Below are 57,671 nucleotides of genomic sequence, written 5' to 3'. Positions count from 1 at the left end.
AAAAAGAAGTACTTGCTAAAAAATACGTAGATCAACATAAAGAACATACAGCAAGCCGTCTTAAAGAAGTAACGACGGTTACACGTGCAATAAGTGCAGAAGCAGCTTATGTCCAACAAAGCTACCGATTACCCGAAAAAGAGGCAGAAATTCCACAAAGTTGTTTGAAGGAATTGGAAGAATTAGCGAAAAAGTTCGACCTACTTTCATCACGAGTCGAAGAAGAAAAATCTGCTTACTCTAGCTTACAGGAAGAACTTAACGAAATTGCAGAAGAGCTGGATCGATTATATGAAGAACAAGATCGCTTTGCAGATCGTTTAAAAAATCTCCGAATTGATGAAAATAAAGCTCGTGAAAAACTAGATGAATTAAAACATATTTTACACGACACCGATCGTATGTTACAAAAAGCCAATATCCCGGGGATTCCTGAAGATATGGATGTTCGATTAGAAGAGGCGGAGGAACATATTTATGTAGCAATGCAAAGCCTTCAAGAAGTGCCACTAAATATGACGTTAGTAGACAATTATTTAGAAAAAGCAGAGGCTTGCATGGAAGAAGTTCATGAACGGGCAAAAGAAATGTTAGAAAATGTATTGCTAACGGAAAAAATTATTCAATATGGCAATCGTTATCGTACAAGCCATCCCGATATACATGCGCGTTTATTAGAAGCAGAAGAAGCCTTTAGACAACTTAGATATTCAAAAGCGCTAGAAGATGCAGCTACAGCTGTAGAGGAAGTAGAACCAGGTGCACTAAAGAAAATCGAAGTATTAGTTAAGGAAGAGGCCTGGCGTACATAACTAGAAATACTAACGCATTCAACCTTAGAAACGAAAATGGCTTTTTATACAAACGTGAACCACCTCACTATAAAAGTGATGGTGGTTTTTTTCCGAAAAGGAGAGGGAGTTTAAGTGATTTATTTTGATAATAGTGCTACAACAAAAGTGCATCCCGAAGTGATGACAACTTTTGTGGCAGTGAACGAAAAGTTTTGGGCAAATCCAGCCTCTATACATGAATTTGGTCATCAAACAAACGAATTATTACAAACAGCTAGAAAACAAGTAGCGGAAATTTTACATACATCTAGTGATAAAATTTATTTTACATCTGGTGGAACGGAATCCAATAATTTAGCGATTTTTGGCTTAGCAAGTAAATATAAAAACCGAGGAAGACATGTACTTGTTTCGGAAATTGAACATCCGTCTATACTTGAGGCTGCAAAGCAACTAAACAAAAATGGATTTGAAGTAGAATGGATTCCGGTAAATTCGGATGGTGTAATTATAGTAGACGCTGTAAAAAGTCTTTTACGTGACGATACAGTTTTAGTAAGTGTCATGCATGTGAACAATGAAACAGGAGCGATTCAACCAATTCAGGAACTTTCCGCTTACATAAGAAACAATAGTCGCGCGGTAATACACGTGGATGCGGTGCAAAGTTTTGGAAAGTTGCCGGTTAATTTCGGGGAATTGGATGTGGATGCTATCACCATTTCTTCTCATAAAATTCACGGTTTAAAAGGTTCAGGTCTTCTAGCATTAAAGAAATTTATCGAAGTCGAACCGTTGTTGTTTGGAGGCGGGCAAGAATTTGGTATTCGTAGTGGTACAACACCTGTACCATTAGCAGTTTGCACCGCAAAAGCTGTGAGGCTTGCACATGATCACTTGCAAGAAAACGCCAATAAGATGAAAGAGATGACGGATGAACTTATTCCTTATTTAAAGTCATTTCACGCAATTAAAGTAATCTCACCTTCCAATAGAGCACCACATATTGTTTCTTTTTCGGTGCGAAAAATAAAAGGAGAAGTTCTGATTAATGCTTTACAGCAAAAAAATGTTATAGTTTCTACAAGTAGTGCATGCTCATCTAGACAGATAAAAACAAGCCATGTTTTAAAAGCGATGCATATACAGGATGAATATATAAAAGGAGTTATTCGCCTAAGCTTTAGCTCACTCAATACACAAGACGAAATAAATCAGTTTAAAAAAATATTCACAAATGTAATGAATGTAATTAAAGGAGATTAATTTTCATGAAATGGGAAAAAATATTAGTAAGATATGGTGAATTATCAACAAAAGGAAAAAACAGAAAACAGTTTATCACGCATCTTCGAAACAACATTAAATTTTCTTTTGTAGATTTACCGAATATTAAAGTGCACGCAGAAAGAGATCGAATGTTCTTAACTTCAACAGATGACACAGAAATCGAAGCACTAATAACACGATTACCCAAAATATTTGGTATTCAATCATTTAGCCCGGTCGCATCTTGTTCACAAGAATTAGATGATATTCAGGCAACTGCCCTTCAAATAATGGAAAGCTTAGATACTGAAAATAAAACATTTCGTGTAACTGTGAAACGTTCTGATAAAAGGTTTCCACTTGATACATATGAATTGCAAAGAACAGTAGCAAGTCATGTATTAAGACAATTTCCATCATTACAAGTGCAATTAAAAAAGCCAGAAATAGATTTACGTATTGAAGTGCTAGCGGACGCTGTATATATGATGGCACAAGTAATCCCTGGAGCAGGCGGTATGCCACTTGGTTCAAATGGTCGTACTCTTTTAATGCTTTCCGGTGGAATTGATAGTCCAGTTGCTGGATATATGCTTTTGAAACGTGGAGTTAGATTAGATGCTATCCATTTTCATAGTCCACCGTTTACGAGTGAGCGCTCAAAAGAAAAAGTGATGGATCTTGCTAACCAACTAAGTCATTTTGGAGCAACTGTAAGACTTCATGTTATTCCGTTTACAGCAATCCAACAAAGTATAGCTGCTCAAATTCCAGAAAATGTATCTATGACTACAACAAGAAGAATGATGTTAAAGATTGCAGATTTAGTTCGCGAAGAAATTGGGGCATTAGGAATTGTAACTGGTGAAAGTTTAGGTCAAGTTGCTAGCCAAACGCTCGAAAGTTTGACTGCCATTAATGCAGTAACGTCCACTCCAGTTTTTAGACCACTTATTTCAATGGACAAATTAGATATTATAGATATTGCCCGGGAAATAGGAACTTATGAGACGTCTATATTACCATATGAAGACTGCTGTACTATATTTACTCCTTCTTGCCCTAAAACAAAACCTAAGTTGGAGAAAGTGGAATACTACGAGAGCTTTAAGGACTATGATGAATTAATAAAAGAAGCAGTAGAAAATAGAGAAGTTCTCTCATTTCCAACATTAAAGAAAAATGATTTTGAAAACCTGCTTTAAAAATTAACAAAATATACCTCTCATCCTCAGTGCATGAAATTCGAAAAAAAGACCATTCTAATTTCACAAGGAGGTGAGAGACATGCCAAACAACAATAAACTTGTCGTACCAGGCGTTCAACAAGCACTTGATCAAATGAAATATGAAATTGCTCAAGAGTTTGGAGTACAATTGGGACCTGATGCATCATCGCGTGCCAACGGATCCGTAGGCGGAGAAATTACAAAGCGATTAGTGCAACAAGCCCAATCACAAATGAATGGTTATAGTAAATAATAAAACAGATAAACCGGTAGCTTAGGCTACCGGTTTATTCGTAAGTTTCCGTTAGGAAATCCAAGTAGTCACATAATTGAGCTATTATCCCTAAATAGTCGCATCTTTATATTCAGAAAATTATTTTTATATTTAACAATCTACTAAATTCCCTTATAATCAATATATAACGTAAAGGAGGAATAGTATTGAACAAACAAGACTTAATCGCACCAACGCAATATAACTTAGTGAGTGAGTTCGAAAAATATAGTATAAATGAAGAAAAATTAGCGCTTATTTGGGAGTCCGAAAAAGGTGAAACGAAAAAGAGTACATATAAACAATTAATCCAACAAGCTAATAAAATTGCAAATGTATTTACCCGAAGCGGTCTAAAAAAAGGGGATATCGTACTTGTAATGGTACCTCGTTTAATAGAAGCATACGAAGTGTACGTAGCAGCATTAAAAGCTGGATTAGTTGTTATACCAAGTTCAGAAATGCTGCGAGCAAAGGATATTGAATATCGGCTAGTTCATAGCGGAGCAAAAGCGATTATTGCATATGAACCATTTTTGGACCAATTTAATGAAGTTTCGAACTTAGACGAACAACTATTATTCGTAATCGGAAAAGGTGAAAATGGTTGGAAGTCCTTAACAGATGAAATGTCTATTGAAGATGATATATTCCAAACAGTAGAAACATCAAAAGATGATATGGCATTCATATCGTATACAAGTGGGACAACTGGAAATCCAAAAGGTGTCGTACATACGCATGCTTGGGCATTTGCACATTTACGTACATCAGGGCCAAACTGGCTAAGTATCCAAGAAGGAGATGTCGTATGGGCAACAGCAAGTCCAGGATGGCAAAAATGGATTTGGAGCCCGTTTCTTGCCGTTCTTGGAAGTGGTGCAATTGGCTATGTATACAATGGTAAGTTTGAGCCGAATACGTATTTAAAAAATATTCAAGAGAAGAAAGTAAATGTACTTTGTTGCACTCCGACCGAATATAGAATTATGGCAAAAGTAGAAGGCTTAACGAATTATGACCTTTCTTCGCTTCATAGTGCAGTTTCAGCAGGGGAACCATTAAACAGAGAAGTGATTGACATTTTTGAGCGAAATTTCAATCTAGAAGTTCGTGATGGGTATGGTCAAACAGAAAATACTTTGCTCGTTGGAACAATGAAAGGAATGGAAGCTAGACCTGGTTCTATGGGTAAACCAACTCCTGGGAATACAGTAGAAATTGTTAATGAACTTGGAGAAATTTGTGCTCCTGGTGAAGTAGGCGATATTGCGGTGCATATTGAAACTCCCGCACTTTTCAAAGAATACTTAAAAGATCCAGAACGTACTGCGATGCAATTCAGGGGCGATTATTATATTACGGGTGACCAAGCAAAAAAAGACGAGGATGGCTACTTTTGGTTTGAAGGTAGAAGTGACGACATCATAATAAGTTCCGGCTACACAATTGGACCTTTTGAGGTAGAAGACGCTTTAACAAAACATCCCGCAGTGCAGGAATGTGCCGTAATTGGTAGTCCAAATGAAATACGGGGAACGATTGTGAAAGCATTTGTTGTCTTACTTGATTCGTCTAAAGAAGGTTCACCTGAATTAGTGAAAGAACTTCAAGATCATGTTAAAACAATTACTGCCCCATATAAGTATCCAAGAGAGATTGAGTTTGTAAAAGAATTACCAAAAACAACCTCTGGAAAAATTAGAAGAATCGAGTTAAGACAAAAAGAACAACAATAGACTCAAATGTTAAAAAAGAAGCACGGAGGACGAATGTTCTTCGTGTTTTTCCACGTCTAGACTTCAGTGCCTTGCTCCTGCGCACAGCTCGTCGCAAAAAAGATTTGCTCCTGCGCACAGCTCGTCGCAGAAAAGATTTGCGCTAGAAGCACCAGGGCGTAGTATTTAGACTGTTTTCATTTGGCAAAAGGCACCTACGCTTTTGTTGTTTACTTTAACTGGTTAAAGCAATATAATGAATCTATTGTTTTTTGTGTGGAAAAAATAAGGAGATGGGGAAGTGCAAAAAGAAGAAAAACAAGGAATCATAATAGTCGCAACCGCTTATATATTATGGGGATTCATGCCGATTTTTTGGAAAATGCTTGACCATGTGTCTAGTGATGAAATTTTAGCAGGTCGAGTTATTTGGTCATTCGTATTCACTTTGTTACTTGTAGTCATTGGTCGCAATTATAAGCAGCTTGTGATCGATATACAAGTATTATGGAAGGACAGGAAAGCTTTCTGGAGCCTAGTGCTGGCTTCTTATTTAGTTACTGGAAATTGGTTTATATTCATCTATGCAGTGAATGCAGGATACATAGTTCAAACTAGCTTAGGCTATTATATAAATCCTTTACTTTCTGTTGTGCTTGGAATTGTCTTTTTAAAAGAAAAGTTATCAAGAGCACAAGTATTAGCGGTAGTAATTGCAGCAATTGGTGTACTAATTTTATCTATTTCCTATGGACAAGTACCATGGATTGCTTTTTCATTGGCGATAACATTTGCTTTTTATGGTTTGATTAAGAAGACGTTAAAAGTGGATGCTCTTAGAGGATTGACGATTGAAACTTTCTTTGTCCTACCTGTAGCACTTATCTATTTTGCTTACTTAGTTGCGACTGAGAAGGCTGTCTTTTTTTCGACTGATTTCATGACAGTAATTTTGCTTATATTAACAGGTGTTGCAACTGCTGTTCCACTCGTTTTATTTGCAAAAGGAACAAAGAGTATCCCTTTATATTTGTCTGGTTTTATACAGTATATTGCACCAACGCTTATGCTTTTAGTAGGTGTCTTCATTTATAAAGAGCAGTTTAGTAAAATTGAGTTTCTATCCTTTTCGTTTATTTGGTGTGCACTTATATTGTTTACGGTATCGAAAATTATGGAAGTACGAAAAAATAGATTGCAATGAAAGAAGATAAAAGCATTTTTCTATAGTGTAATAATTAATTTCACGTTTTATGAAACATTTAGACGTTTTTTACGTAAGTAAAGAGGATAACTAAAGGAGGAAAATATAATATGAATATGAAACGCTGGCTTGCTATTTTAGGAGCATTCTTATTGTTAGCCATATCTATAGGGGTCAACACACTCTCTAGTGCTTTTTCAAAGGACTGGACTGCCATGTTAGATGAATTTGCGGCTGTTTCGAGTTCCCAGTTTTTTGAGACAGTATTAGAAGATGGTAGTACGAATGAACGTATCGCATTATTAACAGTAGATGGAATAATTCAAGATACAGGGAGCGCGACTTCTCTATTTGCAGCAGAAGGATATAACCATTCTGTCTTTTTACAGCAATTAGAACAAGTAAAGACGGACGACTCGGTAAAAGCAATTGTGCTCGAAGTAAATTCTCCAGGTGGAGGAGTTGTAGAATCGGCGCAAATCTATAAAGAAATTAGAGAAATACAAGAAGAAACGGAAAAACCAATTTATGTATCGATGGGTAGTATGGCAGCATCGGGTGGTTATTATATTTCAGCATCAGCTGACAAGATTTTTGTGAACAAAGAAACAATGACAGGTTCTATTGGTGTTATTATGCAAAGTATCAATTACGGAAAATTAGCGGAAGAATACGGTGTTGAGTTTGTTACGATCAAGTCAGGACCTTATAAAGACATTATGAGTCCAACGAGAGAAATGACAGAAGTAGAAAGAAATATGCTACAAGAAATGCTGAATGATTCATATGAAGACTTTGTGGATATTATTGAACAAGGTCGAAATATGACAGAAGCAGAAGTGAAAAAAGTAGCGGATGGTCGAATTGTAAATGGTCGTCAAGCAATTGAAGCTGGCCTTGCAGACGATTTTGGATTTTTAGAAGACGTTGTTGCGGCTATTAAAACAGATCACAACTTAGAAAATGCGGAAGTATTTAAGTATGGATACTCACAGAGCTTCGGTTCCTTATTTGCTATGAAAGCACAATCGTTATTAGGGGTCGATATCGAAACGAAACTGATTGGAAAGTTAATCGCTGATAATAGTGCACCTAAAATGATGTATTTATACGGAAATAATTAAGGAGGGGTCTAGATGAGTGAGATTGTACAGCCAGATGAACAAAATGCGCAAGAAAAAGCACCGGTTACTGAGCAAGTAGTCGTTCATCGAACAGCGCAATACGAACAGAAAGCTGCCGGTTTTTGGATTCGATTTTGGGCTTATACGGCGGATATCCTTATATTATCTTCTATCGGTATGTTGATTATCAAACCTGTGTTCCGACTCTTTTCATTAGAACTAAATGATCCGGTTTGGTATGCGCCATTTACTCTTATTACAGCGTTTATTTTCTATGCGTATTTTGTTCTAATGACTAAATTTTGTAGCCAAACAGTAGGGAAAATAATATTTGGTATTCGAGTTGTTTCAAAAAATGGTGCTAAATTAACTTGGGGGACGGTTATATTTAGAGAATGGATCGGAAGACTTATTTCTATCATTCCATTAAATATTCCGTATCTAGTAATAGCTTTTACACCGAAAAAACAAGCTATTCATGATTTCATCGCAGACACGTTAGTTGTGCATGAAGCAGTTTATGATAAAAAAGATAAACAGGAATATGAACATCATATCGTTGCAAAAGAGTTGCAAGAACAGAACGTATTCTAGTAAGATGAAGTTAATGAAAAAGGAGGCTACATAATTATGGCTCAAGTAACATTTATAAACAATCCAGTAACTTTAGTTGGTCAAGAAGTAGTAGTTGGAGAAAAAGCACCAAACTTTACGGTGTTAGCAAATGATTTATCACCAGTAACGCTACAAGATTCTGCAGGTAAAGTACGTTTAATCAGTGTAGTTCCATCTCTAGATACAGGTGTTTGTTCCACACAAACAAACAAATTCAATCAAGCTGCTGCTAGTTTAGGTGATGACGTAGTCATTTTAACAATCTCTGCTGACTTACCGTTTGCTCAAAAACGTTGGTGTGGAGCAAATGCAGCGGATGCTATTCAAACACTTTCTGACCATCGTGATTTTTCATTCGCAGAAGCGTTCGGAGTTGGTATGAAGGAATTACGTTTACTAGCACGTTCTGTATTCGTAGTGGACAAAAATGATGTTGTTACTTATGCAGAATATGTAAGCGAAGGAACAAATCATCCAGACTATGACAAAGCATTAGAAGCAGTAAAAGAAGCAACAAAATAATAAATAAAACACAAACCCACTTATTCAATTTTGTCTTGGCGTGATTATGGACATCCGCCTGAGGCTTAAATTAGCAGGGAGCTCAAGCTCCCTGCTAATTCTAGTTTAGTGGGTTTTCACATGAGGGATGTATATGCACACAAATATGGAACAAATTTTTACGTTTATTGATCAGGAAAGCATGTTTATAGAAGAACAGCAATCAGCTACCTATTTAGAGGGAGTAGTATATGCACTAGAATTATGGTTGGAAGAGAAAAAAGTACCTGCAGTGACAAACCCGACGAAGGAACAAATTCGAAAAGCAATTCAACTGGCAATTTTAAAAGGTATGAAAACAACCGCTCAAGTGAATCACCAAATGACCCCGGATGCTATTGGACTCCTAGTAAGCTATTTTGTAAAAGTAATCGCAAAAGACAAAAAAGAATTGTCTATTTTGGATCCCGCTTTTGGAACTGGAAATTTGCTATATACAGTAATGAATGCATTACCTTACGAAAATCATGCTTATGGTGTTGAAATCGATGAATTATTAATCCAACTAGCAGCTCAAACTGGAGAATTACTTACACATGATATTCAACTATTCCGACAAGATGCATTAAAACCTTTATTAATTGATCCTGTAGATATAGTAGTAAGTGATTTACCTGTTGGGTATTATCCGGATGATGAAACAGCACAGGACTATTTTTTGCATAGTAAAGAGGAAATGTCTTATGCACATCATTTATTTATCGAACAATCGATGAAGCATGTAAAACCTGGTGGATATTTATACTTTTTAGTGCCGAACACTATTTTTGAATCTAAGCAAGCTCCACAGCTTCATAAGTTTATTAAACAAAACGGATGGATTCAAGCGGTGATTCAATTACCAGCTTCGATTTTTAAAACAAAAGGACAAGAGAAAAGCTTGTTGATTTTGCAAAAGAAAAGCGAAGAATTGAAAGCCCCACGTGAAGTGTTGCTTGCAAAAGTTCCGAATATGACGAACAAAGAAGCAATGGAATTATTTTTCCAAAAAGTAGACATATGGCAAGAAGAAAACAAAAAATAAGAGAGTAGCCCTACATTAGGGCTACTCTCTCCTTATTATTAGTAATTAAATTGTTTGTTGTACTTCTCTTAATCTGGGATCTCCTCTGTGCGAACAACAAGGACGTCACAAGTTGCAGAACGTACGATATATTCAGAAACACTTCCGATTAAAAATCTTTCCATAGCATTAAGACCAGTAGCACCACAAATGATTAAATCTGCTACCACTTTTTTAGCAAGGTCTTTAGAAATCATCGTTTTAGGCGAACCATAATCGACGATGACATTTACATTTTGAACTCCGCCCGCTTGTGCCTCTGTTTTATAACCTTCTAGCAATTCTTCCGCAAATGATTGAGCACGCTCAGCTATAGATCTGTCATATGCTTCAATAGCAGCAAATGATCTTGTATCAATGATATTAACGAGATTTAATGTCGCACTATTTCTTGCTGCAATAGAAACTGACTTTTTAAATGCGTATTCCGCTTCTTTTGATCCATCTACGGCAACTAGAATTTGTTTATATTTTAATGACATAATAAAAACCTCCTTATTCTTTATATATATATATTTCGCGATATATTGACATATTCCTGCTTATTTGCATTATTTATTTTTAATCAAGTGTTGATTAATCTAAAGTACCGTAAATTTCTTAATTATATTGTAGTATCACACAAAACACTTTACTTTAAACTAAAAAGAGTTCTACACCAGGATTGAGGTTTTTCCTAAATCGTATCGTGGATGTTCGTCCATCACTCCTTTTAATCCTTCGGTACTAATGTGTAGTGGATATTTCGACAAAGCGCAACGAAAACCAATTACAAAATGAACTACTAGAACACTTATTATGAAATTATATAGTGGTAAAATTTCATAATAATAATCCGTGATTTGTATTATTTAAATTATTAAAGCATTATGAATATAGAAGTGATAAAATGGAGTTGTTCGAAAGTTAAAGTGATTTATTTGCTAAACGCGTCATTCATCCAAAAATATCGTATTACATAGGGGGATATAGAAATGCGTATTGGAATTCCGAAAGAAACGAAAAACAATGAAAATCGTGTCGCAATGACGCCGGCAGGGGTAGTAAGTTTAAAGCATTATAATCATGAGGTATATATTGAAACAGGTGCAGGCTTAGGTTCAAGCTTTTCAGACCAAGATTATGTGGATGCTGGGGCAATCATTGTTCAAACTGCCCAAGAAGCATGGGATCAAGAGATGGTGATGAAAGTAAAAGAGCCTACACATGCGGAATTTGGTCTTATACGGGAAGAATCTATTCTTTTCACGTATTTACATTTAGCGCCGGAAGATGATTTAACAAGAGTACTTTTGGAAAAGAAAGTAACTGCTATAGCGTATGAAACAGTTCAGCTTCCTAATAATACACTTCCATTACTATCACCAATGAGTGAAGTAGCGGGACGTATGGCAACTCAAATTGGTGCCCAATATTTAGAACAAATTAACGGTGGTAAAGGGATATTGCTTGGTGGAGTACCGGGGGTTCCGCGAGCGAAGGTAGCTATCGTGGGTGGTGGTATTGCAGGTACGAACGCGGCTAGAGTGGCGTTAGGTATGGGCGCACAAGTGACGATTATTGACTTAAATCCAGATCGTCTACGTCAGCTAGAAGAGTTATTTGGTAGTAGTGTACAAACCTTAATCTCTAATCCATATAATATTGGAGAAGCAGTGAGAGAGGCAGATTTAGTTGTTGGAGCTGTTCTAATACCGGGGGCAAAAGCGCCAAAACTTGTGTCAGAAGAAATGATTAAATCTATGTCTCCTGGTTCTGTTGTCATTGATATTGCAATTGACCAAGGTGGAATTTTCGAAACGTCTGACCGTATTACAACGCATGATAATCCAACATATGAAAAGCATGGCGTAGTTCATTACGCTGTTGCGAATATGCCAGGAGCAGTTCCTAGAACCTCTACAATGGCTTTGATTAATGCTACAGTACCTTATGCTCTTCAAATTGCAAATAAAGGTTATAAACAAGCTTGTTTGGATAATTTAGCATTACAAAAAGGTATTAATACATTAGCAGGTCATGTAACATTCAAAGCAGTTGCTGAAGCTCAAGGATTACCTTATGTAGATGTGACAACTCTTTTAAATTAACAGTAGGACAAACTATCACCCAACTCTGTTTATAGATTTGGGTGATTTCTAATTTTGTAACATAATGGAGTGGGTGCAATTGATTTATTTATATATTGGTTTAGCTGGAGCTTTAGGTGCCATTTCACGTTATTTAGTAGGGATTTTCTTTTTTTCAAATTCTCCTTTTCCATTTGCAACATTACTCATTAATTTAGTTGGTTGTTATGCTTTGGCCTATTTAACTTCTAGATTTTTTTGTTTGTCTAGTCAGTTAAAGACTGTGGTGGGTACAGGATTTTTAGGTTCCTTTACGACTTTTTCCGCTTTGAGTGTGGAAACCGTCGAATTGTTTGAACAAGGAAAAGTATTCTTAGCTTTCTTGTATATAGTTGTAAGTATTGTTGGTGGTATTTTTCTGAGTAATTTAGGATGGAAAAAAGAGGTGACCGAATGAATCTCTATTATATGCTAGTTGTAGGAGCTGGAGGATTTTTAGGTGCGATAGCGAGATATTATATTTCTCTAAAGTTGAACCAAAATACAGAAAATCGTTTGCCTCTTGGAACGCTTGCAGTAAATCTGCTCGGTTCTTTTCTTCTTGGATTCATATTAAGCATTGATTTTGAGGAAGTATTTACTTTGCTCATTGGCACAGGTTTTATTGGTGCTTTTACGACTTTTTCTACTCTTCATAAGGAATTAGTTACTCTTCAAAAATATCCCCGAAAGTGGGTATTATACTTTGTGATTACGTACGCAGGAGGACTAGTATTTGCCTTTCTTGGCTACTTTTTAGGCAGATAAAAAGCACCCTTAGAAGAGTGCTTTTTATGTATTAAAGTATTTGTAATTCTTTCGGAAACTTTGTTAATACTTCCACGCCGTCCGCTGTTACTACAACATCATCTTCAATGCGAACGCCTGTTATTTCTGGGTGATAAATACCAGGTTCAATAGTGAAAACCATGCCAGTTTCTAATTTCATCTCATTTACACCTGTAATAGATGGGAACTCATGTACAGAAATTCCAAGACCATGACCTAAACGATGGGTAAAATATTCTCCGTAACCTGCATCCGTAATGACATCACGAGCAATTTTGTCTAATTCCATCGCAGTAATCCCAGGTTTTACAGCTTGGACAGCAGCTTCTTCTGCTCGTAGAACTGTTTCATAAATTTTTCGTTTATCAGCTGAAGGTTCGCCAAAAGAAACTGTACGAGTGATATCAGAACAATAGCCATTATATACTACTCCAAGATCGAATAGGATAAAATCACCTTTTTGAATTTTACGCTCTCCAGGTGTTCCATGTGGGGAAGCTGTTTTTGGTCCACTTAATACCATTGTATCAAAAGACATTTGAGTAGCGCCTTTTTCTTTTACAGCTAGTTCTATTGCGTTTAATATTTCTAACTCCGTTTTTCCTTCTGCAATTTCTTTACATCCGACTTCAATTGCATAATCTGCAAGTTCAGCAGCTTTGCGCATATTTGCTAATTCATCTTCGGATTTAATAACACGAAGATCGTTTATTTTTTCATCAATTCTAGAAACATGTAAGTTCGGAATTCTTTCCATTACGGCTTCTAATCTTTCTACAGTTAAATGTGCTTTTTCAACTGCGAGCGACGTAATATCTCCCACTTTTTCTTTCATTGTTTGTACGACTATATCCCATGCATTTTCCGTATCTTGATGACCAACAATTTGACCTTCCCAACCGGTAGCTTTAGCATCTGGAATTTCCATTTGCGGACAAATAATAAAAGGTTCCGCTTCTTTAAAAATAACGACACCAAGTAAGCGTTCATGCGGATTGCTTCGGAAACCAGTGAAGTAAAACACATTATCTGGAGTGGTGATGAAAGTTGCATCTATATTGTTCGTTTGTAAAAAGTTTTGAATTTTCTCTACTTGATTCATACTTACACCTCTTTAAATTTATTAATTGGCTATGTTAAATTTTATTGTTGATTTTACTCATCTGATTGATTGTAGTATACGGCGGCGACTCCAGCGGAGGCCAACAGGATGTTGGTCACGAAGGCGTTGCCACAAGATGTGGCGCTCCTGGCTTTCGTTCCTCTGTTGAGACAGATGAGACATCTCAGGCGGACGCGTAAGCTACGGTGATGGCTCATCGCTCACTCCGCGGAAAGCGTCCGCCTAAAACGGAAATCAACAGTATAACTGTGCCTATAAATTAAGGATAGCAGAATAAAGGAAATATCGCATCTACGTAGAATCAATACATAAGAAGTATAATAATTTTTAAGGAGAGATGACGACAATATGAATATTAGTTATCACGGACACTCAGTAGTAAAAATTCAAACAAATACACATACGATATTAATTGACCCTTTTATTAATGGAAATGGTCAAACAGACTTAGACGCTTCGGATGTAACGGCTGATGTCATCTTATTGACACATGGACATAATGATCATGTAGGTGATACTGTTGAAATTGCTAAAAGAAGTGATGCATTAGTAATTGCACCATTTGAACTTGCAGAATTAATGGAATCACATGGTGTGAAAGTTCATGCGATGGGGATAGGTGGTGCATTTGACTTCGATTTCGGAAAAGTGAAATTTACACAAGCATTCCATAGTTCATCATATACGATAGAAGAGGGTCAATCGATTTATACAGGGATGCCTGCTGGAGTGCTAGTTACAGCAGAAGGTAAAACTATTTACCATGCTGGCGATACTGCATTGTTCGGAGATATGAAACTTATAGGCGATAGAAATAATATCGACGTTGCTTTTTTACCTATTGGAGATAACTTCACAATGGGTCCAGAGGATGCTGCTTATGCTGTAGAGTTATTAAAACCAGAAATAGTGGTACCAATTCACTACAACACCTTCCCACCAATTAAACAAGATCCAAACAAATTCAAGGAACTAGTAAAAGCAGCCGAAGTTCAAGTTTTAGATGCAGGAGACAGCGTGCAGTTGTCACGTGACTAGAAATAGCGAAAATTGTGGTACAATGAACGTATAACAAGCGTTTGGATGTGACTACATGACAACAAAACACGAACAAATTTTAGCTTATATAGAAAAACTACCAGTTGGAGATAAAATATCCGTTAGGCAAATTGCAAAAGACTTAACGGTAAGCGAAGGAACTGCTTATCGTGCCATAAAAGAAGCGGAAACTAGAAGGCTAGTTAGTACGATTGAACGAGTAGGAACTATACGAATAGAATTGAAGAAAAAAGAGCATTTTGAACGGCTAACATTCGCAGAAGTGGTAAATATTGTAGATGGGCAAGTATTAGGTGGTAAAACGGGCCTTTATAAAACGTTGAATAAATTTGTTATAGGTGCCATGCAATTAGAAGATATGATGCGGTACGTAGAGCCAGGTAATTTACTGATCGTTGGAAACCGCTTAAAAGTTCATGAGACCGCACTACAAGCAGGAGCGGCAATACTTGTAACAGGGGGCTTTGATGTTCCGGAACCTACAAAAAAACTAGCTGATGAACTGGAATTGCCTGTTATATCAACAAGTTATGACTCATTTACTGTTGCAACGATGATTAACCGTGCAATTGATGACCAATTGATCAAAAAAGATGTACTTCTTATTGAGGATATTTATATTCCATTAGAAAAAACATCGTTTCTTCGTACTACCGATCATGTGAAGCAATACCGTGAATTAAATGATGTAACAACACATGGTGGATTTCCAGTGGTGGATAAATCCAATAAATTAGTTGGAATTGTTACAGCTAGAGATGTTATCGGGAAAGAAAATCATGAACTTATTGAAAAAGTTATGACGAAAACACCTATATCTATTACGATGAAAACGAGTGTAGCTTCGGCAAGTCACCGGATGATTTGGGAAGGAATCGATTTGTTGCCAGTTGTAGGTGATAATAATAATCTAGAAGGGGTTATTAGCAGACAAGACGTTTTAAAAGCTTTGCAAGCAGCGTCTAGGCAACCTCAAAATGGAGAAACTATTGATGATATTGTGAAACAACAAATAAAAGCAATATCTTCAGAGGAATTTATCTTTGAATTTGAAGTAACCCCTCAAATGACCGATCATTTTGGCGCTATGTCCTACGGTGCATTTACAATACTAGTAACCGAGACAGGATCTCAAACGTTGAAGATTCGAAAACGCGGAGAAAGTGTTGTCGAGAATATGACCATTTATTATACGAAACCCATTCAGTTGGAAAGTATTCTTCGAGTACATGCTCGCGTTTTAGAAATGAGTAGAAAAGTGGCGAAAATGGACATAGAAGTATTCAATGAAAAACAATTAGTAGGAAAAGCTATGGTTACGTATCAATTGTTGGAGAGATAAAAAATGATGCAGCTGCTTAAGCTGCATCATTCTAATACTTATTGATTTAAAGTTAGTTCCTCTTGAACAAACTGTCCGTAATGCTTGCTTGCTCTATAATTATGATACATAAAATAACCACCAAGTAAAACAAACAATCCAGTAACAGCATACGTAACAGAGGATTGGTAAACTACTAAAAAGTTAATACCAAAGAAAAACATAAATGCACCAAGGCATACAGATGCCCTTGCGGCAAACCATTTTTTTCGAATCGGTAAATTTGTCCGTAACTGTTTTGTTTTAAAATAGAAATACCAAACAAATGAGACAACTATTGCACATATCAATATTCCATTAAGAATCATTATGAACCTCCATTAAAGTGAAACTTCCATCATATCCTTCTATTATTGTAATAGTAAAATTCAAAAAATGCGAATGGTAAACTTGACTAACTGAGGAGAAATGAAATGAAAAGACAAATCATCGACACAATCGAACGCTATGACAAAATAATAATTCACAGACATGTGAGACCAGATCCAGATGCTTACGGATCTCAAATTGGATTGAAAGAGCTAATATCCTTAAACTATCCGAACAAAAAAGTACTAGCAACTGGACAACATGAAAATACGTTAGATTTTCTTGCTTGTCCGGACTCTGTAACGAATGATGATTTTAATGATGCATTAATTATCGTTACGGATACAGCGAATACAGAAAGAATTGATGACGAACGTTATAAACTAGGAAATTATCTTATAAAAATCGATCATCATCCAAATGATGATGCATATGGCGATTTACTTTGGGTCGATACAAATGCAAGCTCTGTAAGTGAATTGATCTGTGAGCTATTTGTAGAAGCGAAAGATTATAAAAACTGGAAGATGAATGCGGCAGTTGCAAGACTTCTTTATGCCGGTATTGTAGGTGATACTGGTCGATTTATGTTCCAAAGTACTACAGAGCAAACGATGAAATTTGCAGGTCAATTAATTTCTTACGGGTTTGATCGTACAGAATTATTTAATGGGATGTATGAAGTAGAAAGCAACCTACTACAGTTAAAAGGATATATTTACGCAAACTTTGAAATGGATGACAACGGTGTTGGTCATATGAAACTAACGCGTAAATTATTAAAGGAATACAATGTTTCCGATTCAGAGGCCTCCTTATTGGTAAGTGTGTTAGCAGATGTAAAAGGAATGAAATGCTGGGTATTTTTCATAGAAGATGCTGATACTATTCGAGTTCGCTTGCGATCTAAAGGTCCCGTTATTAATACAGTTGCGAAGAAATACGGTGGTGGAGGTCATCCACTTGCTTCAGGTGCTTCCGTACAAACTTGGGAAGAAGCAGACCTGGTAATTGAAGATCTAAAAAAGCTGTAAATTGAGGTGTGTTATATGAAAACAGTATATCCACAAATTGTAACATCAGCGGATATGCTGAAAAGTACAATTCAATTGGAGCCACTTATAGAAAAGTTGAAAAGCAATCATGCAAAGGCAGTAGCCATTACAAATAGTACTTTGTATGGCATAATGCCTTTTTGGCATGAAATGAAAAATCATCAAATACATGCGGTTATCGGACTATCGACCAATGTCCAATTAGACGAAAAATGTGTTCCACTCGTTCTATATGCGGAAAATAATAGAGGTTATGAAAATCTATTGAAAATTTCAAGCAGCTTAGAAACGAGAGAATTAACGGAACTTCCTAAGAAATGGCTTGCCGCATACAAAGATGGCATCATTGCAGTTTATAAAGGAGATAAGCAGTTTTCTCAAGAGGCATTAAGCGAGTTAAAGGACCTATTTAGAGAAGATGATTTGTATGTTGGAATAGAGCGAACAAATGGAATAAAGCAAGATATCGAAGAAGAAATAATTGAATCAGCTAAGCAATCCTCTATTAAAATTACTGTTTTTCACAAGAGTCGTTATGTACAAAAAGAAGATGCATTTGCATTTGAAGTATTGAACGCAATGGACCAATCATTAAAAATGACCGATCGTAATCGCTTAAAACCTACAGAAGATTCCTATCATGTGTTGACAGAAAAAGAGTGGATGGAATGGTTTTCAGACGTTCCAGAATGGTTTGAAAATACAAAGACATTGCTCGAAAGATGCCATGTCCAACTCGATAAAAAAGCACATATTATGCCTAAGTTCCCTTTGCCTTCGCAGGAAAATGCGAAAGATTATTTGCGAGCACTTTGTGAAGAAGGTTTAAACATTCGTTTAGGCGAAGTGACGCAAAAATATAAAGAGCGGCTTCATTATGAACTTCAAATTATTAATGAAATGAATTACGAAGACTATTTTCTAATCGTGCAAGATTTTATGAAATATGCTGAGCGTGCTGGTATTTTGACAGGTCCAGGTCGGGGTTCATCCGCAAGTTCACTTGTCGCCTATTCTCTATTTATTACCGATGTCGATCCCCTCCAATACGGTCTTTTATTTGAACGTTTTTTAAATCCAGAACGTATCACCATGCCGGATATTGATATTGATTTTGCAGACTCAAGAAGAATGGAAGTTATTCAATATGTTGCTGAAAAATACGGGAAAAACTATGTTTCCCAAATTATTACGTTTGGTACATTATCCGCTAAGGCAGTAGCGAGGGAAGTTGCAAGGATTTTTGGTTTTGAATCTTCTACATTAGAAGCTATTTCTTCGTTTATCCCAAACCAAAACGGCATTACACTGAAAGAAGCATATGCACAATCCCAAAAACTTCGCGAGTTTATCCAAACAGAAGAAATAAGAAAAAAATGGTTTCAAGTTGCGCTTGCGTTGGAAGGGTTGCCTAGAAACGCATCTACCCATGCTGCAGGAGTAGTATTATCACCGATTCCATTAGTAGATATAGTCCCAATCCAAATAGGGCATGACGATCTATTCTTAACGCAATGGCCGATGAAAGAAGTAGAGCAGGTCGGCTTGTTAAAGATGGATTTTCTTGGATTAAGAAATTTAACAATTATTGAACGAATTTTAAAGATTATTAATAGAAATCGTACCCAAACACTTTCGCTTTCTTCCATTCCTTTAAATGATGATCATACTTTTCGGTTATTACAAAAAGGTGATACTACAGGTGTTTTCCAATTAGAATCGGCGGGAATGCGACATGCACTCCAACAAATTCAACCGACAAAGTTTGAAGATATCGTGGCAGTAAATGCCCTTTATAGACCTGGTCCAATGGAGAGTATTCCACTCTATGCAAAACGAAAATTAGGACAACTACCAGTGACATTCGAACATCCTGTTTTACAGCCTATTTTAGAAGAAACGTACGGTATAATCGTCTATCAAGAACAAATCATGCAAATCGCATCACAAATGGCGGGCTTTACTTTTGGAGAAGCGGATTTACTTCGGAGAGCAGTAAGTAAGAAAAACAGAGATATATTGCAAAAAGAAAGAACGCATTTTGTACAAAAAGCTGTACAACTCGGTCATTCCGAACTGGCAGCTTCATCTGTTTATGATTTGATCGTTCGATTTGCAGACTATGGTTTTCCAAAAAGCCATGCGGTAGCATACAGTGTCATTTCCTATCAAATGGCTTTTCTAAAGGCACATTTTCCAGAAGCGTTTTACTGTGCGTTACTTAGCACTGCAACTGGCAATCAAGAAAAGATTAATCAACTAGTAATGGAAATGAAACAAAAAGGAATTTCAATACTACCTCCTTCTATTTTAAACAGCCAACCTTTTTTCACAGTGGAAGATGACGGAGTGAGATTTGGTTTGCAAGCTATTAAAGGCGTTTCGCACGCATTTATTCAAAAATTATTGCAACAAAGAAGAAATGGAAGTAAGTGGGGGGATCTTTTTGACCTTGCTGCTGATTTATCAGCGATCCATTTTACTAGAAAAAATATAGAACCGCTCATCAAAGCAGGAGCGCTCGATTATTTCCAGGAAGAGCGAGCTACTTTACTTGCAACGCTTGACGCAGCAGTGAAATATGCGGAACTAGTTAGTCCGACAGAAGACACGGACTTATTTGAAGGAAATGCCACTCATTTTGGAAAGTCAAAATATATTCGTACGGACGAATTGCCACTTATGGTAAAGCTTCAATTTGAAAAAGAAGTGTTAGGTCAATATTTTTCAGAGCATCCTACGGTTTCAAAGAAAAAGAATATGCCACAGCAAGTAGCGAATATTTGGGATGTCGTACAATCATCGAAAGATTGGAAAGTCACCGTAGTCGGATTAATACAGGACATAAAAAAAATTCGAACGAAAAAAGGGGAATCCATGGCATTTGTCACGGTACAAGATGAAACGGGAAGTATTTCTATCACACTATTCCCAGAGGACTATGCAAAGTACAATTCCTTGTTAGAAGATCTAGCAATTATTATAGTCGAGGGTAAATCAGAGCGTCGAAATGGTCGAACTCAAATAATTGGAAAAATAGTTTCAATATAAACTGTACATCCCAAGTGCAGTTTTTTCTTTACGAGTCCCTTATTTTTTTGTATGCTATTAACTATGAGTGGTCTGACCACTTTGTAATTAATGGAAGAGTGAGGATGGAATGATCCCAAATAATAACTCCAGGAAAATGTTTTTAGAAATAGTTAAGCAACTAAGACAACTCATTCAAGATGAAAATATTGCAGTTGGTGGAAAACTACCTTCCGAAAGAGAACTTGCAGAGCGTCTTCAAGTTGGGCGTTCAACTGTAAGGGAAGCGCTTAGAAGTTTAGAATTGCTTGGAATAATAGAAACAAGACGAGGAGAAGGAACTTTTCTTTCTGATTTTCGCAAACATCAGTTAGTGGAATTATTATCTACTTTTATATTACAGGATGCTAAATCTAAAAAAGATGTTCATACTACGATGCAAGCGTTAGAACAAGATGCAATTCGTACGATATGTATGACTCAACTACTTCATAAACAATCGATTTGGGATGCTTTCATAGATAAATTGCAAGAGGAAGTACTTCAAGAAGACATTATTCGAGAAATTATTATTATATCTAATAATCGACTAGCCTTGAAAATATGGTTTTTATTGAAACAGTTTGCTGGTGAACCTTATCGCGGTATTATGAATGTAGAAGAAAAGAAAGCCTGGAAGCTACTTTTGAACAATTTAAAAGTTGGGAATGAGCCACAAGCAATATCCTATTACAATGAATGGAAATTGTTAATGAATAGGGGAGAAAATTAAATGATTCGAGATATATTTAGAAAAAATCAAAAAAAGAAATATGCGACAATACCAACTGAAAAAGCGAAAAATGATGTGCCAGAAGGAATTATGATGAAATGTCCAGAATGTAGGAAAAACGTCTTCACTAAGGACTTAATGAAAAATTTAAAAGTCTGCCCTACTTGTGATCATCATATGAAAATGACAGCACATGAACGAGTAGAAATCTTTTTGGACGAAAACACATTTGAATCGATGGATGACCATTTAGAAACAGTGAATCCTTTAAATTTTCCTAGCTATACAGAAAAAATTAAATCAGATGCAAAGAAAACTGGTTTAAATGAAGCAGTGCTAACTGGTACGGGTCAATTAGAAAGACAAAGAGTAGTTGTGGCAATTATGGATTCTCATTTTAGAATGGGTTCTATGGGCTCTGTTGTAGGGGAGAAAATTACGAGAGCTATTGAAAAGGCAACGGAGCTTCAAGTTCCATTTATTATTTTCACTGCGAGTGGTGGGGCTAGAATGCAAGAAGGTGTATTGTCGTTAATGCAAATGGCCAAAACTTCCGTAGCTTTAAGACGACATAGTGATCACGGACTTTTATATATTTCCATTTTAACGCATCCGACAACAGGAGGCGTTTCAGCAAGTTTTGCTTCAGTAGGTGATATTAATATTGCTGAACCAAAAGCCTTGATTGGATTTGCTGGTCGACGGGTAATTGAACAAACGGTTCGCGAAAAACTTCCAGAAGATTTTCAAACCGCAGAGTTTTTAATGGATCATGGTCAATTAGATGCAGTAATTCATCGAAAAGATATGCGTGAAAAAGTGGCAACACTAGTTCAAATGCATATGAGTAAGGAGGTTTCTACATGGTAAAAACATTGCCGTTTGAAGAACCAGTTGTTCAGTTAAAAGCTAAAATTGAAGAGTTAAAAGAGTATACCGTAAATGCAGAAGTGGATATGACTGCAGAAATAAAAAATCTAGAAAAAAGATTGCATAGATTAGAACAAGAAATTTATGAAAATATGGAACCTTGGGATCGTGTACAAGTTGCCCGTCATCCAGGTCGTCCTACAACAAGAGATTATATTCAATTATTATTTACAGATTTCATTGAGCTACATGGAGATCGTCTTTACGGGGATGATGCAGCAATCATAGGTGGAATTGCATTGTTCGAGGGAAAACCAATTACGATTATTGGTCATCAACGAGGGATTGACACGAAAGAAAATATTAAACGGAATTTCGGAATGCCACATCCGGAAGGTTATCGAAAAGCATTACGTTTAATGAAGCAAGCGGAAAAATTTAATCGTCCAGTTATTTGCTTTATCGATACAAAAGGGGCTTATCCAGGTAAAGCAGCGGAAGAACGTGGACAAAGTGAAGCGATTGCTAGAAATTTAGTAGAAATGGCTGGTTTAAAAGTACCAGTTATTAGCGTTGTCATTGGAGAAGGTGGAAGTGGCGGTGCACTTGCGCTTGGAGTTGCCAATCATATTCATATGCTGGAGAATTCTACTTATTCGGTTATTTCACCAGAAGGAGCAGCATCAATTTTATGGAAAGATGCATCACTCGCTAAACAAGCGGCGGAAGCGATGAAAATTACTGCACCTGATTTAAAAAAGATGAATATCATTGATGGAGTAATTCGCGAGGTATATGGCGGTGCTCATAGAGATTCAGAAGCACAAGCAACGTATATGAAGGATGTTCTTATTAACTCACTACGTGAGCTCTCCAAGCTTTCGGCAGAAGAGTTAATAAATGATCGTTACAATAAGTTTAAAAATATTGGAGAATTCACAGAGTAAAAAAATGCGTCTATAGTGGCGCATTTTTTTTTAGTCCATTCATGATAAGATGAACTTATTAAATATCACGTCTGTAGATTATCCATCTTATTCTATTGAGTAACAAGATTATGACTTACAGTTTTATGTTGTTGTTAGGTATGTAGGTATATGTATTAAGAGTTGGTTGCTTTCACCAACAATTAGGTTGTTCTCGTGTGCTTTCAATGAGTGGACACACACATTGAAAAACTGAATAATAGTTAGTTTTAGCGAATCATTACTGATTAGTAAGCAATTTTTCGTGGATTGTAGCGGAAGGGCGGCGACTCCGGCGGTGAAGGCTCATCGCTCACCCCGCGGAAAGCGTCCGCCCTGCAGCGGAAATCCTAGCAGAAGCTAAGTAGCGCTCACTATCTTAAAGTAAGGCGGAAAACTATAATAGGAAAACGGCTAATCGCACTTTAATCGAAATGTAATTATGAGTTGGGAAATTTATGATAATCAACAACGTGACTAAAAATAAAAGTTTGGAGGAACCATTGTGAAGCGTATAGGTGTATTAACGAGTGGTGGAGACGCACCTGGGATGAATGCTGCAATACGTGCTGTAGTAAGAAAAGCAATTTATGAGGGACTCGAAGTAGTGGGGATTTTTCACGGGTATCAAGGCTTAATCGATGGGAAAATGGAAGTATTAAATTTAGGTTCCGTTGGAGATATTATTCAAAGAGGTGGAACGAAGCTTTTTTCTGCAAGATGTCCTGAGTTTCGCACAGAAGAAGGCCAACAAAAAGCGATTGAACAATTAAAAGCAAACGGTATCGAGGGTCTTGTTATTATCGGAGGAGATGGGTCTTATCGTGGATCGATGACTTTAACGAAAAATGGTTTTCCTTGTGTAGGAATACCTGGAACAATCGATAATGATATACCTGGAACAGATTACACGCTTGGTTTCGATACAGCACTCAATACGGTAATCGACTGTATTGACAAAATTAGAGATACCGCGACTTCTCATGACCGAACATTTATTGTAGAAGTAATGGGCAGAGATGCAGGGGATTTAGCTTTGTGGGCTGGTTTAGCAGGTGGAGCAGAGACGATTATTATTCCGGAAGTAACTATGAATATGGAAGAAGTTGTGGAACGTTTGAAAAGTGGAACTTCCCGAGGAAAAAAACATAGTATTATTATCGTTGCTGAAGGAGTTATGAGTGGATCAGATTTTGCTGCTAAACTAATGGAGCATGCAAATATTGAAACCCGTGTTTCTGTTCTAGGGCATATTCAACGTGGAGGGTCTCCGACTGGTCGGGACCGGGTGTTGGCAAGTATGTTTGGGGCAAGAGCTGTTGAAGTTTTAATGGCCGGTAATGGGGGGCGTGCTGTTGGCATACAGAACCATGAAGTGGTAGACTATGATATGAATGAAGCATTTGAGAAAAGCGAAGTATTTGATAAGAATATGTATCAATTATCGAAAGAATTATCTATTTAACTACGACGAAATACTAATTCTTTTACATAGAAAGGACTTGGACGATGAGAAAAACTAAAATAGTTTGTACTATTGGACCAGCAAGTGAATCAGAAGAGATGTTAGAAAAATTAATCGAGGCAGGGATGAACGTAGCCAGATTAAACTTTTCACACGGGAGCCATGAAGAACATGCTGCAAGGATTAAAACAATAAGAGCAGTGTCCAAAAAAGTAGGGAAAATTGTAGGTATTTTATTAGATACGAAAGGTCCTGAAATCCGTACTCATAAAATGGAAAATGACGCAATCGAATTGGAGTCTGGTCAAACTATTGATATTTCCATGACGGAAGTTCTAGGAAATACAGAACGTTTTTCTATTTCATATGAAAAACTAATTGAAGATGTACAAAAAGGTTCAATTATATTACTAGATGATGGTTTAATCGAGTTAATCGTCACAGATATTAATACGACTGATGGCATTATTTCCACGTTTGTTCAAAATGCTGGGACGCTAAAAAATAATAAAGGCGTAAATGTACCAGGAGTTTCTGTACAGTTGCCAGGAATTACAGAGAAAGATGCAAAAGATATTCTATTTGGTATTGAGCAAGATGTAGATTTCATCGCGGCTTCTTTCGTTCGCCGATCAAAAGATGTACTAGAAATTAGAGAGTTACTCGAAAACAATAAAGGTTCTCATATTCAAATCATCCCGAAAATTGAAAACCAAGAAGGCGTAGATAATATTGATGAAATCATTCAAGTTTCGGACGGGTTAATGGTTGCAAGAGGAGATCTTGGTGTAGAAATTCCAGCAGAAGAAGTTCCTTTAGTACAAAAAAGCCTTATTAAAAAATGTAATGAAGCTGGCAAACCAGTTATTACTGCAACCCAAATGCTAGATTCCATGCAACGTAACCCAAGACCAACTCGTGCGGAAGCTAGTGATGTTGCTAATGCCATACTAGACGGAACAGATGCTATTATGTTATCGGGAGAAACTGCGGCTGGTACCTATCCGCTAGAAGCTGTTCAAACAATGGATAAAATCGCTAAAAGAACAGAAAACGCAATCGATTATCGTGCACATGTATCCAAGTTAAGTAAGGCTCGTGAAGTAAACTTAACAGATGCAATTGGACAGGCTGTTGCACATACTGCGATTAACTTAAAAGTTAAAGCTGTTATTGCCCCTACAGAGAGCGGTCATACTGCTAAAATGATTGCTAAATTTAGACCAGGAGTTCCTATTATAGCAGTAACTTCTTCTAATTTACCTTCTAGAAAGCTGACACTTGTCTGGGGTGTGTACCCAATCGTTGGAAAAAAAGCTTTTTCAACAGATGAAGTGCTAGAAACAGCAATTGAGGAGAGTATTGTTCACGAGTATGTAACGCATGGCGATTTAGTTGTGATTACTGCAGGAGTTCCAGTGGGGGAAGCTGGAACAACTAACTTAATGAAAGTACATGTGATCGGAGATAAGGTCGCTAAAGGGCAAGGAATTGGAAGAACTTCCGCTTTTGGAAAAGCAATTGTAGTTAATAATGCTAGAGAGTTGGCTGGTAAAGATACAACTAATAGTATCATTGTTACAATTGGTTCTGATCGAGATATGGTTCCAAGTATTGAAAAATGCAAAGGTCTTATTACCGAAGAAGGCGGATTAACTAGCCATGCAGCAGTGGTAGGACTAAGTTTAGGAATTCCGGTCATTGTTGGTGTAGAAAATGCAACAAAATTAATTAAAGATGGTCAAGAATTAACGATAGATGCAAATAGTGGCGCTATTTATCACGGTCACGCAAGCATTATATAAAAAATTGCCTCACCAATTAAGGTGGGGCAATTATTCTAGGGGATCCAGCTCCAGCGCAAAGCTCGTCGCAGAAGAACGTTGCTCCTCGGGGTCAAATGTGAAAAAGCTGCTCCAGCGCAAAGCTCGTCGCAAACAAAATCGCTTGTGGTGGCTGGGGAGCTGCCTCCTGGGCCCGCACGATGCGGGTCATGTCTTGCTTTGCCACAGGATGTGGCGCACTTTGCAGACCTACCCTATCACCATTTGCCTGTCGGGGCAGAAATAGGCGCTTGCGCTTTTCTAAGGAAGGTGAATCTATGAAATGGATAATAGGTCTTATCATTTTAATTCCAGCAATAGAATTATATATCCTGCTCTTATCTGGTAAAACAATCGGAGCTGGATATACAATTCTCTTAATTTTAGCTAGTGGAATTATCGGTGCTTATTTTGCAAAAAGACAAGGAATAAGAGCTTTCCGGGAAGTTTCAGATAATATCAAAAACGCTCAAGCACCTGGGGAAGCTGCGATTAATGGAATCTTCGTCTTTATCGGTTCCATATTAGTCATATTACCGGGTTTTATTTCAGATTTACTCGGCTTTATGCTTTTATTCGCCCCTACACGAAACCTATTTAAACCGCTACTCTATCGCTGGATTCGTAAAAAGATGAAAAATGGTCAAGTTATCGTGATGAAGTCTTCGTAAGGTTTTCCCACTTATTTGCGATTAAATAAATAAACGGGCTAAATAATATTCCTATAAATCCAAAGATTAAAATGGCTGCCGCGCTCAGAAAGAATACGTGGACAGCCTTTATTTGCATTGAGGAGGACCAAAGTACGTTTTCTACGATATGCCTCGTCAACTGGACAAATAGATAAAGAAGTAGAACGATTATCCCGGCCATACGTTGATCCATGAGGAAAAAGTAAATACTAAGTGGTATTAATAGAATGCCTGTTCCTAAAAAAGGGATACTATCTACTAAAGATACTAGAAAAGCATATTTTACAGGATTATGTAAACCTAGTAATTGGAACCCTATCGATAAAAGTACAAAAGTTAATAAAAATAGTTTTAACTCTACGGATATAAATTTATTAATGACGCCAGATGATTTTTTAAGCGCTCTTTGAGAAAAATTTCGGGCTTTTTTAGGAAAATAAACGAGAAACCAATGGCGATCTTTCGTTGTTTCGTATAAAGAAAAGAATAGACCAATACTAAATAAAAAAACTTCAAAAAAATAAGAAGGTAAATTAGTCAGATTTAATAATAAATCATTCAGTAGTTTGTTTAATAAATTTTGAAACTTACCTTCAAAAAATAAGAAAATGGGATGTTGCTTCAATTCAACAAACGGTAATAACATTATATGTTCATGTATTAGCGGAAGAATATCTAAGAGAGCTTGTACTATTACAAATAAAAATAATATAAAACTAGATAATATAAGTGCTTCTGTTAAAAGCACGCTTACAGCAACAGGAAGTTTAACGTTTTTATAAAAGAAATTGGTAATGGGATATAAAAAATATCCACATATAATTGCTAAAGATAAAGGAAAAGCAACGAGCGCAATTAGTATAATAATTCCAAATGGTATCCAGAGAGATACAATTTCTTTCTTATTTATTTGTAGAGTAATCATTTTCATCCATTCTTTTCAAAAATTTAGGATATTAAAACATTATTTTTTAATAATTTTAAGCGTTTTCATTCACAAAATCGCCAAATATGATTATACTAAGATTGTAAGGATTAAAAGGTACATAATATATACAGGTGATTTTTCGTTCAACGATTAGGTGGAGCGAATTATTATACTGTAGAAGGGGAGATTTCGAAATGACAACAACTCGTGGTTTAGAAGGTGTTGTAGCTGCGGAGACTGCCATCAGTTCTATCATTGATGACACACTTACATACGTTGGCTACAATATTGACGATTTAGCAACAAATGCAAGTTTTGAAGAAGTAGTGTATTTATTATGGCATAAACGCCTTCCCAAAGCAGATGAGCTAGCAGAACTAAAACAACAATTAGCTGATAATATGGCTGTACCTCAAGAAGTTTTAAATCATTTCAAAACGTATCCAATTGATAATGTTCACCCAATGTCCGCGCTAAGAACAGCTGTATCTATGCTAGCATTATATGATAATGCTGCAGAAGATATGTCCGAAGAGGCTAATTACTTAAAAGCAATTGAATTACAAGCAAAACTTCCGACATTAGTAACAGCATTTTCCCGTGTACGTAAAGGCTTGGAACCAATTGCACCTAAAACAGATTTAGGATATGCTGCAAACTTCTTGTACATGCTTTCTGGTGATCTTCCAGATGACATCGAAATAGAAGCTTTTGACAAAGCGCTTGTACTACATGCAGACCATGAGTTAAATGCGTCTACATTTACTGCACGTGTTTGTGTAGCTACACTATCAGATATGTATTCAGGTGTTGTAGCAGCCCTTGGAGCCTTAAAAGGTCCACTTCACGGTGGAGCAAACGAACAAGTAATGAAAATGTTAACTGAAATTGGTTCACTAGATAAAGTGGACGAGTATATTAATGAAAAACTAGAAAACAAAGTGAAAATTATGGGCTTCGGTCACCGTGTATATCGTAAAGGAGATCCACGTGCGAAACACTTACGTGAAATGTCTAAGAAATTGACTACCCTTCGTGGCGAGTCGAAATTATATGATATGTCTGTTCGCATTGAAGAAATCGTTACTGGACAAAAGAATTTACCACCTAACGTAGATTTCTACTCTGCATCTGTATATCATTCATTAAACATTGACCATGATCTATTCACACCTATTTTTGCAGTATCACGTGTATCTGGTTGGACTGCACATATTTTAGAGCAATACGCTAACAACCGTTTAATCCGTCCACGTGCAGATTATGTCGGGCCCGGCATGCAAAAATATATTCCTATCGGGGAAAGATAATCATATTGTTTAAAAGAGTAAAACTTAATCAATCTATTCGATATTGATAGCATTATAGATATACTAGGAGGAAATGATAAAATGACAACTGGTAAAATCACTGTAGAAAACGGAGTACTTAACGTACCAAACACAGCAATTATTCCTTTCATCGAAGGAGACGGGACTGGTCCCGACATTTGGGCAGCGGCTTCACGCGTTTTAGAAGCATCAGTAGAAAAAGCATATAACGGTGAAAAGAAAATTGAATGGAAAGAAGTACTTGCTGGTCAAAAAGCATTTGATCAAACTGGAGAATGGTTACCAAAAGAGACTTTAGACGTTATTAAAGAATATTTAATCGCTATAAAAGGTCCACTTACTACACCAATCGGTGGTGGTATTCGTTCATTAAACGTAGCGTTACGTCAAGAACTTGACTTATATACTTGCTTACGTCCAGTTCGTTATTTCAATGGTGTTCCTTCACCAGTTAAACGACCTGAAGATACTGATATGGTTATTTTCCGTGAAAACACAGAAGATATTTATGCAGGAATTGAATATGCTAATGGTTCAGATGAAGTTAAAAAATTAATCAATTTCCTTCAAAACGAAATGGGCGTTAACAAAATCCGTTTCCCTGAAACTTCAGGTATCGGTATTAAACCAGTTTCTGAAGAAGGTACAAAACGTCTAGTTCGCGCTGCACTTAACTATATTATTAAAGAAGGTCGCGAATCTTTAACACTTGTTCATAAAGGAAATATCATGAAGTTCACTGAAGGAGCTTTCAAAACTTGGGGTTACGAAGTTGCTGAGCAAGAATTCGGTGATAAAGTATTTACTTGGAATCAATATGATCAAATTAAAGAAGAGCAAGGAACAGAAGCTGCTGACAAAGCACAAGCAGATGCACTTGCAGCTGGTAAAGTCTTAGTAAAAGATTCAATCGCTGATATCTTCTTACAACAAATCTTAACTCGTCCTAAAGAGTTTGATGTAGTTGCTACAATGAACTTAAACGGAGATTATATTTCTGATGCATTAGCTGCTCAAGTTGGTGGAATTGGTATCGCTCCAGGTGCTAATATTAACTATGTAACTGGACATGCTATTTTCGAAGCAACTCACGGAACAGCTCCAAAATATGCTGGTCTTGATAAAGTAAACCCATCTTCAGTAATCCTTTCAGGTGTATTAATGCTAGAACACCTTGGTTGGAACGAAGCTGCTAAACTAATCATGGATTCCATGGAAAAATCTATTGCTGCTAAAGTTGTAACTTACGACTTTGCTCGTTTAATGGATGGAGCAACGGAAGTTAAATGTTCTGAGTTCGCTGATGAACTTATCAAAAACATGTAATTTGAAAATGAATTTTGGTTTTTAAGGAAGGGAATTTTCCCTTCCTTTTATCTTCATTCAGCAAATGTTTTCTTGCGACGAGCTTGCGCAGGAGCGGAAGACTCCCACCTACCTCTATAGGTGGTGAGATGAATTCGGTTTTGTTTACTGTTCAGTGGGTGTTCAAACGCCCGCTGAACGAAGATAAGGCCTCCGGCGGATGTCGCAGATTTTGAAAGGAATCAAGGAAGGCAGTCTAAATTCGCGATGTCCTGTCGCAACGACTGCATGACCTACATCCTGTAGGTCTCAAGATCGATTCAAAATCTGGACGCAACTACGCCAAGGCGTAATTGATTTAAACAAAAGGAGAGTTTTCTAATGACATTGAAAAGAAGTAAAATCTCAGTAATCGGTGGCGGATTTACAGGTGCAACAACTGCATTTCTACTTGCTCAAAAAGAACTTGGTGATATTGTATTAGTAGACATTCCTCAAGCAGAAAATGCAACTAAGGGCAAAGCTTTAGATATGGCGCAAGCTGGACCAGTCCAAGGATTTGATGCTGATATTATTGGTACTTCTAACTATGAAGATACAAAAGACTCGGATTTAGTAATTATCACTGCTGGTATTGCACGCAAACCTGGAATGAGCCGTGACGATTTAGTTCAAACAAACCAAAAAGTAATGAAAGCAGTAACAAGTGAAATTGTAAAATATTCACCAAATACAACTATTATCGTATTAACCAATCCAGTAGATGCCATGACTTATACGGTATACAAAGAATCAGGTCTGTCAAAAGAACGCGTAATTGGACAATCTGGTGTACTTGATACAGCTCGTTTCCGTACGTTTGTAGCAAAAGAGTTAAACCTCTCTGTTAAGGATGTTACAGGTTTTGTGCTTGGTGGACATGGTGATGATATGGTTCCATTAGTAAGATATTCATATGCTGGTGGTATTCCATTAGAAAACCTAATCGACGCTGACCGTCTAGAAGCAATAGTTGCACGCACTCGTAAAGGTGGAGCTGAAATCGTTAATCTTCTAGGGAATGGCTCTGCTTATTATGCTCCAGCCGCGTCACTAGTTGAAATGGCTGAAGCGATTCTTAGAGATCAAAAACGTGTATTACCATCTATTGCTTATTTAGAAGGCGAATATGGTATGGATGGTATATATCTTGGCGTTCCAACTGTACTTGGTGCAGGTGGTATTGAGAAAATTATTGAGCTTGAACTGACAGAGGAAGAAAAAGGATTATTAAGTAAATCTGCTGATTCTGTTCGAGCGGTTATGAACGTTTTAGCATAATTCATGATAATATTAATCGAGTGTGGGAAACCCGCTCGATTTTTTTTGTACTTATTGTTAAGATAGATATAGCTAATTGATGGGAGGATGAAATTTTGTTATTGGGAAAAATACAGAAACAGGGTAGGAATATAAATGATTTAATTGTTGGTGAAAAATTAACAATTACTGAGAAAATAGAAGATAAGGATTTACTTCTATACTTGGGGTTAACAAATGATAATAATCCTTTATATATTCAGCACGATTTTGCTTCCAAAACAATTTATAAAAAACCTATTGTCCCACCAATTATGTTAATGGGTATTATTACAGCTGCTATCTCCAAATACTTACCTGGTCCGGGAGCTTATATAACAAAGCAAAACATCAGCTTTTTAGCACCTGCTTTTCACTATTCAACTTTAAAGTTTAAGTTCGAAGTAATGGATATTGATGTAGGTTCAAATGAAGTAGTAATTTCCGTTACTGCTAAAAACGAACAAAATAATGCAGTGTTGGCCGGTACTTTTTACGTTAATCCACCAGCAATCGAACAGTAAGTCGACATTTGAAGTCAAATGATTTGGAATGGGGGTTTCAAATCAACTTTGGAGGCAAAAAAAATGAAAAAAGTATTAGTTGTGGATGATGAAAGCTCAATTGTAACATTATTAAAATATAATCTAGAAGAAGCAGGTTTTGAGGTCATTACTGCAAACGACGGTTTAGATGGCTTGAATTGTGCAATCGAGGATCATCCAGATGTCATTTTGTTAGATTGGATGTTGCCACGTATGGACGGAATGGAAGTATGCAAGGAATTGCGATCTAAAAAAATCCAAACACCGATTATTATGCTTACCGCAAAAGACGAAGAGTTTGATAAAGTACTTGGTCTAGAATTAGGTGCGGATGATTATATGACCAAACCGTTTAGCCCACGTGAAGTTACGGCTCGTGTAAAAGCAATGATACGACGTTCTAACATTTCTTCTGAGCATCAGATGAATGAAATAAAGCAAAAAGAAGAAATGTATTCGTTTGGACCGTTGCAAATTTATCCAGAGCGATTTGAAGTGCTTTTAAATGAAGAACCTATTGAGTTTACACCTAAGGAATTTGAATTACTTGTTTACTTAATCGAAAACAAAAACAGAGTACTTACACGCGACCAATTATTAAGTGCTGTCTGGAACTATGATTTTGCAGGAGATACGCGAATTGTGGATGTTCATGTTAGTCATTTACGTGATAAAATTGAAGAAAATAGTAGAAAACCAATTTTCATCAAAACAATTAGAGGTCTAGGATATAAATTTGAGGAACCTAAATCGTAATGAAGAGATTTCAATCCAAAATATTACGAACGTATTCTATAGTAATTGGATTAATATTAGCTAGTCTTGGTCTCGTACTTGGACAACTATATCCTATTTTTGTTCATCACTCCACTGTTGTTTTAATCGACTCTAAAATGAAGCAAATATCTACAGATTTAGCTGCAACAGAACTTTCAAAAGAAGAGCAAGCGACTATAAAACAAATATTAAGCTCTACGCTTCAACATAATGAAATTGCGAATGAACAACAATCACTATGGTTATTTTTATTTTTTGTATTATTCATCACATTTCTTGTTGCTTTAGTTTTGGGAGCAAATATATTTAAAAAGTATGCACAACCAATTGAACATTTAACTGAAACAGCAATGGAACTTGCAAGAGGTAACTATCGTATACGGGCGTTTGAAGATGATTTTTCGGGTATGGCTACATTAAGTAATTCCATCAATATACTAGCGCGCAATTTACATGATATTTCTGTTATGCGCGAAACGGAAAAAGAACGGTTAAAAACTTTAATTGAGAACATGGGCAGTGCCTTAATTATGATTGATCGAAATGGATTTGTAACGATTGTGAATCGGTCATTTTTAGAGCAATTGCAAATTTCCTTTGAAAATATTGATGGAAAGCTATTTCGTAAAATCGGTCTCCCGGATAAAATAGAATCTTTTATAGATAAGTTATTTTTAACGGAATCCTCATACCGCGAACAAATTCAAATTAAGCGAAACTTACATACTTATTATATGGATGCTTATGGGGCACCTGTAATTGGAGAGCATGGAAGATGGCTAGGCATCGTTGTGGTTATGCACGATATCACAGAACTTATTAAGTTAGAGCAAGTACGCAAAGATTTTGTAGCAAATGTCTCCCATGAACTCAAAACACCGGTAACTTCTATTAAAGGGTTTTCAGAGACATTACTATACGGAGCGTACAAAAATGAAGATACATTACTGTCTTTTCTTGAAATTATTCATAAAGAAAGTAATCGATTGCAAATGCTTATTACCGATTTATTAGACCTTTCCAAAGTAGAACAAGTAGGTTATGAAGTAAATTTGTATAAAGTAAACTTGAAAGAAGTATTGAATCGTTGCATTGAGATGTCTACACATCTATTGGAAGAAAAAGAAATAGAATTGGCATTAGCGGTAGAAGACTCGGTGAATGTATTAGGAGATTCCAATCGTTTAATGCAAATTTTGATGAACTTAGTGACAAATGCAATTACGTATTCACCTGATCATACAACTTTACATATTTCCATTTTCAAAAACGAAAAATATGGTATATTCCGAATTCAAGATGAAGGAATTGGGATTAGTAAAAAAGAGATTAGTCGAATATTCGAACGGTTTTATCGTGTGGATCGCGCAAGAAGTAGAAACTCAGGTGGCACGGGCTTAGGTCTTGCGATCGTGAAGCATCTTGTAGAAGCACATCACGGGTTGATAGAAGTAGAAAGTGAAGTCGGTAAAGGTACATGTTTTATAGTGTACATTCCACTTGTGCAAAGTTAATGGAGGTAAATATGAATAACGAACGATTTATCCCAATTATTGTGGGGACAGATATGAATGCTTATAATATGGCTATTTCATTTCATGAGGAGTATAATTTAAAACCAGTTTTAGTCGGAAAGGAAGAGATGTCCTTTACGAAATGGAGCAGTGTCATTGATCATATTGAAATTCATCCGAATCTATGGGATAAAGCTGCGTTTGTCACTGTTTTAACGGAAGTGGCGATGAAATATAAAAAAGCTGGAAAGCAATTGTTATTAATCGGTACAAATGATTTTTATGTCCGACTAATTATCGAAAATGCCAAAGCATTGAAAGAAATGTATGTATTTAACTATATGTCAGAAGAGTTAATGAATAATCTTCTTGTAAAATCTAATTTTTATAAGCTTTGCGAGGAACATGGTATTGATGCACCAAAAACATACTATTATTCTTGTGCTAAAAAAGAGCCTTTTACAGAAGAAGTATTGTTTCCGTTAATCATTAAACCAAGTAATGGGGTTCAATATTATAAAAATAAATTTCCTGGGCAACAAAAAGTATATCGTGTAGAATCCCGTGAAGAACTTAATAATGTCATTAACAAAGTGAATGCTAGTGGGTATATGGAGGATCTAATCATTCAAGATTATATTCCCGGCGATGATACGTATATGTGGGATTCTGTATTTTATATGAATTCGAAGGGAAAAGCGCAATTAAGTACGCTTGCACAAGTTGTTCTGCAAGAACATACGGTTACTGCAATTGGAAACTATACGGCACTAATTACGAGATATAACGAAGAATTGATGACAAAGCTTCAACATTTTTTAGAAGCAGTAGGGTATGTCGGATTTGCAAACTTCGATTTGAAGTTTGATGAACGCGATGGTAAATTTAAGGTGTTCGAAGTGAATATTCGTCAAGGGCGTTCGAGTTATTATACGACGGCGCTTGGACATAATATGGCGAGATATTTTGTAGACGACGTTATTTATAACAAAGCAAAACCGCTAACATTATTAAACGAACATTATTTGTTCACAGTAGTGCCGAAGATTGTGTTAAAGAAGTTTGTGGAAAATAAAGAAATTCAAAGAGAAGTAAGACATCTGTTAAGAAGAGGAAAATGGGGAAATCCATTATTTTATAAGAAAGATACAAGTCTCCCAAGAAAACTATATTTAATTGCCCGCCAGTTTAACTATTATAAGAAATATAAAAATAATAATTGGTAAGGTAAAATTTACAATATATTCATAATAGATTTACAATCGTCTGTTACATTTAAATAGACCCCTTTTCCAAACGATTTACCGAAAAAAGCTAGCCCTCCGCTAGCTTTTTTTTATTTTATTAAAAAAAATGCATATTAAGTAGATAATTTTCTTCAAACAACAAAATTATGTCGCTTTTTATATGAAACGTAAAATAGGGATATTGAGCCTTAATTTGTTTACACTAGGATTTCCGCCCTGCAGTGGAAATTCAAGCTATTCCTAGATTGCTCAAACTCTCCTTTATAAACATAGTTAATTTTTTATTTTTGAAACCAAATGGGTTCTTATTCCGTAAAAGAATTATACATACAGAAAGGGGAAATACTATGAGTACAAAGAGATTAATATCCATCATTGTTGCTTCAATCATAGGAATCATTTTATTATCTGCTGTATTTACATCTTGGTATACAGTAGACGAATCAGAACAAGCAATTGTCATTACATTTGGTGAAGCTGGGGACCCTATTACAGATCCAGGATTGAAATTTAAAATGCCTTGGCCAATTCAAAAAGTAGAGAAACTATCAAAAGAAACATTTAGTCTACAATTTGGATATAAACAATCACCAGATGGAGAAATAGAATCTTTCGATAAAGATACAAAAATGATCACTGGAGACGATAATATTGTCTTAACGGACTTAGTTGTACAATGGAAGATTACCGATCCAAAAGCATATTTATTTAACTCCGAAAGTCCGAAAGAATTATTACATGATGCCACTTCGGCTTCTATTCGATCCATTATCGGGAACTCCAGAATCGATGATGCTTTAACATCAGGAAAAGCGCAAATTGAAGCAGATACCGTTGAACTATTAGGCTCTTTAATAGACAAATATGACATTGGAATAACCGTACTTACTGTGAAACTACAAGACGTGGAGCTTCCAAATGCAGAAGTACGATCTGCATTTACTGCTGTAACTGATGCGGAAGAAACAAAGAACACAAAAGTAAACCAAGCTGAGAAATATGAGAACCAAAAAATGAGTGAGGCTGAAGGGGAAAAAGATGCTGTCATTTCTGAAGCAAATGGATATAAAACGGCTCGTATCCAACAAGCGCTTGGGGATGTAGAACTATTCAATAAGCTTTACGCAGAATATGCGAACAATAAAGAGATTACTAGACAGCGACTGGTAATGGAGACGCTCGATGCAGTATTACCGAATGCTCAAATTTATATTATGAATGATGATGGTGGCACGATGAAGTATTTGCCGCTCCAACCACTCGAATCGAATAAGCAAACACCACCACCAGCGGCTACAGAAACAGAAGAAGGGAGTGGACAATAATGGCAGACAATCATAATCCATTTTCCAATTTAGAGAATAAATTTAATGCAATGCAAAATAATAAAAAACCACAAAAAGAAAAAACACCAATAGACTACAAAAAATATACAAAGCCATTTATCGGTATTTTCATTGTGTTCGTCGTTATTGTAATCGCTTTTGCAAATGTTTATGTCGTGAAAGAAGGAGAGTTTAAAGTAGTTCGCCAGTTCGGGGAGATCAAGGACATCAAAGATACACCGGGATTGCATATGAAAATTCCATTTATACAAAGTATTGCAACCGTCCCTAAATATCAAATGAACTATAAATTATCAGAAGCAGAGATTAACACGAAAGATAAACGTCGAATTATTATTGATAATTATGCGGTTTGGCGAGTTGTAAATGCAAAAGAAATGATCTCGAATGCAGGTAATCTCATTAATGCAGGATCACGTATGGAAGAATTCATCTATTCAGTAGTACGTTCAGAACTTGGTCAACTAGAATATAGTGAGATTATTAATGATGAAAATTCTTCTCGAGGAAGTTTAAATGATCAGATTACAACTCATGTAAATGAATTACTTAAAAAAGACAATTACGGTATTGAAGTAATAGATGTTCGTATCAAACGAACAGACTTACCCGAAGAAAATGAGCAATCCGTATACAATGAGATGATTTCAGAAAGACAAAGTATAGCACAAAAGTTTTTATCTACAGGTGACGCAGATAAACGTCGTATTGAAGCAGACACAGATCGTAAAGTAAGAGAAATGCTTGCAACTGCCAAAAAAGAAGCTGCAATGATTGCTGCAGAAGGTGATGCTGAGGCTGCAAAAATTTACAACCAAAGTTTCTCTAAAGATCCAGAGTTTTATTCTCTTTACCGGACGCTTGAATCTTATAAGCGAACTATTGGGGAAGATTCGATGATTATTATTCCATCTGACTCTCCTTATGCGAGAATTCTTTCGGGTTACTTAGAATAGTTTATGAATCGTCATTCCCCTTACTATCATGGTAAGATATAGGGAATGACGATTTTATTTTAACTTAATTCATCAAACATGGCTGAATTAAGTTAAAGCTAAGCTTCCGGCGGATGTCACAGATTTTGAATGGAGTAGAAGAAGGCAGTCTCATGCGCATTCAAAATCTGGACGCACTGTTTTCTGCGACGAGCTTTGCGCAGGAGCAATGTTTTTCTGTGTAGCTGAACGGAGTGAAGCGGAAACAAATAGCCAAGGCATTTTTGATTAAGATTTAAGGGAGTGAATGGAATGTCCAACGAAAAAATTCTTTTATTGGATGGGAATAGTCTCGCTTATCGAGCTTTCTTTGCTTTACCATTATTAACAAATGAACATGGCATACATACAAATGCCGTATATGGTTTTACGCTAATGCTGCAAAAAATTATGGAAGAGGAAAATCCAACTCATATACTTGTAGCGTTTGATGCTGGGAAAACTACTTTCCGTCACTCTACGTTCGGTGAATATAAAGGTGGAAGACAGAAAACACCACCCGAGCTATCGGAACAATTCCCTTATGTCCGAAAACTAATTGATGCATATGGGATTAAACGATATGAATTAGAAATGTATGAAGCAGACGATATCATTGGAACGTTAAGCAAACAAGCAGATGCAAAAGGTCAACAAGTTGTCATTGTATCAGGTGACAAGGATTTGACGCAGTTAGCAACGGACCGAACGACTGTATATATTACGCGAAAAGGTATAACAGATATTGAAAAATATACACCTGCACATATTGAAGAAAAGTATGGACTAACTCCACTACAAATTATTGATATGAAAGGTCTCATGGGAGATGCCTCGGATAATATCCCAGGTGTGCCAGGAGTCGGTGAAAAAACGGCGATCAAACTTTTAAAAGAACACGGTTCCGTAGAAGATCTTTATCAAGCATTAGACACTGTTAGTGGAGTGAAATTAAAAGAGAAGTTAGTTGCAAACGAAGAACAAGCGAAAATGAGTAAAACACTTGCGACAATTGAAACAAGTGCTCCAATTGAAGTGACCTTAGATGATCTAACATACAGTGGACCTAATATGGAAGATGTAGTGGAGATTTGGAAAGAGCTTTCGTTTAAAACACTATTAGAGAAATCTGATTTTGTTGCGGAAGAACAGGAAACTGCAGAAATAAATTATCAAGTGTTGGAGGAAGTAGATGCTTCCATCCTCAAAGGCCAAATGGCTGTTCATCTCGAAATGTATGATGAACAATACCATACGAGTGAATTACTAGGAATCGCATTATCAGACGGGGAAGAAACGTATTTTATCCAGGGTGCTAAAGCATTTCAATCTGATGCTTTTTGTGCATGGTTTGAGGATGATTCAAAACAGAAATTTTTATCGGACTCTAAAGCGACACAAGCAGTGAGTAGAAAACATGGCGTCAGTATACAAGGAGCAGAATTTGACCTGCTATTAGCAGCTTATATTGTCAACCAATCCATCTCTTCTGGCGACGTTTCTACACTCGCAAAAGAATTCGGAAACTATAATGTATGGACTGACGAAAGTGTTTATGGAAAAGGTGCGAAAAAATCGATGCCCGAGCTGGAGAAACTTGCAGAACATGCGGCTCGAAAAGCGCAAGCGATATGGCAGTTAAAGCCGACTTTAGAAGAAAAGCTGAAAGAAAACGAGCAATTCGCATTGTATAAAGAGTTAGAATTACCACTTGCATCTATTCTAGGAACGATGGAATCAGACGGAGTGCAAGTAGACAAACAAATTCTCGTCGAAATGGGCCATGATTTAGAAGTAAAGCTGCAATCCATTGAGCAAAATATATATGCGCTCGCTGGGGAGAAATTTAATATTAATTCTCCTAAACAACTAGGTGTTATATTATTTGAAAAAATTGGACTAACCCCGATTAAAAAGACGAAAACTGGCTATTCTACAGCAGCAGATGTACTGGAGAAATTAGCTGGAGAGCATGAAATTATTGAACAAATTCTTCATTATCGTCAATTAGGAAAGTTAAACTCAACGTATATTGTAGGTCTATTAAAAGAAATTCATGATGATGATGGGAAAATCCATACGCGCTACCAGCAAGCATTAACTACTACAGGGCGGTTAAGTTCGATTAATCCGAACTTGCAAAATATACCAGTCCGATTAGAGGAAGGTAGAAAAATTCGAAAAGCATTTGTACCGTCGCATCCTGATTGGGTAATGTTTGCAGCCGATTATTCCCAAATCGAGCTTCGTGTGCTTGCGCATATGTCGGAAGATAAAAACTTAGTAGAAGCGTTTAATAACGATTTAGATATTCATACGAAAACGGCAATGGATGTTTTCCATGTAGATGCAGAAGATGTGACGTCGGACATGCGCCGTGCGGCAAAAGCAGTTAACTTTGGTATAGTATACGGCATTAGCGATTATGGTCTATCGCAAAACCTAGACATAACGCGAAAAGAAGCGGCAACATTTATCGAGCAATACTTAAATAGTTTCCCAGGTGTAAAAGAATATATGGATGATATTGTGCGGGAAGCTAAACAAAAAGGATTTGTTACGACGATATTAAATAGAAGAAGATATTTACCTGAAATTACGAGTTCTAATTTTAATCTGAGAAGTTTTGCTGAGCGTACCGCGATGAATACACCAATTCAAGGAAGTGCGGCAGATATTATTAAAAAAGCGATGATTGATATGGCACAACGTTTGAAAGATGAGAAGATGCAAACGAAGATGCTTTTACAAGTGCATGATGAGTTAATTTTCGAAGCACCAAAGGAAGAGATTGCATTACTCGAAAAAATTGTACCAGAAGTAATGGATACCGCGATCAAATTGCTTGTTCCAATGAAAGTGGATTATGCATTTGGTGCTTCTTGGTACGAAACGAAATAAGGAGTTTTGAATATGCCTGAATTACCGGAAGTAGAAGGGGTCGTTCGGTCATTGCGACCAATTGCGACGGGCAAAACAATTCAATCTGTAGATGTCTCTGAAACAATCATTACATCTAAAGCTAATGGCAAAGAAGCCATCATTAAAGGGGCAGATGTAGATGTTTTCAGGGAAGCACTACTTCAAATGACGATTGAAAGAATTGATAGACGTTCTAAATACATTTATTTTCATCTTATAAAAGATGGGGTTCCTCATTTACTCGTCTCACATTTAGGAATGTCTGGGGCTTGGTTTTACGTTCGAAACTTGCATGAGATTGGAGAAGAAAAATTTATACGGCATTCACATGTCATCTTTCATTTAGAGGAAGGTGACATGCTTGTATATGCTGATATTAGACGATTCGGAGAGCTTCGTTTATTAGAAAGCGAAGCAGATTATCCACCATTATTGTTAATGGCTCCAGAACCATTTGACCAGGAAGCTTTAGATCATTATTTGGCGATGAGTGTTTTACCAAAATATGAAAATAAAGCGATAAAGGAATTTATCATGGATGGACATGTCGTATCGGGTTGTGGAAATATTTATGCTACGGAAGCATTATTTCGATTAAGAATGCATCCAGCTCGAAAAGTGAAACGAATTAGTAAGGAAAGAAAAATACAATTATTTAATGAAATCGTCATTGTGCTTCTCGATAGTATTGAAAATGGAGGAAGTACGATTTCTGATTATCGTACTATTAACGGTGGAGCTGGAAATATGCAAAATAGATTGCAAATGTACAGTAAAAAGAATTGCCCTATTTGTGGTCGAAAAACGCTGCAAAAAACGATAGGTGGTAGAACCTCCACTTATTGTGGCTCATGTCAGAAATAATGGAGGATTGTTATGATCATAGGTTTAACTGGAAGTATTGCAAGTGGGAAAAGTACCGTTTCGAATATGCTAAAGGAATTGGGATACCCAATTGTGGATGCTGATCTTGTAGCCCGTGTAGTCGTTGAAAAAGGAACGGAAACACTGGAAATGATAAAGGAAGCATTTGGCCAAGAGGTAATTGCAGAAGATGGTTCCTTAAACCGCGGAAAACTAGGCGAAATTATTTTTTCTAGTCCTTCCAAACGAAAACGATTAAATGATATTATCCATCCGGCAATTCGTGTAGAAATGCTTCGTCAAAAAGGGGAGCTTCTAAAGAAAGATCGTCCAACAATTATTATGGATATCCCATTGTTATTTGAAAGTAAACTGCAATCGTATGTAGAGAAAATATTAGTTGTTACGGTTACAGAGGAAACGCAATTGGAACGTTTAATGGCTCGAAATAATTTTACACTAGAAGAAGCAAAAGCAAGAATCCAATCACAACTTCCATTATCTATTAAAGAAAAAGAAGCGGATGCGGTTATTTATAACAATGGGACATTGGAATCGACGGAACAACAATTGAAAAAAATATTAAGCGATTGGAACTTGTTGATCGCGTAGCATTAAAGACCGTAAACAACACCTCGAAGAACGAGCTGTTTACGGTCTTTTTATAAGAGGTGATTTGCGATCACTATATAAGTAATTGCTATGCATTATCTAGGCAAAAGACTTGTGGAACAAGGACAAAAAACCAGATAAAAATAAAAATATCTTTCTTTAAAATTGGGGCTACATGATTGATATAATGTGTTATACTAATCACAAGTTATAAAATATAAAGTATCACACAGTTACAGGAGGATTTTCACATGACAGCTTCAATTGCAATTAATGGTTTTGGACGTATTGGACGAATGGTGTTTCGCCAAGCGATCGTACAGGAAGAGTTAAACGTTGTGGCAATTAACGCAAGATACCCTTTAGAAACATTAGCACACCTAATCAAATACGACTCTACACATGGTACTTTTACAGGAGAAGTAAAAATAGAAGAAAATGCACTAGTTGTTAATGGGAAACGAGTTCAAATCGTAAATGATCGTGATCCAGCGAATTTGCCTTGGAAAGAGTTGAATGTCGACATCGTAATCGAGTCAACTGGGAAATTTAATGATGGTGTAAAAGCAGGTGCTCATTTAACAGCTGGAGCAAGAAAAGTAATTATCACTGCTCCCGCAAAAAATGAAGATGCAACTATTGTGATGGGTGTAAATGACGATAAATTAGATTTAGAAAATCATCATATTATCTCCAATGCAAGTTGCACGACAAATTGTTTAGCTCCAGTTGCAAAAGTATTAAATGATACGTTTGGTATTGAGAATGGTTTAATGACAACGGTTCACGCATATACAAATGATCAAAACAATCTTGATAATCCTCATAATGATTTGAGACGTGCACGTTCATGTGGTCAATCTATTATTCCGACATCTACAGGTGCGGCAAAAGCGCTTACATTGGTGTTACCAGAGCTAGAAGGGAAGATTCATGGTATGGCACTCCGTGTACCTACTCCGAATGTTTCTTTAGTTGATTTAGTCGTAGATGTACAAAGAGATGTTACTGTTGAAGAAATAAATGAAGCATTTATCCAAGCTTCTGAAGGATCTATGAAAGGAATTTTAGGTTTTACAACCGAGCCACTTGTTTCCATTGATTTTAATACTTCTACTGCTTCCTCTACTATAGATGGATTAACGACAATGGTCATTGGTGATCGAAAAGTAAAGGTACTTGCTTGGTATGACAACGAGTGGGGTTATTCTGCACGTGTAGTTGATTTGACGAAAAAAGTAGCGCATGGACTAAAACTAGTTTCCAGTTGTTAAAATTAAAACCTCTTTCTAAAATTTTTAGAAAGAGGTTTTTTTATGACTTAGGATCTTATAACTCCTATGGTATTTGGATGACTTTTACCATGAAAATATAGCAGTTATAATCATTTTATGGACATTATTTTATTACTCGAAATATACCAGAGCATATTCGCCATATAGTGATGCATTTGTGCAATATATAAAAGCTAATTAGAAAATGCCATCTCATGATAAGTGAAAGTTTTATTAAGAATAAGTTTGTAGTGTTCGAAGGATAGCTGGTCGCTTTCACAGTGGATTTTGTCTCGTTCAACTATTTATTGGATCTTATTTTAGGAAATGCTATTTAAGATTGGATTAAGGGCAACGACACTGATTAGCTAGCAAGCTTAGTGGATTGGAGCGGAAGGGCGGCGACTCCAGCGGGAATAGCATGAGCTGAAGACTCCGCAGGAGCAAAGCGACGAGGAGGCTGAAGCCATGCCCGCGGAAAGCGTCCGCCCTGTAGCGGAAATCCCAGCGGTAACTTCTTTACGACGCATTATCTCTATATTGCGAACTATCTTTTTTTGGTGGATAATTTTTTATTTGTTGCTTATTTGATTAATACATCATATAATGATAATCGTGTACTTCGCGTACATGGACTACTTAAAGGGTTAGGACCTCTTTGGACTAACTTTCCCCCGTGGTAGTCAACTTTGATTGCTTTAAAATAAAACTTATCAAAGGGGGAAACGGACATTGGAAACAATGGGACGTCACATTATTGCAGAACTATGGGAATGCGATTTCGACAAACTTAACGATATGCAATTTATCGAGCAAACATTTGTTGATGCTGCACTGAAGTCTGGTGCGGAAGTCAGAGAAGTTGCATTTCACAAATTTGCACCACAAGGTGTAAGTGGAGTCGTTATAATTTCCGAATCACATTTAACGATTCACAGCTTTCCAGAGCATGGTTATGCGAGCATTGATGTGTATACATGTGGTGATTTAGACCCGTCAATTGCAGCTAATTATATTGCAGATGCTCTTAATGCTGGAATACGCGAAACGATTGAAATGCCTCGTGGTATGGGTCCAGTTAATGCACCTAAGTCACGCATGACAGTTCAAGCGTAATAACTTAGCCTAGATGACTTAGCAGAGGAAGCGATTCCTCTGCTTTTTCGATTTTAACTTGCTTCAGCAGGGAATTTGAGCTCCCTGCTGAAGCAAGTTAAAACCTACGGCGGATGTCACAAATTATATAAAGCAATCGAGGAAGGCAGTCTAAGTTCACATAGCCCTTCTTTTTAGAAAGCTCGTCGTAAAAGAACTTTTACCGCAACGATTGCCATGACCTACAACCTGTAGGCCTTTAAATTGCCATTCGAAATTTGGACGTAATTACACCAAGTCGTAATTGATTAGCTAATACTGTTATAATAGATATACAAATGAATGTAAGGAATTAGGTGAGAGAAAAATGAGATGTCCAACTTGTCAATATAATGGTACAAAAGTTGTTGATTCTAGGCCTGTTGATGATAATAAGGCGATTAGAAGAAGAAGAGAGTGCGAAGATTGTGGATTTCGATTTACAACATTTGAAAAAGTAGAAGAAACCCCTTTAATCGTCGTGAAAAAAGATGGATCTAGAGAAGAATTTAGTCGTGAAAAAGTACTTCGGGGTCTGATACGTGCATGCGAGAAGAGACCAGTTGCGCTAGATCAACTAGAAGAAATCGTGTTTTCGATTGAAAAAGAATTACGAAGAGCAGGAAATTCCGAAGTGAAATCGGAGGAAGTTGGAGAAAAAGTAATGGACAAGCTTGCGGAAGTAGATGAAGTTGCTTATGTTCGCTTCGCTTCTGTCTATCGTCAATTTAAAGATATAACGGTTTTTATAGAGGAACTAAAAGAAATAATAAAAAAGAATCCAACATTATAAGCAGCAAGAGAGTAGGTGCAACTGTCGATGTTATATAAGGAGCTTCAGCCAGCAGACATGTATATGATTCGCTTGCCATATTCTTTTTCGGATTATGATCGCCAATTATTAACATTATTTTATCAACCATTAGTTGGAGCAGAAAGCATTAGCCTGTACTTAACGCTATGGGCAGATGGAGAAGCGAAAAATAACGAGCAATTGCCTCATTATCAACTAATGAATGTATTAGGTGTTTCCATCGGTAAAGTTTTTCAAGCGAGAATTGCGTTAGAAGCAATTGGACTGCTTCGTACTTGGCAAAAATCGGAGAATGATGGCCGTGTCTTTTATTATGAGTTAGCTGCCCCGCTTGATGCAGAGTCCTTCTTAAAAGATCCATTATTATCGATGTTTCTGTTAAGCAAAATTGGGGAAAATGCATATAAACAATTACGCAGTCGATTTATCCAACCTGCAAACTGGCATGATGGATTTACGGATGTTTCTCGAACTTTTATGGACGTATTTAAACCATCTTCGAAAACAGGGAATGCTATATCTTATGAAGAGAATTTTCAATCTAAAAAAAGAATGGCTTCTCTGCCTTTTTACTTCGATCAATTTGATTTTGCTTTATTACAGGAAGGGCTTTCGGAACAACTTGTACCAAAATCTGCGATGACGATAGAAGCAAAAGAAGTGATCGCAAAACTAGCTTTTTTATACAACTTACATCCGGTGGAGATGCAAAAAGTAGTCATACTTGCATTAGATGATGAACTACATCTCTCCGAAGCAAGATTAAAAAAAGCATGCGCTGATTACTATAAGCTAACTGTTTCTAAAACTGCCCCAGTTATGGAGAAAATCGGGCAATCGGTTAAACGAGTACCTGAAAAGAGCCAGCCCTTATCGAAAGAAGAAGAACTTATCCATTATTTAGAAACCACGGCTCCAGCAACTGTATTAAAAGATATTGCAAACGGCAAAGAACCAATTTTAGCGGATGTACAATTAGCGAATCATTTTGTGACCCATTTTAAAATGCCAATAGGTGTTGTTAATGTACTATTGCAATATGTATTGCTTCGAACGGATATGAAACTGACGAAAAATTATGCTGAAAAAATTGCTTCCCATTGGATTCGAAAAGATGTGAAAACAGCAAAACAGGCAATGGAGCTTGCGAGAAGCGAACATGAACAATATATAAAATGGAAAAGTGAAGGGTCTAAGCAGAAATCTTATACGAAAAAACCAGTGCGCGAAGAAAAAGTGCCGGATTGGTTTTATAAGAAAGATGGGGAAACGAAACAATCCGGAGAAACAACTAATGGTATTCAAAATATAGATGAAGAAAGACAAAAGCTATTAGCGGATTTGAATGCATTGAAGAGGTAGGTGGAAATAATGGAGCGTATAAATGAAACGTTAAAAAGAATGGTTCAAACGCCAGAATTCTCAAGTAGACTAGATGAAATGAAAAGAGAAGTGTTAGAAGATCCAGGTGTGCAAAAATTTTTAGAAGAAAATGCGGGAGATATATCAAAACGAATCGTAGATCGTGGATTAAGTAAGTTATACGAATATAAGTCTCAGTCCCATGATTGTGGTTCTTGTGATTCCTTAGAACTTTGCATGAATGTTATGAAAGGCTATGAGCCAAAATTAGTTTTAGAGCGTGGTCTAATTGGTTTAGAATATGTTCGTTGTCAACGAGGAATTATAGTAGATGAACGTAGAAAAGTGACTTCCATGATTGATAGCATTCATATGCCAAAAGAAGTCATGGAGGCACGTCTTGGCGATGTTGATGTGAATGATGGTAGTAGGGTGGTTGCTGTTCGTGCTGCTGTTGACTTTTTGGAGGAATGGGGTAGAACAAATACATTGCCCAAAAAGGGTCTCTATATTTATGGTAAATTTGGTGTCGGGAAATCATATTTACTAGGGGCGCTTGCGAATGAATTAGCGAGTAGACATATTCATTCTGTTGTTGTGTATGTACCGGAATTTTTGCGAGAAATGAAACAAGCAATTCAAGATCAATCGCTCTCTGAAAAAATAGAGTTCGTCAAAAAAGCTCCCGTTTTAATGCTAGATGATCTTGGTGCTGAAGTAATGTCTAGCTGGACGAGAGATGAGATAATAGGAACAATCTTACATTACCGAATGTCGGAACAGCTCCCTACTTTTATAACGTCTAACTTCAATTATTCTGAGTTAGAGCATCATCTGTCCTTTACGCAGCGCGGAGAAAAAGAAGTAGTGAAAGCGGGACGAATTATGGAGCGAATTCGTGCGCTTACCACTCCAATTTCACTACAGGGTAAGAATTGGAGAGATTCATAATATTTCTTTCAGAGCAAAAATGATAGGAACTATTGGTGAACGAGGATATTTCTTCGTTCTTTTTTTTTTTATTCTGACTGATAATTCAAACTTTATAATGGATAATAATTTCTATTGCTTTCTAATTATTATCCATTATAATTATAATTGAAATTGATAATCGTTATCAACTTAAATATCAATCATTATTAAGGAGAGAAAAGAATTGAGAAAAATAATTAGTTTATTGATGATGAGCTTACTGCTTATCCTTGCGGCTTGTGGAAATGAGACAAGTGAACCTGCAAAGACAAATAGTACTACCAAAAAAGAGGAAACAGTTACAGAAAGTACAGAGAGTAAAGAAGTCAATTTATATACAAGTCGCCACTATGATGTGGATGATGAGTTATACGCTAACTTTGAAAAAGAAACTGGTATCAAAGTAAATGTAATTAAAGGCGAAGCGGACGAGTTACTAGAGCGTATTAAACGTGAAGGGGATGCTACACAAGCAGATCTTCTTTATACAGCGGATGTTGGACGTCTATCTCGTGCAAAAGAAGAGGGAGTTCTACAATCTGGTTCAAGTGAGCTATTAGATAAACAAATTCCAAAGAAATTTCAAGATAATGACCAAATGTGGTATGGTTTAACGAAACGTGCCCGTGTTATTATATATAATAAAGACAAAGTAAAACCTGAAGAATTATCAACATACGAAGCATTAACGGAAGATAAATGGAAAGGCCGTGTGCTTATTCGTTCGTCGGAAAACGTATACAACCAATCTTTACTTGCTTCTTTCATTGACATTAATGGGGAAGAAAAAGCAAAAGAATGGGCAGAAGGAATTGTTGCTAATTTAGCTCGTAACCCTGAAGGGGGAGATCGCGATCAAGCAAAAGCAATTGCTGCTGGAATCGGTGATGTTGCTATAATGAATACTTACTATTACGGTCAAATGTTAAATTCAGAAGATCCAGAAGAAGTAAAAGTTGCGGAAGGACTAAGTGTTTTCTTCCCGAACCAAGAAACTACAGGAACACATGTTAACATTAGTGGAGCAGGAATTGTAAAGCATTCAAAAAATAAAGACAACGCTATTAAACTACTAGAGTTTTTGTCTGCCCCAGAAGCACAAGGAACATTTGCAACTGCAAACTTTGAGTATCCTGTAAACCCTGATGTTGAGCCTTCAGATCTTCTAAAGTCTTGGGGTAATTTTAAAGAACAAGATATTCAACTTTCTGTTTTAGGTGACAATAATACTAAATCTATTATGATTTTCAATGAGGTTGGTTGGAAATAATGAAGGGTACTCCCTTGCTGATAAATTCGGCAAGGGGTTTCTTGCTATTATAAACTGAGGTGTTTTCTTCAATGAAGAGGCTTATGATAAATGTAAATAGTTGGACTATTTCAGCGTCTTGCATAATTATTTTGTTGTTTTTACCCAATATTACAATTTTGAAGGGGATATTTGTTCCTTCTAATGAAAATTGGGAGCATTTGAAAAAATTTGTCTTACAAAATTACATACAAACATCTGTAATATTAGTAGTTTTTACAGCTATTTTTAGTATCGTAATAGGATTAAGCCTTGCTTGGCTTATTGCACAATATCAATTTCCTTTAAGAAACTTTTTTAAATGGGCGTTAATTTTGCCTTTAGCCATCCCCCCATTTATTGGAGCATATACATATCACGGAATTGTAAACTATACTGGAGTAATTCAAAAGACATTACGCAATGAATTTAATATTACGGTTAATCCTTCTTTTTTTGACATTATGAATATTCCGGGTGCTATATTTATTTATACGTTGTTTTTGTATCCCTATGTTTACACGATTACCCGCATTTTTTTATCCAATCAATCTGCTTCATTGATCGAAAGCGCTAAAATTCTTGGAAAAGGACCTTGGCAAATTTTCTTTCAAATAGTAATCCCAATCTCACGAGTTGCAATCATTGGAGGATCAAGTTTAGTTATACTTGAAGTTTTGAATGATTACGGTGTAGTTAAATATTTTGGTATTCAAACATTTAGTACAGCAATATTCCAAACATGGTTTGGATTTGGTGACATTGAAACGTCCATTAAACTTGCTGCTTCGTTGATGGGATTTGTTATATTAATTTTAGTTTTTGAAAAGTTATTTCGAGGAAAAAAGCAATTCAGTTTTGCCTCGACTAAAGTAAAGCCGTTACCATTAATTAGGTTGGTAGGGTTGAAAGCCTTATTTGCAACTTCCTATGTTTTAATCATCTTTTGTTTCGCTTTTCTAATACCAGTCGCTCAGTTAGTGAGTTGGTTTATATTAACTTTTGGAAAAATTCCTATGGATGAATTTTTTCAGCATATAAAAAATTCGGTTTTTGTAGCTGGAGTTAGTGCGGCAATTATTATATTTTGTGCACTTATTATCGGAAACTTCAGTCGTATAGTCAAAGGGAGGTATGTAAAAATACTGCCTAAGATTACCGTGCTAGGTTATTCCATTCCTGGAGCAGTTATTGCCGTTGCAGTCGTTACTACGTTTATTACCTTAGATCGCTTTCTCACTCCTCTTTATGCAGTTATGGGGATAGATTCAAAGCTTGTACTAAGTGTGAGCATTGTCATGTTAATTACTGCTTATATCATCCGATTTTTTGCTATTGGTTATAACGCAATAGAATCTGGCTATGATAAAATTGGTACAGATTTTAGTCACGCATCTCGCATACTTGGGGCTGGCTTAATGAGAACTTTTGTCAAAGTAGACCTACCAATGATGAAAGGTGCCATAATAAGTGGGTTTATCCTTGTGTTTATTGATATTATGAAAGAAATTCCGTTAACATTAATATTACGTCCATTTAACTTTGATACACTTGCAACAAAAGCTTTTCAGTATGCAAGTGATGAAAGAATTATGGAAGCTTCTCAAGCTTCTCTGTTCATTATTACGATAAGCGCAATTGCAATTTTTGTATTTCATTATTTACTTGAAAAGGGGCCGAAATAAGATGTTTATAGCAATTGAAAATGTATGCTTTTCTTATTCTAACTCAAAAGAAAATGCAATTGACGAGTTCAGTATGACAATTGAAAAAGGTGAAGTCATTTCTATTTTAGGAAGAAGTGGTAGTGGTAAAAGCTCGATTTTACGTATTCTTGCCGGGTTAGAATTGCCAACTAAAGGTACATTTACGATTGGTGACAATGTATTATTTAGTTCAAATATTTTTGTTCACCCGGAGAAGCGTGGGATTGGTTTAGTTTTTCAAGATTATGCTCTTTTTCCTCATATGACAGTGACTGAGAATATTAGGTTTGGTTTATTTAGATTAAGTAAAAAGGAAAAAGAAAAAAGAATAAAGGAAGTTTTAGAATTAGTAGAACTAACAGGCTTTGAAAAAAGGTACCCGTATCAATTGAGTGGCGGTCAGCAGCAACGGGTTGCTCTTGCACGAGCACTTGCGCCAAAGCCAAACCTTCTGCTTTTAGACGAACCATTTTCTAATTTGGATGCTGAATTACAGTATAAAATTCGAAAAGATTTACGAGATATATTAAAAAAAGCTAATATTACATCTATTTTTGTGACACATGATGAAAATGATGCCCATGCTTTAGCGGATCGTATTGTTAAAATTGATAAAGGGAAAATTGTGAAAGTTGGTAGACCTTGTGATATGTTGGGTATGCCAATCAAACAAGAAGTGATGCAGTAAAAAAGCTCGATAAGTAATATTCACTTGCAATTTTTTTTACATACCAGTATACTTTCTTCTATAAGAATATTTTGATGCATTGAAGAGGACAACAATCAGTTTGTACGACTTTTTAGAGAGAGAAGCCTTGGCTGGAAGCTTCTTAAGTACCGGCAATCGATTTACCACCTCGGAGCAGTAGCTGTGAATTTATTTAGCAGTTACCGGTCACCGGCCCGTTAGCCGATGCAGAGCTTCGTCTACTTTTGTTTTAGTAGACAGAAGAAGGGTGGAACCACGATTTGAACCTCGTCCCTTTTTAGGGATGAGGTTTTTTTGCGTTTTCCAAAAGATATTTTACGAGGAGTGTTCAACATGGCAGAAGTTATTAAGTTAAAATTTCCAGACGGAGCGGAAAAGGAATTTCCTATTTCGACAACTACAGAAGAAATTGCGCAATCTATTAGTCCTGGATTACGTAAAAAAGCATTAGCAGGTAAACTTAGTGGGCAACTAATCGACTTGAAAACACCTATTACAACAGATGGAGAAATAGCAATTATTACGCCAGAATCTGAAGAAGCATTAGAAGTACTTCGTCACAGTTCAGCTCACTTACTTGCACAAGCGGTTAAGCGTTTGTTTAAAGATGTAAAACTTGGAATCGGTCCTGTTATCGAAAACGGTTTTTATTATGATATTGATTCACCAGAACCGATCACGGCTGAAGACTTTCCATTAATCGAAAAAGAAATGAAAAAAATTATTAACGAGAATATTGAAATTGTAAGACATGATGTATCTCGCGCGGAAGCTTTCAATAAGTTTAAGGAAGATGAATACAAAGTAGAGCTTCTTGAAGCAATTCCAGAAGGCGAACAAGTATCTATTTATGAGCAAGGAGAATTTTTCGACCTTTGCCGTGGAGTACATGTACCATCTACAGGAAAACTAAAAGAGTTTAAATTATTAAGCATTGCAGGTGCATATTGGCGCGGCAATAGCGACAATAAAATGCTTCAACGTATTTACGGAACTGCATTCTTCAAAAAAGAAGAGCTTAAGCATCATCTAGATATGCTAGAAGAAGCAAAAGAGCGTGATCATCGTAAAATTGGGAAAGAGCTAGCACTGTTTACGAATTCTCAAAAAGTAGGTCAAGGTTTACCACTATGGTTACCAAACGGCGCAACTATCCGTCGCGTGATCGAGCGTTATATCGTTGATAAAGAACTAAAACTTGGCTATAAGCATGTATATACTCCGGTGCTAGGATCTAAAGACCTTTATGAAACTTCCGGTCACTGGGATCACTATCAAGATTCAATGTTCCCACCAATGGAAATGGACAACGAGACATTAGTACTGCGCCCGATGAACTGTCCACACCATATGATGATTTTCAAAAACGGTATGCATTCTTATCGTAACCTTCCATTGCGTATTGCTGAACTAGGTACGATGCATCGTTATGAAATGTCCGGAGCACTTTCCGGCTTACAACGCGTTCGCGGGATGACATTGAATGATGCGCATCTTTTCGTACGTCCAGACCAAATTAAAGCAGAATTCCAAAAAGTTGTAGAGCTTATCATTTCTGTTTATAAAGACTTTGACTTAAAAGATTACACATTCCGTCTATCTTACCGTGATCCACAAGATACAGAGAAATATTTCGATGACGATGCAATGTGGGAAAAAGCACAAGCGATGTTAAAAGAAGCTATGGATGAGCTTGGCTTAGATTACTTCGAAGCAGAAGGAGAAGCAGCGTTCTACGGACCGAAATTAGACGTTCAAGTAAAAACGGCAATTGGTAAGGAAGAAACTTTATCAACTGTTCAATTGGACTTCTTATTACCAGAGCGTTTTGACTTAACGTATGTTGGAGAAGATGGTAAACCGCATCGTCCAGTAGTTATTCACCGCGGAGTAGTTTCAACAATGGAACGTTTCGTAGCATTCTTAATCGAAGAATATAAAGGCGCTTTCCCAACGTGGTTAGCTCCAGTTCAAGTAGAAATCATTCCAGTATCCAATGAAGTGCATTATGATTATGCAAAACAAATCGAAGAGCAATTAGTAGCGGCAGGTTTCCGAGTAGAAATGGATGACCGTGAAGAAAAACTTGGATATAAAATTCGCGAAGCACAAATGCAAAAAATTCCATACATGCTCGTTTTAGGAGATAAAGAATTAGAAGCAGGTAATGTAAACGTACGTAAATATGGAGAACAGCAATCAGAAAGTATTCCATTTGAAGCGTTTTTAGCTCGAGTTCAGGAAGAAACAAAACATTAATCAGAAAAGCGCAAGCGCCTATGTCTGCCCTGACAGGCAAATGGGGATGTGGTAGGTCTGCAAAGTGCGCCACATCATGTGGCAAAGCAGACATGACCCGCATCGTGCGGGCCCAGGAGGTAGCTCTCCAGCCACTACAGCTTTTTCACATTTGACTCCGAGGGGCAACGATCTTCTGCGACGAGCTTTGCGCGTGAGCAATGTGCTGGAGCTAGACAATTACTGAGTAGAAAGTTTTTATTTTCTTAAATAATAAATTCTGTTGACATGTACTAATTTACATGATATAGTTATTTAGGTTATTGAATACAAGTTTGTGGTATAAGAAGAGGCTGCCCGCTTCTCACCTGTTTGACACTTTATGTTGTTGACTGGTAAGCACACGATCGACTGTAATATGTAGGCATCTACATGTTCTTATATCGGCGGGCAGACATACATCTTATGTCTGCTCGTTTTTTTATTTGATCGAAAACGGCGTAAGTAATTCGTTTCTACGGAATTTATGCCCCAAACCATGTATTCGCGACACTATTTGGAGGTGGATTGTTATTAGCAAAGACATGTATGTGAACGATGGCATTCGAGCACGCGAACTACGAGTTATTGATCAAAATGGCGATCAGTTAGGATTGAAAACACGTAACGAAGCACTTGAAATCGCAGGTCGTGTAAATTTGGATCTTGTCCTTGTGGCTCCTCAAGCCAAGCCGCCAGTCGCTCGTATCATGGACTATGGTAAATTCAAATTTGAGCAGCAAAAAAAGGATCGTGAAGTCCGTAAAAATCAAAAAATCATCGTGATGAAAGAGGTTCGTTTGAGCCCAAGTATAGATGAACATGATTTCCAAACGAAACTTAAAAACGCGATCAAGTTCCTTGAAAAAGGAGATAAAGTGAAAGCATCTATTCGTTTTAAAGGTCGTGCCATTACTCATAAAGAAATTGGTCAACGCGTCTTAGATAGATTTGCAGAAGCTTGTACGGAAGTATCTACGGTTGAATCAAAACCGAAAATGGATGGCCGTAGTATGTTCTTAGTGCTAGCACCAAAGAACGAAAAACAGTAATAGAGTACAATTGTTTAGGAGGAATTCGACATGCCGAAAATGAAAACTCACCGTGGAGCTGCAAAGCGTTTCAAAAAAACGGGTACAGGAAAATTAAAACATGACCGTGCTTTTGGGAGCCACTTATTCGCTAACAAATCTACTAAAGCTAAACGTAAACTACGTAAAACTAAAGTAGCTTCTTCAGGCGATTACAAACGTATCAAAACTTTACTAACTTACATGAAGTAATAAGAAATTTAATCATTCGAAAGAATAGCAGGAGGTAATGAATCATGCCACGCGTAAAAAGCACACCAGTAACAAAAAAGCGTCGTAAAAAAGTATTAAAATTAGCTAAAGGTTATTACGGTTCAAAACATACATTATATAAAGTAGCAAACCAACAGGTTATGAAATCTCTAATGTATGCATACCGTGACCGTCGTAACAAAAAACGTGAATTCCGTAAATTATGGATCACACGTATCAATGCGGCAGCACGTCTAAACGGTCTTTCTTACAGCCGTTTAATGCACGGATTAAAATTAGCTGAAATCGAAGTTAACCGTAAAATGTTAGCTGATCTAGCTGTGACAGATGCTCAAGCATTTACACAACTTGCAGATGTAGCAAAAAAAGCAATCGCTAAATAATAAAAGATAAAAAAGCTGATAGAGATTCTATCAGCTTTTTTTGTACAAGGAGTATGAAATGACGGAAATCATTCTAATAGTTGTTTTAGTTATGTCTATTGTTTCCTTTATAGTAATGGGTTATGATAAATCTCAAGCAAAAAAGCATAAACAAAGAGTTTCAGAGCGTACTTTATGGACGCTTGCAATTTTTGGTGGGGGCATTGGTGCCTATATAGGTATGCAGTTATTCCGACACAAAACAAAGCATACGAATTTTCGAGTTGGCTTTTTTATGTTGCTTATTTTGTATGTGTTTTTACTATTTTGGTTAGTAACAGCGAACAACCCTATTATTACATAGAGTTGTTCGCTATTTTTAAAGATTAAGAAAGTATATAATTTTCCGTTCCATAAATCCAGTGTTACAGATATCTTGGAGAAAAAGATGGAATACTACTGTTGATTTCCGCGGGGTGAGCGATGAGCCATCACCGCCGCTTGCGCGTTCGTTGTGATGTCTCACCTTTCTCACCAGAGGAACGAAGGCTAAGTATGCCACATCAAAAGGAAGGCAATCTAAAATCGACGCGTCCTGCTCCTGCGCAAGCTGGTCGCAAAAGAACTTTTGCGGCAACGATTGCATGACCCACATCCTGTGGGCACAGGCGCCTTCGTGACCAACATCCTGTTGGCCTCCAGTCGCCGCCTTTCACTACAATCAAGTGGCAATAAGCCGCCCAAAGTCCTCCGAAAAAGATACAAAACAGGTATTAGAGGGTGTTTACACTTTTCTTAAAAGAAGATAAGAAATTATATAAAATTGGTGTATCATGAACCCAGTGTTCATAGTATTTTTGTTAAGCTTCTTCTTTCATTAACTGCTCAATAGGGCTCTTCCAATTTATTTTGGCAGATGGGTAATTCATGCGTATTTCATTTTGTAAAAAACGAAAATCTTCTTTTCGGAAACCTTGAAGTTTTGCAACATCCTTTGTCCAAACGAAAATAGTGATGACTTCAAATGCTTGATCGGTAGCTCCTAAATACTTCTCACCTTCAAATAACGCACCTTTATAAGAAATGAAAAAGTTTTTACGAATATTTTTAATATCATCATAAAAATAATACTGTTCTTTTTCATAGGCCTCGTCTAACTTACGCTTTGGATCAAACAAATAACGAAGAATTTTGTAAAAAGCATATATGATTATGACAATTATTAGTAAACGTAGTAAAAAAATCATACAAAATGTCCTCCTTGTAAAATACATAGTAATTGCTATACGATAGAAGAGCTAGTTTGGTTTCAAAAAAATTAATATTAATGGAGGAAATAATGAATTTAGAAAAACTTTTTACAATGCAGGCGGCATTAGATGAATATATTCAATCAAACAAACAAGTGGATGAAGATGTTTTTATGAAAAAAGGATTAGCACTTGTAGTAGAACTTGCAGAACTAGCGAATGAA

At 36.6% G+C, this 57,671-nt stretch carries 54 protein-coding genes and 2 other annotated features (2 of these 56 only partly in view); of the genes, 49 read left to right on the top strand and 5 right to left on the bottom strand.

The window, feature by feature from the left end:
- From ezrA to BMZ04_RS06465, 10 genes are all read left to right on the top strand, one after another.
- Positions 1–812, top strand: the final stretch of a protein-coding gene (ezrA, locus tag BMZ04_RS06510) for a septation ring formation regulator EzrA (RefSeq protein WP_093266910.1). It extends 889 nt beyond the left edge of the window; only the last 812 of its 1,701 coding nucleotides appear in the window; its start codon lies beyond the left edge, outside the window; the stop codon is at positions 810–812.
- 114 nt (positions 813–926) lie between these two features.
- Complete coding sequence (locus BMZ04_RS06505; protein ID WP_093266909.1) at positions 927–2,060, top strand: cysteine desulfurase family protein; 1,134 nt, start codon at positions 927–929, stop codon at positions 2,058–2,060.
- Between the two features lie 5 nt (positions 2,061–2,065).
- Positions 2,066–3,268 (top strand): tRNA uracil 4-sulfurtransferase ThiI, encoded by a 1,203-nt coding sequence (thiI, locus tag BMZ04_RS06500; RefSeq protein WP_093266908.1) that lies wholly within the window; start codon positions 2,066–2,068, stop codon positions 3,266–3,268.
- An 82-nt stretch (positions 3,269–3,350) separates the two neighbouring features.
- Positions 3,351–3,545, top strand: coding sequence for an alpha/beta-type small acid-soluble spore protein (locus BMZ04_RS06495; protein ID WP_093266907.1), 195 nt, complete (start codon positions 3,351–3,353; stop codon positions 3,543–3,545).
- A 188-nt stretch (positions 3,546–3,733) separates the two neighbouring features.
- Complete coding sequence (gene mbcS, locus BMZ04_RS06490) at positions 3,734–5,305, top strand: acyl-CoA synthetase MbcS (RefSeq protein ID WP_093266906.1); 1,572 nt, start codon at positions 3,734–3,736, stop codon at positions 5,303–5,305.
- A gap of 280 nt (positions 5,306–5,585) precedes the next feature.
- Entirely contained in the window at positions 5,586–6,488 is a 903-nt protein-coding gene (gene rarD / locus BMZ04_RS06485) for an EamA family transporter RarD (protein ID WP_093266905.1), read from the top strand.
- Between the two features lie 110 nt (positions 6,489–6,598).
- Complete coding sequence (sppA, locus tag BMZ04_RS06480) at positions 6,599–7,612, top strand: signal peptide peptidase SppA (protein WP_093266904.1); 1,014 nt, start codon at positions 6,599–6,601, stop codon at positions 7,610–7,612.
- A 12-nt stretch (positions 7,613–7,624) separates the two neighbouring features.
- On the top strand, positions 7,625–8,206 hold the full coding sequence (locus tag BMZ04_RS06475; RefSeq protein ID WP_093266903.1) for an RDD family protein: 582 nt from the start codon (positions 7,625–7,627) through the stop codon (positions 8,204–8,206).
- A 36-nt stretch (positions 8,207–8,242) separates the two neighbouring features.
- Entirely contained in the window at positions 8,243–8,749 is a 507-nt protein-coding gene (tpx, locus tag BMZ04_RS06470) for a thiol peroxidase (protein WP_093266902.1), read from the top strand.
- A 133-nt stretch (positions 8,750–8,882) separates the two neighbouring features.
- Positions 8,883–9,812, top strand: coding sequence for a class I SAM-dependent methyltransferase (locus tag BMZ04_RS06465; RefSeq protein WP_093266901.1), 930 nt, complete (start codon positions 8,883–8,885; stop codon positions 9,810–9,812).
- A 68-nt stretch (positions 9,813–9,880) separates the two neighbouring features.
- Here the strand turns inward: BMZ04_RS06465 and BMZ04_RS06460 are convergent, their stop codons facing one another.
- A complete protein-coding gene (locus BMZ04_RS06460) occupies positions 9,881–10,333 on the bottom strand; it encodes a universal stress protein (protein WP_093266900.1) in 453 nt (150 codons plus the stop codon).
- 492 nt (positions 10,334–10,825) lie between these two features.
- On the opposite strand from BMZ04_RS06460, the gene ald reads away from it, so the two are divergent.
- The 3 genes from ald to crcB (BMZ04_RS06445) all read left to right on the top strand — a co-directional run bounded on the left by ald (position 10,826) and on the right by crcB (BMZ04_RS06445) (position 12,727).
- Positions 10,826–11,941: an alanine dehydrogenase gene (ald, locus tag BMZ04_RS06455; protein ID WP_093266899.1), complete on the top strand. Its 1,116-nt coding sequence runs from the start codon at positions 10,826–10,828 to the stop codon at positions 11,939–11,941.
- 79 nt (positions 11,942–12,020) lie between these two features.
- Positions 12,021–12,377, top strand: a complete 357-nt coding sequence (gene crcB / locus BMZ04_RS06450; RefSeq protein WP_177184347.1) for a fluoride efflux transporter CrcB — start codon at positions 12,021–12,023, stop codon at positions 12,375–12,377.
- Positions 12,374–12,727 (top strand): fluoride efflux transporter CrcB, encoded by a 354-nt coding sequence (crcB, locus tag BMZ04_RS06445; RefSeq protein ID WP_093266897.1) that lies wholly within the window; start codon positions 12,374–12,376, stop codon positions 12,725–12,727. Before crcB (BMZ04_RS06450) ends, crcB (BMZ04_RS06445) begins: the two co-directional genes overlap by 4 nt.
- Positions 12,728–12,758: 31 nt before the next feature.
- On the opposite strand, the gene BMZ04_RS06440 is transcribed toward crcB (BMZ04_RS06445), so the two are convergent.
- Entirely contained in the window at positions 12,759–13,850 is a 1,092-nt protein-coding gene (locus BMZ04_RS06440) for a M24 family metallopeptidase (protein ID WP_093266896.1), read from the bottom strand.
- Between the two features lie 369 nt (positions 13,851–14,219).
- Here BMZ04_RS06440 and BMZ04_RS06435 point away from each other — a divergent pair, with 369 nt between their 5' ends.
- On the top strand, positions 14,220–14,909 hold the full coding sequence (locus BMZ04_RS06435; protein WP_093266895.1) for a metal-dependent hydrolase: 690 nt from the start codon (positions 14,220–14,222) through the stop codon (positions 14,907–14,909).
- 55 nt (positions 14,910–14,964) lie between these two features.
- A complete protein-coding gene (locus tag BMZ04_RS06430; protein ID WP_093266894.1) occupies positions 14,965–16,272 on the top strand; it encodes a DRTGG domain-containing protein in 1,308 nt (435 codons plus the stop codon).
- Positions 16,273–16,310: 38 nt separating this feature from the next.
- Here the strand turns inward: BMZ04_RS06430 and BMZ04_RS06425 are convergent, their stop codons facing one another.
- Positions 16,311–16,619: a YtpI family protein gene (locus BMZ04_RS06425; protein WP_093266893.1), complete on the bottom strand. Its 309-nt coding sequence runs from the start codon at positions 16,617–16,619 to the stop codon at positions 16,311–16,313.
- Between the two features lie 105 nt (positions 16,620–16,724).
- On the opposite strand from BMZ04_RS06425, the gene BMZ04_RS06420 reads away from it, so the two are divergent.
- The 8 genes from BMZ04_RS06420 to BMZ04_RS06380 all read left to right on the top strand — a co-directional run bounded on the left by BMZ04_RS06420 (position 16,725) and on the right by BMZ04_RS06380 (position 27,271).
- The gene (locus tag BMZ04_RS06420) at positions 16,725–17,654 is read left to right on the top strand and encodes a DHH family phosphoesterase (RefSeq protein WP_093266892.1); all 930 of its coding nucleotides are present in this window, start codon (positions 16,725–16,727) and stop codon (positions 17,652–17,654) included.
- Positions 17,655–17,669: 15 nt separating this feature from the next.
- Positions 17,670–20,726, top strand: coding sequence for a DNA polymerase III subunit alpha (gene dnaE / locus BMZ04_RS06415; protein ID WP_093266891.1), 3,057 nt, complete (start codon positions 17,670–17,672; stop codon positions 20,724–20,726).
- 136 nt (positions 20,727–20,862) lie between these two features.
- Complete coding sequence (locus tag BMZ04_RS06410; RefSeq protein WP_255367819.1) at positions 20,863–21,477, top strand: FadR/GntR family transcriptional regulator; 615 nt, start codon at positions 20,863–20,865, stop codon at positions 21,475–21,477.
- Positions 21,478–22,347: an acetyl-CoA carboxylase, carboxyltransferase subunit beta gene (gene accD / locus BMZ04_RS06405; RefSeq protein WP_093266889.1), complete on the top strand. Its 870-nt coding sequence runs from the start codon at positions 21,478–21,480 to the stop codon at positions 22,345–22,347.
- Positions 22,341–23,294: an acetyl-CoA carboxylase carboxyl transferase subunit alpha gene (accA, locus tag BMZ04_RS06400; RefSeq protein ID WP_093266888.1), complete on the top strand. Its 954-nt coding sequence runs from the start codon at positions 22,341–22,343 to the stop codon at positions 23,292–23,294. Before accD ends, accA begins: the two co-directional genes overlap by 7 nt.
- Before the next feature lie 523 nt (positions 23,295–23,817).
- Positions 23,818–24,777 carry a 6-phosphofructokinase gene (pfkA, locus tag BMZ04_RS06395; protein ID WP_093266887.1) on the top strand — a complete coding sequence of 320 codons (960 nt, stop codon included), beginning with the start codon at positions 23,818–23,820 and terminating at the stop codon, positions 24,775–24,777.
- Positions 24,778–24,821: 44 nt separating this feature from the next.
- A complete protein-coding gene (pyk, locus tag BMZ04_RS06390) occupies positions 24,822–26,582 on the top strand; it encodes a pyruvate kinase (RefSeq protein ID WP_093266886.1) in 1,761 nt (586 codons plus the stop codon).
- 296 nt (positions 26,583–26,878) lie between these two features.
- The gene (locus BMZ04_RS06380) at positions 26,879–27,271 is read left to right on the top strand and encodes an FxsA family protein (protein ID WP_093266884.1); all 393 of its coding nucleotides are present in this window, start codon (positions 26,879–26,881) and stop codon (positions 27,269–27,271) included.
- Here the strand turns inward: BMZ04_RS06380 and BMZ04_RS06375 are convergent.
- Positions 27,249–28,223, bottom strand: coding sequence for an AI-2E family transporter (locus tag BMZ04_RS06375; protein WP_093266883.1), 975 nt, complete (start codon positions 28,221–28,223; stop codon positions 27,249–27,251). The two genes, BMZ04_RS06380 and BMZ04_RS06375, sit on opposite strands and share 23 nt — an antisense overlap.
- Before the next feature lie 191 nt (positions 28,224–28,414).
- Between BMZ04_RS06375 and citZ the strand changes: the two genes are divergently transcribed.
- The 25 genes from citZ (at position 28,415) to BMZ04_RS06250 (ending at position 56,561) form a co-directional block, all read left to right on the top strand.
- Positions 28,415–29,530, top strand: coding sequence for a citrate synthase (citZ, locus tag BMZ04_RS06370; protein ID WP_093266882.1), 1,116 nt, complete (start codon positions 28,415–28,417; stop codon positions 29,528–29,530).
- Positions 29,531–29,611: 81 nt separating this feature from the next.
- Entirely contained in the window at positions 29,612–30,877 is a 1,266-nt protein-coding gene (icd, locus tag BMZ04_RS06365; RefSeq protein WP_093266881.1) for an NADP-dependent isocitrate dehydrogenase, read from the top strand.
- Positions 30,878–31,237: 360 nt separating this feature from the next.
- Positions 31,238–32,176 (top strand): malate dehydrogenase, encoded by a 939-nt coding sequence (gene mdh, locus BMZ04_RS06360; protein WP_093266880.1) that lies wholly within the window; start codon positions 31,238–31,240, stop codon positions 32,174–32,176.
- A gap of 95 nt (positions 32,177–32,271) precedes the next feature.
- Positions 32,272–32,718, top strand: coding sequence for a MaoC/PaaZ C-terminal domain-containing protein (locus tag BMZ04_RS06355; protein WP_093266879.1), 447 nt, complete (start codon positions 32,272–32,274; stop codon positions 32,716–32,718).
- A 63-nt stretch (positions 32,719–32,781) separates the two neighbouring features.
- Positions 32,782–33,495 carry a response regulator transcription factor gene (locus BMZ04_RS06350; protein ID WP_093266878.1) on the top strand — a complete coding sequence of 238 codons (714 nt, stop codon included), beginning with the start codon at positions 32,782–32,784 and terminating at the stop codon, positions 33,493–33,495.
- Positions 33,495–35,030 (top strand): two-component system histidine kinase PnpS, encoded by a 1,536-nt coding sequence (gene pnpS / locus BMZ04_RS06345; protein WP_093266877.1) that lies wholly within the window; start codon positions 33,495–33,497, stop codon positions 35,028–35,030. The genes BMZ04_RS06350 and pnpS overlap by 1 nt, the downstream gene beginning before the upstream one ends.
- An 11-nt stretch (positions 35,031–35,041) precedes the next feature.
- Positions 35,042–36,256, top strand: a complete 1,215-nt coding sequence (locus BMZ04_RS06340; RefSeq protein WP_093266876.1) for a carboxylate--amine ligase — start codon at positions 35,042–35,044, stop codon at positions 36,254–36,256.
- Between the two features lie 368 nt (positions 36,257–36,624).
- A complete protein-coding gene (gene hflK / locus BMZ04_RS06335; RefSeq protein WP_093266875.1) occupies positions 36,625–37,602 on the top strand; it encodes an FtsH protease activity modulator HflK in 978 nt (325 codons plus the stop codon).
- Positions 37,602–38,579, top strand: coding sequence for a protease modulator HflC (hflC, locus tag BMZ04_RS06330; RefSeq protein ID WP_093266874.1), 978 nt, complete (start codon positions 37,602–37,604; stop codon positions 38,577–38,579). Before hflK ends, hflC begins: the two co-directional genes overlap by 1 nt.
- A 291-nt stretch (positions 38,580–38,870) precedes the next feature.
- Complete coding sequence (gene polA / locus BMZ04_RS06325; RefSeq protein WP_093266873.1) at positions 38,871–41,498, top strand: DNA polymerase I; 2,628 nt, start codon at positions 38,871–38,873, stop codon at positions 41,496–41,498.
- 12 nt (positions 41,499–41,510) lie between these two features.
- A complete protein-coding gene (gene mutM / locus BMZ04_RS06320) occupies positions 41,511–42,383 on the top strand; it encodes a bifunctional DNA-formamidopyrimidine glycosylase/DNA-(apurinic or apyrimidinic site) lyase (RefSeq protein WP_093266872.1) in 873 nt (290 codons plus the stop codon).
- A gap of 12 nt (positions 42,384–42,395) precedes the next feature.
- Positions 42,396–42,995, top strand: a complete 600-nt coding sequence (gene coaE / locus BMZ04_RS06315) for a dephospho-CoA kinase (protein WP_093266871.1) — start codon at positions 42,396–42,398, stop codon at positions 42,993–42,995.
- Between the two features lie 251 nt (positions 42,996–43,246).
- Entirely contained in the window at positions 43,247–44,269 is a 1,023-nt protein-coding gene (locus BMZ04_RS06310) for a glyceraldehyde-3-phosphate dehydrogenase (protein WP_093266870.1), read from the top strand.
- A gap of 732 nt (positions 44,270–45,001) precedes the next feature.
- Positions 45,002–45,385: an adenosylmethionine decarboxylase gene (gene speD / locus BMZ04_RS06305; RefSeq protein WP_093266869.1), complete on the top strand. Its 384-nt coding sequence runs from the start codon at positions 45,002–45,004 to the stop codon at positions 45,383–45,385.
- Between the two features lie 346 nt (positions 45,386–45,731).
- Entirely contained in the window at positions 45,732–46,196 is a 465-nt protein-coding gene (gene nrdR / locus BMZ04_RS06300) for a transcriptional regulator NrdR (protein WP_093266868.1), read from the top strand.
- A gap of 27 nt (positions 46,197–46,223) precedes the next feature.
- Entirely contained in the window at positions 46,224–47,579 is a 1,356-nt protein-coding gene (locus BMZ04_RS06295) for a replication initiation and membrane attachment family protein (RefSeq protein WP_255367818.1), read from the top strand.
- 9 nt (positions 47,580–47,588) lie between these two features.
- Positions 47,589–48,530: a primosomal protein DnaI gene (gene dnaI, locus BMZ04_RS06290; protein WP_093266867.1), complete on the top strand. Its 942-nt coding sequence runs from the start codon at positions 47,589–47,591 to the stop codon at positions 48,528–48,530.
- Between the two features lie 229 nt (positions 48,531–48,759).
- The gene (locus tag BMZ04_RS06285; RefSeq protein ID WP_369802634.1) at positions 48,760–49,821 is read left to right on the top strand and encodes a Fe(3+) ABC transporter substrate-binding protein; all 1,062 of its coding nucleotides are present in this window, start codon (positions 48,760–48,762) and stop codon (positions 49,819–49,821) included.
- A gap of 71 nt (positions 49,822–49,892) precedes the next feature.
- Entirely contained in the window at positions 49,893–51,524 is a 1,632-nt protein-coding gene (locus BMZ04_RS06280) for an ABC transporter permease (protein ID WP_093266863.1), read from the top strand.
- 1 nt (position 51,525) lies between these two features.
- Positions 51,526–52,233 (top strand): ABC transporter ATP-binding protein, encoded by a 708-nt coding sequence (locus BMZ04_RS06275; protein WP_093266861.1) that lies wholly within the window; start codon positions 51,526–51,528, stop codon positions 52,231–52,233.
- 70 nt (positions 52,234–52,303) lie between these two features.
- Positions 52,304–52,532, top strand: a binding site (T-box leader).
- 55 nt (positions 52,533–52,587) lie between these two features.
- A complete protein-coding gene (gene thrS, locus BMZ04_RS06270) occupies positions 52,588–54,513 on the top strand; it encodes a threonine--tRNA ligase (RefSeq protein ID WP_093266859.1) in 1,926 nt (641 codons plus the stop codon).
- A gap of 317 nt (positions 54,514–54,830) precedes the next feature.
- Positions 54,831–54,979, top strand: a sequence feature (ribosomal protein L20 leader region).
- Positions 54,980–55,076: 97 nt separating this feature from the next.
- On the top strand, positions 55,077–55,583 hold the full coding sequence (gene infC / locus BMZ04_RS06265; RefSeq protein WP_143128278.1) for a translation initiation factor IF-3: 507 nt from the start codon (positions 55,077–55,079) through the stop codon (positions 55,581–55,583).
- 30 nt (positions 55,584–55,613) lie between these two features.
- Positions 55,614–55,814 (top strand): 50S ribosomal protein L35, encoded by a 201-nt coding sequence (rpmI, locus tag BMZ04_RS06260; RefSeq protein WP_053588661.1) that lies wholly within the window; start codon positions 55,614–55,616, stop codon positions 55,812–55,814.
- A gap of 44 nt (positions 55,815–55,858) precedes the next feature.
- On the top strand, positions 55,859–56,218 hold the full coding sequence (gene rplT / locus BMZ04_RS06255; protein ID WP_093266856.1) for a 50S ribosomal protein L20: 360 nt from the start codon (positions 55,859–55,861) through the stop codon (positions 56,216–56,218).
- A 58-nt stretch (positions 56,219–56,276) separates the two neighbouring features.
- Positions 56,277–56,561 (top strand): DUF1294 domain-containing protein, encoded by a 285-nt coding sequence (locus BMZ04_RS06250; RefSeq protein WP_093266853.1) that lies wholly within the window; start codon positions 56,277–56,279, stop codon positions 56,559–56,561.
- Positions 56,562–57,057: 496 nt separating this feature from the next.
- On the opposite strand, the gene BMZ04_RS06240 is transcribed toward BMZ04_RS06250, so the two are convergent.
- Positions 57,058–57,444 carry a sigma-w pathway protein ysdB gene (locus BMZ04_RS06240; protein WP_093266847.1) on the bottom strand — a complete coding sequence of 129 codons (387 nt, stop codon included), beginning with the start codon at positions 57,442–57,444 and terminating at the stop codon, positions 57,058–57,060.
- A 92-nt stretch (positions 57,445–57,536) separates the two neighbouring features.
- Here BMZ04_RS06240 and BMZ04_RS06235 point away from each other — a divergent pair, with 92 nt between their 5' ends.
- Positions 57,537–57,671: the start of a dUTP diphosphatase gene (locus tag BMZ04_RS06235; RefSeq protein ID WP_093266844.1), read on the top strand. The gene runs 351 nt beyond the window's last position; only the first 135 of its 486 coding nucleotides appear in the window; its start codon is at positions 57,537–57,539; its stop codon lies off the right edge, out of view.

Origin of the sequence: Psychrobacillus sp. OK032 (genome assembly GCF_900111345.1) — a bacterium.
Taxonomy (GTDB): Bacteria; Bacillota; Bacilli; order Bacillales_A; family Planococcaceae; genus Psychrobacillus.
The sequence above is the reverse complement of the archived record's forward strand: the minus strand, read 5'-3'. Positions and strand labels throughout refer to the sequence as shown.

Coding starts and splice junctions, on each gene's coding strand:
- thiI (WP_093266908.1), top strand. CDS start 2,066: ATGAAATGGGAAAAAATATTAGTAAGATATGGTGAATTATCAACAAAA.
- BMZ04_RS06495 (WP_093266907.1), top strand. CDS start 3,351: ATGCCAAACAACAATAAACTTGTCGTACCAGGCGTTCAACAAGCACTT.
- sppA (WP_093266904.1), top strand. CDS start 6,599: ATGAATATGAAACGCTGGCTTGCTATTTTAGGAGCATTCTTATTGTTA.
- BMZ04_RS06475 (WP_093266903.1), top strand. CDS start 7,625: ATGAGTGAGATTGTACAGCCAGATGAACAAAATGCGCAAGAAAAAGCA.
- tpx (WP_093266902.1), top strand. CDS start 8,243: ATGGCTCAAGTAACATTTATAAACAATCCAGTAACTTTAGTTGGTCAA.
- BMZ04_RS06465 (WP_093266901.1), top strand. CDS start 8,883: ATGCACACAAATATGGAACAAATTTTTACGTTTATTGATCAGGAAAGC.
- BMZ04_RS06460 (WP_093266900.1), bottom strand. CDS start 10,333: ATGTCATTAAAATATAAACAAATTCTAGTTGCCGTAGATGGATCAAAA.
- ald (WP_093266899.1), top strand. CDS start 10,826: ATGCGTATTGGAATTCCGAAAGAAACGAAAAACAATGAAAATCGTGTC.
- crcB (WP_093266897.1), top strand. CDS start 12,374: ATGAATCTCTATTATATGCTAGTTGTAGGAGCTGGAGGATTTTTAGGT.
- BMZ04_RS06440 (WP_093266896.1), bottom strand. CDS start 13,850: ATGAATCAAGTAGAGAAAATTCAAAACTTTTTACAAACGAACAATATA.
- BMZ04_RS06435 (WP_093266895.1), top strand. CDS start 14,220: ATGAATATTAGTTATCACGGACACTCAGTAGTAAAAATTCAAACAAAT.
- BMZ04_RS06430 (WP_093266894.1), top strand. CDS start 14,965: ATGACAACAAAACACGAACAAATTTTAGCTTATATAGAAAAACTACCA.
- BMZ04_RS06425 (WP_093266893.1), bottom strand. CDS start 16,619: ATGATTCTTAATGGAATATTGATATGTGCAATAGTTGTCTCATTTGTT.
- BMZ04_RS06420 (WP_093266892.1), top strand. CDS start 16,725: ATGAAAAGACAAATCATCGACACAATCGAACGCTATGACAAAATAATA.
- dnaE (WP_093266891.1), top strand. CDS start 17,670: ATGAAAACAGTATATCCACAAATTGTAACATCAGCGGATATGCTGAAA.
- BMZ04_RS06410 (WP_255367819.1), top strand. CDS start 20,863: ATGTTTTTAGAAATAGTTAAGCAACTAAGACAACTCATTCAAGATGAA.
- accD (WP_093266889.1), top strand. CDS start 21,478: ATGATTCGAGATATATTTAGAAAAAATCAAAAAAAGAAATATGCGACA.
- accA (WP_093266888.1), top strand. CDS start 22,341: ATGGTAAAAACATTGCCGTTTGAAGAACCAGTTGTTCAGTTAAAAGCT.
- pyk (WP_093266886.1), top strand. CDS start 24,822: ATGAGAAAAACTAAAATAGTTTGTACTATTGGACCAGCAAGTGAATCA.
- BMZ04_RS06380 (WP_093266884.1), top strand. CDS start 26,879: ATGAAATGGATAATAGGTCTTATCATTTTAATTCCAGCAATAGAATTA.
- BMZ04_RS06375 (WP_093266883.1), bottom strand. CDS start 28,223: ATGAAAATGATTACTCTACAAATAAATAAGAAAGAAATTGTATCTCTC.
- citZ (WP_093266882.1), top strand. CDS start 28,415: ATGACAACAACTCGTGGTTTAGAAGGTGTTGTAGCTGCGGAGACTGCC.
- icd (WP_093266881.1), top strand. CDS start 29,612: ATGACAACTGGTAAAATCACTGTAGAAAACGGAGTACTTAACGTACCA.
- mdh (WP_093266880.1), top strand. CDS start 31,238: ATGACATTGAAAAGAAGTAAAATCTCAGTAATCGGTGGCGGATTTACA.
- BMZ04_RS06350 (WP_093266878.1), top strand. CDS start 32,782: ATGAAAAAAGTATTAGTTGTGGATGATGAAAGCTCAATTGTAACATTA.
- pnpS (WP_093266877.1), top strand. CDS start 33,495: ATGAAGAGATTTCAATCCAAAATATTACGAACGTATTCTATAGTAATT.
- BMZ04_RS06340 (WP_093266876.1), top strand. CDS start 35,042: ATGAATAACGAACGATTTATCCCAATTATTGTGGGGACAGATATGAAT.
- hflK (WP_093266875.1), top strand. CDS start 36,625: ATGAGTACAAAGAGATTAATATCCATCATTGTTGCTTCAATCATAGGA.
- hflC (WP_093266874.1), top strand. CDS start 37,602: ATGGCAGACAATCATAATCCATTTTCCAATTTAGAGAATAAATTTAAT.
- polA (WP_093266873.1), top strand. CDS start 38,871: ATGTCCAACGAAAAAATTCTTTTATTGGATGGGAATAGTCTCGCTTAT.
- mutM (WP_093266872.1), top strand. CDS start 41,511: ATGCCTGAATTACCGGAAGTAGAAGGGGTCGTTCGGTCATTGCGACCA.
- coaE (WP_093266871.1), top strand. CDS start 42,396: ATGATCATAGGTTTAACTGGAAGTATTGCAAGTGGGAAAAGTACCGTT.
- BMZ04_RS06310 (WP_093266870.1), top strand. CDS start 43,247: ATGACAGCTTCAATTGCAATTAATGGTTTTGGACGTATTGGACGAATG.
- nrdR (WP_093266868.1), top strand. CDS start 45,732: ATGAGATGTCCAACTTGTCAATATAATGGTACAAAAGTTGTTGATTCT.
- BMZ04_RS06295 (WP_255367818.1), top strand. CDS start 46,224: ATGTTATATAAGGAGCTTCAGCCAGCAGACATGTATATGATTCGCTTG.
- dnaI (WP_093266867.1), top strand. CDS start 47,589: ATGGAGCGTATAAATGAAACGTTAAAAAGAATGGTTCAAACGCCAGAA.
- BMZ04_RS06285 (WP_369802634.1), top strand. CDS start 48,760: ATGATGAGCTTACTGCTTATCCTTGCGGCTTGTGGAAATGAGACAAGT.
- BMZ04_RS06280 (WP_093266863.1), top strand. CDS start 49,893: ATGAAGAGGCTTATGATAAATGTAAATAGTTGGACTATTTCAGCGTCT.
- BMZ04_RS06275 (WP_093266861.1), top strand. CDS start 51,526: ATGTTTATAGCAATTGAAAATGTATGCTTTTCTTATTCTAACTCAAAA.
- thrS (WP_093266859.1), top strand. CDS start 52,588: ATGGCAGAAGTTATTAAGTTAAAATTTCCAGACGGAGCGGAAAAGGAA.
- infC (WP_143128278.1), top strand. CDS start 55,077: ATGTATGTGAACGATGGCATTCGAGCACGCGAACTACGAGTTATTGAT.
- rpmI (WP_053588661.1), top strand. CDS start 55,614: ATGCCGAAAATGAAAACTCACCGTGGAGCTGCAAAGCGTTTCAAAAAA.
- rplT (WP_093266856.1), top strand. CDS start 55,859: ATGCCACGCGTAAAAAGCACACCAGTAACAAAAAAGCGTCGTAAAAAA.
- BMZ04_RS06250 (WP_093266853.1), top strand. CDS start 56,277: ATGACGGAAATCATTCTAATAGTTGTTTTAGTTATGTCTATTGTTTCC.
- BMZ04_RS06240 (WP_093266847.1), bottom strand. CDS start 57,444: ATGATTTTTTTACTACGTTTACTAATAATTGTCATAATCATATATGCT.